We start from the raw sequence: 55,286 nt of genomic DNA, 5'->3' as shown, positions 1-55,286 counted from the left end.
GAGCTCGGCGATCGTCTTCGTCGGGTCGATCGTGCAGCCGACCGCCTCGAGCAGGGTCCTCGCCTTGCGGCGGACCCCGGCCCAGTCGACGAGCCCGAGCGGTCCGCGGCGGTATCCGTCATAGAGCGCGAGGTTCTCGGCGACCGTCATCGTGTCGACGAGGGCGAGATCCTGATGGATGAAGGCGATCGGCAGCGTCCGGTCGCCCGGCCGCACCGTCCGCCCCTCGAAGTCGATCCGGCCCTCGTCCTGCGGCTCGACGCCGGCGAGAATGCGGATCAGGGTCGACTTGCCGGCGCCGTTCTGCCCGGCGAGGGCGTGGATCTCGCCGGCCCGCAACGTCAGGTCGACACCGCCGAGCGCCAGCGTGCCCGGATAGCGCTTGACGATCCCGCGGACGGAGAGGCGCGACGGCGCCTCCCCTCTCGCGGCGACGGCGGCCGTCGTCACGGCGTGGTCTTTCCCGTCTTCCACAGCTGGGCGTATTTCTCGGCGTAGCCGTTCTGCGGGATGTATTCGTTGTTCTCGCCGCCGGCGGTATCGACGGTCGTCTTGTCGATCAGGAGAACCGGCGAGGAATAGTCGGCGGGCGTCTGGCCGGCGAACAGGCGGTTGAGCGTGTCCACCGCCTGATAGGCCTGCATCTCGAAGGGGAACGGGATCGTCACCTTCTGGAAGGAATCGTCCGCCCGGATGCGGTCATAGACCGCCGGGTCGCCGTCCATGCCGGCGAGCACGACCTGACCGTGCTGCACGCCGGCACTGCGCAGCGCCGGGATCTCGAAGGTGATGAAGTAATCCGCCGGGTGAGCGATGTAGAGGGGCTTGTCGAGGCCGTACTGGTTGAGCCAGCTCGGCACCAGCTGCGGCAGCCGGACATTGGCGTCCGCGAACGGCACCTGCGTGTCGAGCACGATCTCGCAGCCGCTGCAGCGCTGGAACTCCGCCCGCATCGCGGCGACCTTCGCCTCGACGACCGAGAAAGCCTTGTCCGAGATCAGGACGACGCGCCCCTCGCCCTTCGAATCGACGATCACCCAGTCGGCGAGCGCCTTGCCGAGATCCTCGATCCGCTGCATCACGTTCCAGTCGATGCCCTGCTCGACGAAGGGGCCGAAGTCCGGCGCGCTCGTCAGGCCGACCACCTTGATGCCGGCGTCCCGCGCCTGCTGGAAATAGGGGATGAAGGTGTCGGGGAAGGAGACGAGCACGATGCCGTCCGGCTTCAGCGACAGCGCCTGATTGATCGCCGCCTGCTGACCGGTCGTCGTGCCCTGTCCGTCGGCGAGCGTGACGGTCCAGCCGAACTTGCCGGCGACCGCCGTGAAGGCGTTGACGAGCCGGCTGTTGCCCGGGTTCTTCATGTCGTAGGGCAGGATGACGATCGACTTGCCGGCCTCGAGCACCGGCCCTTCGGTCGGCCCGTCCCAACCCGAATTGCCGCCGAGATAGGGCTTCAGCGCCGCCTCGAACGGCGCCAGCGCATCCTGTGCCGGCGCAGCGGCCGGCAGGCTCGCGGCGAGCATCGCGCTGCCGAGCGCGGCCGCGGCGTATCTCGAGACATTCCGCCAGATCGTCATGTTGGTTTTTTCCTCCCCAGGGCGGCGCCTAGGCGCCGATGAACTCAGCCAGTTCCGCGTTGAAGCGGTCGGGGCTCTCGATGAACATGAAATGGCTGCCGCCTTCCTCGCGGCCCCAGATGCGCAGCCGCGCGCCCGGGATCTGGGCGGCCACCCAGCGCAACACGGTCGCCTTGTGGGTGCTCCCCTCCGCCCCGATGACGAGGCTCGGCAGACGGACCCGCCTGATCGTGCCGCGCCAGTCGACACCCGAGGTCGCGTAGAGCAGCTCGATCGCCAGCGCCCGCGGCATCTTCAGGTTTTCGGCGACGATCCAGTCCATCAGCGCCGCGTTGTTCGCGACGAAGCCGGGGCCGAACATGCTCTTGATCGCGACGTCGGTGAACGCGGCGCCATCCGGCGCCATCAGCTGCACGGCGAACCGGTCGAGATCGCCGGTGAAATACATCGGCCCGATCTCCGCCCGCGAGGCCTCGCTCCAGGCCGGGTTGTCGACGAGCCGCGGCGAGTCGTCGACGATGACGAGCTTGCGAAGCCGCTCGCCCGCGAACAGCTCCCAATAGGCCCAGAGATATTTGACGCCGCCGGAATGGCCGAGCAGCGCGACGTCGTGCAGGTCGAGATGGAGCAGCAGTTCACGCATGTCGGCGGCGATGCGGTGCGCATTGTAGCCGTGATCGGGCTTGTCGCTGTCGCCATGGCCGCGCGGATCGACGGCGATCACCCGATAGCGGTCCGACAGCCCGTCGATCTGGGCGCGGAACATCGCCGCGCTCTGCGACCAGCCGGGAAACATCATCAGAACCGGGCCGTCGCCGGCCTCGATGTAATGCAGGCGCACCCCGTCCGCCGTCGTGAAATGGCGGCTCGTCCCGCGGCGCGGCGCGAATTCCTCCACCGGATCCTCTCCTCGCAGCCCGTCCTCCAAGCCTCTTCCGCACTCTGTCGGAACCGGCCCGATGCGTCAAGCGCGATGTATCGTGCACGATCTTTTTTCTATTTTTCTTTTATATACAAGTGGTTGAGTTATTCATGGATGATTTTAGATCGCCTTCATATGCGAATGCGGGTTCGAGCGGACAGCGCCGCTGCCGACGGCCGCGCGATGGATCGTGCGCAGCCCCGCCGCGCGTCCCGCCGCGAGCGTCGTGGCGGGGCGGCCGGCTCCGCGGGCCGCGGATCGGCGAAGGGCGTCAGCCCTTCGCGCGCTCGATCTCGCGGTCGATCAGGCGTCGCCGTCCGCCGTCGAGATGGTCGCGCACCGCCTGCGCGGCCGCCTCTCCGTCCCCCGCCTCGAAGGCGTCCAGAATCGCGCGATGCTCGTTCATCACCTCGGCGAGCGCCGTATTGGCCCCCTCGCGGTTGCGATAGAGTCGCGACTGGATGAGGAGAGCGTGCAGCGAGGAATAGGTCACCGACATGACCTCGTTCTCGGCGCTGTCGACCAGAACCTGATGGAACTTGCCGTCCCATTCCACGAAGCGGCGATATTCCTTGTAGCGCGTGCCGAGCAGAGGCACCGCATTCATCTTCTCGAAGGCCTGCCGCATTGCGGCCAGGACGGCTTTCTTCTTCTTCGGGGCGCCGACCCGCGCGCAATGCGATTCGATCACAATGCGATATTCGGCGAGCGCGGCGAGATAGGCGGCCGAGGGCGTCGGCGCCACGGCATAGCCCGTATAGAGCTCCGACACGACCAGCCGCTCGGCCTCGAGCCGGGCGAGCGCCTCGCGGATGGGCGAGGAACTGACCGCCAGCTCGCGCGACAGATTGTCGATGTTGAGCCGCGCGCCCGGCGGCAGCGTCTGGTCGAGGATGCGCTCCTTCAGCGCCTCATAGGCCTGCTCGGCGAGCGTGGTGCGGACGATCGAACGGGCCGGCGCGGCCTTCGGCTCCCGGCGCCGGCGTTCCGTCGTCTCGCCCGTCCCGTCCGTCTTCGCCATGATCCCGACCCCTTCCCGCTCGCCGCACCCTTGCCGATTCCGCCGAAGCGGAGAAGCCCGAAGCGGAGCGGCTCATCGGCGCGTCCGCAGGAGCAGATCCGGATCGACCTCGGCGAACCGCGCCCGCCCGACCATGGCGAGGCTGGTGTCGATCTCCGAGCGCAGCATGGCGATCGCGCGATCCGCCCCCGCCCGGCCGGCCGCCACGACACCATAGAGCGTCGCCCGGCCGACCCAGACGAAATCCGCGCCGAGCGCTTTCGCGACCAGCATCTCCCAGCCGCGGCGGACGCCCGAATCGAGCATCACCACGGCCTCTTTCCCCACCGCCGCCCGGATCGCCGGCAGCGTCTCGACGGGGCTCGGCAGCGGATCGAAGGACTTTCCGCCGTGATTGGAGACGATGATCCCGTCGGCACCCGTCTCGAACGCCAGCCGGGCGTCGTCGGGGTGCTGGATGCCCTTGACGATCAGCCGGCCCGGCCAGACGCGCCGGAGCGCCGCGAGCGTCGCCCAGGTCTGGATCGACGGGCTCTGCGACCGGAAGAAGGCCGCGACCGCACCGGGACCGGCGCCGTCCGGAGCATAGGCGCGCCAGCTCTCCATCATCGGCATGCCGCCGCCCGAAAGATATTCGGCGATCCAGGCCGGATGGGTGAGCGCCTCGAGAAGGATCGGCAGCCGCAGCCGCAGCGGCAGAACGAAGCCGTTCCGCGTATCCCGCTCGCGCTTCGGATAGACCGGGTTGTCGACCGTCAGCACGAGATGGCGCACCCCCGCGGTCGCCAGCCGGTCGACGATCCGCGCCGTGATCGCCGCATCCTTCGCCGGATAGATGTGCGCCCAGGCGTGATCGGGCGCGACCCGCATCACCGCCTCGACCGGCGCGACGCTCGCCCCCGAAAGCACGAAGGGAATGTCCGCCGCCGCTGCGGCCCGCGCGAGATGGAGGTCGGCATCGCGCCGCAGCAGGCCCGCGAAGCCGGTCGGTCCGATGCCGAACGGGCTCGCATAGCGCCGGCCGAACAGGTCGGCCGTCTGGTCCCGCGCGGCGATCCCGGTCAGATAGCGGGGCATCAATCGGTATGCGCGGAAGGCGGCGCGGTTGTCCTCGAGCCCGTATTCGTCCTCGACGCCGCTCTCGATCAGCTCGAACAGGATCTTCGGCAGGCGCCGTCGCGCCATGCGGCGCAGATCCCCGATCGAAAGCGCCCGTTCGAGCTTCACGTCGGGCCCCCGCCGCGCAATCTCGCGACGAACGCCCTGAGCGGCTCGCCCACCACCCCGCCGTGCCGCCGCGCCGTCTCGTTGAGATGGGACAGCACACCCTGCTCATAGGCGGCGCGCGCGTCGCCGATCGGGGCGCTGTCGGCGGAGACCGTGCCGGCGATCATGCCGCGCTCGTCGAGGGTGGGCAGCCGGGCGATCCCCGCGCCATCGAGCCCCACGCCGGCATCGTTGAAGAAGACGGCGAAGAGCTGCGGGCCGATCACATTGTCGGGCCGGCCGCGAAACAACGCGGCGTGCGAGCCCGTGATGGCGATCGCGCCGGCATCCTCGGGCGTCAGCATCGGCGCCGCATCGAGCGCGATCACCCGCGGCTCCGGCGCCCCGGAAAGAAGGAAGCGCTTGCCGCCCGAGATCTCCGGCGGCGGCTCGGCGACGACCGGCCCCTTCGTCATCCGCTCGGCACAGTCGCGGACGCTCTGGCCGACGGCACAGCCGAGACGCCGCGCCGCTTCGTTCACATGGCTGATGATGCCGTGCTCGAGCATGTGCTCGCCATCGGCGATGTGGCAGGTCCGGGCGTCGGCGGTCGCCCCGGCGAGGCCGATCCGGTCGAGATAGGGCAGGCCCTTGATGCCCGCTCCGCCGAAGCCGATGCCGGCATCGTTGAGAACCACACCGCGAATGCCCCATTTGGCCGCGTGGAAGGCGTTGTATTCGCCGCCATAGGAGCCGGAGACGAGGACATTGCCCGGGCTCTCCCCGGTCGCGGTGGCGCTGCTCGAAACGGTCAGAATGCGAACCATCGTCCTCTCCCCGCGCCCGCCGCGCCTCCGCGGCGGGCGGGATCGGTCCGCTCGACGCGCAGGCATCTGCGATGCCTGCTACATCATGCACGATCCACGATGCAATCGAAAAGTCCGGATGGGGCCGGGCAGGAGGGGATGCGGCTTTCAGACCGAAAGCAGGACCGCGGCGGCGAGCGCGATCACGCCGAGCACGATCAGCGTGCCGGCGATCAGCCAGCGGCGGTTCTCCCGCCGCTCGGTCTCGGCGCCATCGATCGCGCGCGCGGTCTCGTTCGATGCCGCCGGCGCGGCAGTTCCGCCCTGCCGCGTCTCCGCCGCGGCGGCATGCGCGATCGCCGCGGCCGAGGGCGGCACGCCGGCCGCCTCGTCATCGGTGCCGAGCGGCGCCGCCGCGGGGTCGGGAAAGGCGATCTTGTCGCCCGTCCGGCCACTGTCGATCTCGTGGCGCAGCGCGTCGCTGGTGCGGACCTCGGTCATCCGACGGCAACCCGCAGCGAGGCGCGCCGTTCCCTCCGCCCCGCAGCGGTGCCGGCATGAGGGGGGCGCGCGCCGCGACGGCCGCCCGATGGCGGAACGGCCTTCGCACACCGCCGGAAACGTCCGCCTGCGCAGCGCGTCCGCCGCAACCGGAACGATCTCTCCGCAGGGTCGACATTGCAACGGCCTTTCTTCTCGACTCGTTGAGTCGTCTTTAGTCTTCTTTCTGCCTGGACGGCCGCGCCCTTCGAGACCGGGGCGTGCCGGCGGCGAGGGAGACGGAACGCGAGACCCCGAGCGCCTCGCGGGCGGCGGGACACCTCGCCCATTCTTTTGCGACGGACCGCGCGTTCACGCCTCGGGGTGTCGGAACACGAAATGCGGATAGATCTGTTCCGACCGCAGCCCGTCGCGCGCGATCACGATATCCTCGACCACCTCGGTCGCCCCGAGGCAGCTCGACATGGTGGCGTCGTCGAAGACGTAATAGCCGCCCGGCACCATGAAGGGCTTCGTGAGCTCATAGCTGCAGCGGACGGCGCTGTAGATGTCGCAATCGATATGGGTGAGCGCGATGCGCCCGGCCTCGGCCAGCGCCGCTCCGGCGGTGTCTTCGAACCGGCCCTTGATGAAGGTCACGTTGTGCAGGCCCGCGGCCCGGGCCGCCTCGCGCACCTCCTCCACATCGGTTTCCGCGAAATCGCCAGCGCCATGGGCATCGACGCGGCGGTCGGTCTCCGGCATGCCGGCAAACGTATCGAGGGCCAGAACCCGCGTTCCGGGAAGGAACCGGGCGGCCAGGCGGGCCATGAACAGAGCCGACCCGCCGCGATAGGTGCCGTATTCGATGATGTGCCCGCCGCCCAGTCGGGGCAGAAAGAGCTTGATCAGCATGAACAGGTTCATCAGCCGCTCCTCCGTCACCACGCTTCGTCCGAGGGCGAGAGCGAGGGCCGAAGCGAAATCCTGATCGGCGCGAATCTTGTCCTTCAGCGCCCCGAACTCGATGCCCCAGCCGCGCTGGTAGCCCTCGTGCACACGGCGTCCGAGGCGCAGGCCCGGGTCGATACCCAGACGAGGAAGTTCGGCGAGCGTGAACGCGCGCGTCATGGCAGGTCTCCCGCAGCGGCCCCTGTTTCGTCCAGGATGAGAGACGTGTCAAAGGGCGATGAGGGGCGCGTCCCGCGAGGGGGCTGGCCGTGGCCGGCGGCGTCCGCGTGCGTCGCCTCGCCACGGACCGCAGCACCCGGCCGGAGATCGAGACCCCGGCGGCGGGCCGGGGCATTCGATTGCCGGACCGGGAGGGCTGGTGCGGCAGCCGCATTCTTCAGGCTCGTCATGCGGATGCCGAGGATTTCGGGGCGGCGGCGGAGAGACCGGAGTTGGTCGGCGCCCTTCTCGGCGGGAGCGATGTTGTGAATGCGGGCGGGTGCGTATAGTGCAGGTTGCCGCAGGGCATTTCACCCGGTGACGGAGAAAGGCCGGCACAGCTTGAGACCTTCATCGATCGCCACCGTGTTCTCCAGCCCTCCACCCTCCCCCCGTAAGATCCGCGCAAGAGCGCCCCTGCGCCTCGGCTTCGGCGGAGGCGGTACCGACCTGTCACCGTTCTGCGACCGGCACGGCGGCCTGGTGATCAACGCCACCCTTGCGCTTTATGCCTATGCCCACCTCGAGCCCCGGTCGGACGGGCGGGTGCTTCTGGAGGCGACGGAACTGGGGCAGCGTTACGAAGGGCCGGCGGAGACGACCCTTCCGCTCGGCCCGGAAGCCTTGCTGCACCGCGGGGTCTATAACCGCATCGTCTCGACCTTCAATCGCGGCAGGCCGCTCCCGGTCACGGTGCGCACCACGGTCGACGTGCCGGCCGGATCGGGACTGGGAGGATCCTCCTCGCTCGTGGTCGCCATTCTCGAGGCCTTCCGCAACTATCTCAACCTGCCCTTCGGGGAATACGATCTCGCGCGGCTCGCTTTCGAGATCGAGCGGGAAGACCTCGAGATCGCGGGTGGCAAGCAGGACCAGTATGCCGCCGCCTTCGGCGGGTTCAACTTTATCGAATTCCACGAGCACGGCCGTGCCGTGGTGAACCCGCTCCGGCTGCGCAGCGCCGCGATCAACGAACTCGAAGCTTCGTTGATCCTCTACGACACGGGCCAGTCGCGCCACTCCAAGACGATCATCGAAGCCCAACAGGCCCGGATCGTCAGTGACGACGACGCGCTGCGGGCGATGTTCGCGCTGAAGCGCGAGGCGCTCGAGATGAAGGAAGCGCTCATCACGGGCCATCTTTCCGACTGCGCCGAGACGATCAATCGGGGCTGGGCGGCCAAGAAGGCCACCGCCGGCGCCGTGTCCAATGCCGAAATCGAGCGTGTGCTGCATCTGGCGATGCAGAGCGGCGCTCTGGCCGGCAAGGTCTCCGGCGCCGGCGGCGGGGGCATTCTGATGATTCTGTGCGATCCCGCGGAACGGCAGAAGACCGTCGAGATCCTGTCTCGGGAACCCGGTCGCTTGCTGCCGTGCAAATTCACTAAGGAGGGTGTCACATCCTGGTCGGTCCCATTGAACAGGCCGTGATCCTCTGCGGAGGTCTGGGGACCCGCCTCGGGTCCTTGACGGCCGGCACGCCGAAGCCGCTCCTGCCCATCGCGGGGCGACCGTTTCTCGACATCCTGATCGAGGAGATCGCGCGTCAGGGCGTGCGGCGCTTCCTGCTGCTGGCGGCGTTCGAGGCGGACCGGATCGCCCGCTTTGCGGCGGCGCTGCCGGACCGGCTGGGGCGGCGGATCACGGTGGAGGTGGCGACCGAGCCCGCGCCGGCGGGCACGGGCGGGGCACTCGCTCATGCCCGTGACCGGCTCGATCCTGTGTTCTTCCTCTTCAACGGCGATTCGTGGTTCGATCAGCCGCTCGCTTCCCTGCGCGCCGCGCTCGCCCGGACGCCACGGGCGCTGGGCGTGCTGGCGCTGCGCCGCCTGAGCGGCGCCGGGCGTTATGGCACGGTCGAGATGGAGGGGGCGTCGGTCACGGCGTTCCGGCCCGCCGGCGGGCCGCAGCCCGGCCCCTGCCTCGTCAATGCCGGCGTCTATCTGTTCCGGCGCGAGATGGTGTCCCGCTGTCCGGCCGCCGGCGCGCTGGAACACGACACGCTGCCCGGCCTTGCCGCGGACGGCCTGCTGGCCGGGGTTTCCAGCGACGCCTACTTCATCGATATCGGCGTGCCGGAGGACTATGCCCGGGCGCAGCACGAGATCGAAGCCCGGCGCCGCAAGCCCGCGCTGTTTCTCGACCGCGACGGGGTCATCAACGAGGATCGCGGCTATGTGGCGACGCGCGACCGCTTCGCCTTTATGCCGGGCGCCCCCGAAGCGATCAGGGACGCGAACGAAGCCGGCTGTTACGTGTTCGTGGTCACCAATCAGGCGGGCATCGGGCACGGCTACTACGGCGCTGCCGATTTCCATCGGCTGATGGACGTCATCCAGGACGAGCTCCTCGCCGTCGGCGGTCATATCGACGACGTGCGCTTTTGCCCCGATCATCCGGAGGCCGCCCTCGAGCCCTATCGCCGCCAGTCGGACTGGCGCAAGCCCGCTCCGGGCATGATCCTCGATCTCCTGCGTCATTGGCCGGTCGACGCGGCGAACAGCCTGATGATCGGCGACCGGCTCTCCGACATCGAGGCCGCCGCCGCGGCCGGAATCAGAGGCGTTCTGTTCCAGACCGGGCGGCTGGACGACGTTCTGCGCCCCTTCCTCGCCGGGCGACCGGCGCGGCTGGCCGGCTCAGCCGGGGGCCAGCCGTGAGCCCGCAGGAGGACTTGCGGGCCTCCTATGAGCGCCTCGTCCGGTGGCTGTGCGGCGAGGCGTTTCCTCTTTGGGCCGATCGCGGCCTCGACCCGGTCTCGCGCGGCTTCGTCGAGCGCCTGTCTCCGGACGGCACGCCGATCCATGACCCCCAGCGCGCCCGGGTGGTCGGACGGCAGATCTATGCCTATGCGCTCGCCCCGGGTTTCGGCTGGCACGGACCGGCCGCCGCTCTGGTGCGGTACGGCCTCGCGCGCCTCGATAACGGGTTCTGGACTGGCGACGGGCTGGTGCGGTCCGTCGTGGCGCGTGACGGGCACGTCCTGCGGCCGGATTTCGACCTCTACGACCATGCCTTCGTCCTGTTCGGACTGGCGGCCGCCGCGGCGGCCGACCCGGCCCTTACCGAACGGCTCTCCTGCCGGGCCATGGCCTCCGTCGCCCGGATACGGGCATCGTTCCGTCATCCGCGGGCAGGGTTCGTCGAACCGGCTCCGCCGGGCGCGCCGCTTCTCGCCAATCCGCACATGCACATGCTCGAGGCCGCGCTCGCCTGGCTAGCGGTCGTGCCCGATCCGCTGTGGCAGAGGCTCGCCGACGAGATCGCGGAGTTGTGCCTGGAGCGGTTCCTCGATCCGGCGACGGGGGCGCTGCGCGAACGGTTCGACCCGGACTGGAGCGTCCTCGAAGGCGAGGCCCAAGGGGACCTCGAACCCGGCCACCAATACGAATGGGCCGCGCTTCTCGTTCGCTGGGGCCGCCTCACCGATCGCCCGGATGCGCTTGCGGCTGCCGGTCGCCTGATCGCTTTCGCCGAGGACCACGGAATCGATCCCCGGCGGAAGCTCGCGGTCAACGGCCTCGATCCCAGGACCTTGCGGCACACCGACCGACGGGCGCGTCTCTGGCCGCAGAGCGAACGGATCAAGGCGCATCTGGCGATCGCATCGCTCGGGGGAAGCGCGGCGTCCGGGGCTCTCTCGCGCGCGGCCGAAGCGACCGAGGGGCTGTTGCTCTATGCCCGGCATCCGGTTCCCGGCGCGTGGTGGGAGCATCTGGATGAAGGGGGCGCCCCGATCCGCGAACCGTCCCGCGCATCGAGCCTCTATCACATCGTCTGCGCGGCGAATGAACTGCGCATAGCGCTGGCACCGGACATGGCGGCGGATCGCGGTGCCCTCGTCTCCGATCTCCTCTGATCGGGAAAGGGCAGGCGGATCCGAACGGAACGGCAGGTCGGCACACGCAGGGGCGACACTCCGGCGCGGCCGCCCCATCCCTCCGCGATGCTGGTGGTTTTGGCGACCCCGGGGTGACTCGAACACCCAACCACCCGCTTAGAAGGCGGGTGCTCTATCCGGTTGAGCTACGGGGCCGTTCGCCGCGGCGCGGTCGGCATGAGAATCCGGCGGTTCCGGAATCCGGAAATCGGCGGCGCGACAGCCTCGCCGCCCGACCATGACGGCAGACCGTCAAGAACTCGGCTCGCCGAGCGTCGGGGGTTCACCCGGGACTCCGTCCTGCACGGCACTGCGATCGGATGTCCGATCGCTCAGTGGGTCCAGGGCGTCAGCCGGCCGAACTTGAAATTGTCGGCATACGAGACGCGCTTGCGGGTTTCTTCCTTGGGCTCGGAAAGCTGATAGGGGATGCCGTGCCGCTCGGCATAGGCGACGGCCTCCTCCTTCGTTTCGAAGAAGAGCTTCACCTGACGCTGCGTGTCGGCGCTCGATGTGTAGCCCATCAGCGGCTCGACGGCGGCCGGCACGGCCGGCTCATAGGCGAGCAGCCAGCGATCGGACTTCGCCTTGCCGGACTGCATGGCGGTGCGGGCGGGCTTGTAGATGCGGGCGAGCATGAAACGAAGACCCTCTCGGCGGTCGGCCTTTTCAGCCTTCTCTTTGCCGCGCCGCACGCGCGCTGTAAAGACGGTGTCGTCCCTGTAAAGGCCGCACCGGCATCGAGCGGCCCTGATCGCGGCCAACGGAGAGGGAGCTTCGGGCGGGCGCCGCAGAAGGCCACCTTCCGGTGCCGAAAAAAGGCCGATGGTCGGGGCGGCAAGATTCGAACTTGCGACCCTCTGGTCCCAAACCAGATGCGCTACCAGGCTGCGCTACGCCCCGAACCGGCGACCTCTCTCGCTTACAGGCTCGCGCCCTCGCGCTCAAGCCTCGCGGCGCGGGCCGGCGACGAACGCGACCCGGGCGGGCTGCGGCGCCCGCCGGGCTCAGCGCTTCGGAGGCGACGGGATCGAGACGTGATCGCCCGACTGGAGGCCGATGCGCGCCGCCGTGCCGGCGACCACCTCGAGCACATAGCGCACCGGGGCGCCGGCCGGCGTCAGCTTCTCGCTCATCGGCTCGACGTCGCGGGCGACGCGATAGACGGTCCCGTCGGCATGGATGAACACCATGTCGAGCGAGAGCGGCGTATTCTTCATCCAGAAGGTCACCGGCTGCTCGCGGCCGAAATCGAACAACATGCCGTGGTCGGAGGCCATCTCCTGCCGGAACATCAGGCCCTTCGCCCGCTCGTCCTGGGTCATCGCCCATTCGATCGAGAAATCGTGGCTGCCCGTCTTCGTGCGGATCGACAACCGGTCGGATCGGGCGAACCCGTCGAGCGCATAGAAGACGGCGACCGCCGCAACGACGAGCCCGAGCAGGCCGATCGCGATCCGGCCGCGCGGCGAGGGTCTCGTCGGCTGCGGGGCCATTATCGCCGGCTCAATGGGAGGACGGCGCCTGGCTCGGCCCGTCGGGCCGGATCTCGGCGGCCATCAGCCCTTTCGAGCCGCCGCCGAAGCGCACCAGAACCGACTGTCCCGGACGCAGCTCCGCCATGCCGTAGCGCCGCAGCGTTTCCATATGGACGAAGATGTCCTCGGTGCCTTCGCCGCGGGTGAGGAAGCCATAGCCCTTCACCCGGTTGAACCATTTGACGATCGCCCGCTCGAGCCCGCTCGTCGGCACCACGCTGTCATGGGTGCGCGGCGGCCCCTGCTGCGCGGGATGGATGGCCGAGCTTTCGTCCATCGAGACGATGCGGAAGGCCTGAATGCCCTTCGGGCCGCGCACCGCCTCGCAGGCGATCCGGGCGCCTTCGTAAGCGGTCTGGTAGCCGTCGCGACGCAGACAGGTGACGTGCAGCAGCACGTCGGCGCTGCCATCGTCGGGCATGATGAAGCCGTAGCCCTTCGAGGCGTCGAACCATTTGATGACGCCGACGACCTCGAAGAGATCGAGGTCGGGGTCGGTGTCCGCTCGTACGGACGACGATTCAGCACCGATCTTGCTGCCCATCAGGGCCCCCATGCCCGGCCACGGCGCCCATGCCCAAGACGCGGCAGTTCCGCAGGCGGCCGTTCACTCGCTCGATTCATGGCAGCCACCATAGCATCCGCTTCCTGCGACACCAGTCCTCAACTGGGATAACGGTCGAGAACGCCGCCATCAAGCCGCCACGAACGGTTCATGGTTGTGTTTCGGCCACACGATCCTATCTTCGCCCGCGCCGGCGCCATCGAACGGCGCCGAAAAGGTCCATCCGGCGAGGAGTTCCCCCTTGAAATATCTCCACACCATGGTCCGCGTGACCGATATCGACCAGTCGCTCGACTTCTACGTCGGCAAACTGGGTCTGAAGGAGCTGCGGCGGACCGAGAACGAGGCCGGCCGCTACACGCTCGTCTTCCTCGCGGCCCCCGGCGACGAGAGCGCGCAGGTCGAGCTGACCTTCAACTGGGATCCGGAAGTGTATGGCGAGGGCCGCAATTTCGGCCATCTCGCCTATGAGGTGGACGACATCTATGCGCTCTGCGACCGGCTGATGAAGGCGGGCGTGACGATCAACCGCCCGCCGCGCGACGGCCGCATGGCCTTCGTGCGCTCGCCCGACAACATTTCGATCGAGATCCTGCAGAAGGGCGCCGCCCTGCCGCCGCAGGAGCCCTGGTCGTCGATGCCGAACACCGGCAAGTGGTGAGCGACCGCTTCGGCTGACACGGCAGGCCGGCGCCGAGCGCCGGCCGCTTCGCGGCGCCCGAGCGGCGGAGCGCGTTCGTGCCGGGGCGAGACATGGGGCGCCGGTCCGCCCGCTGTGGACGAGTTCGGCCCCCTCCTCCTTTCCGGCTTGTCCGGTCGCCGGACCGTCGCTATAAGCACCCCCGCCTGCGCCCTTCGTCTATCGGTCAGGACGCCACCCTTTCACGGTGGAGAGAGGGGTTCGATTCCCCTAGGGCGCGCCATCTTCCCCAGACCACGCCTTCATCGAGGCCTTGGGTGCGCGTCGGCGCTCGCGCCGCGGGCGGACGATCCCAGTCGTCGGACGGCGGAGTGACTTTTCCGGTCCGGCAACCTTCGCGATGCCGCGACATCACAGGCAACACCGCCGCGCCGGGTGACCGAGACGGATTTCGTCGGCGATGCCGTACGCGACACGCAGGCCGACAGCGCGGCCAGAAGACCGCGGCCGAGAGGACGGAGAGACGTTGCCGGCCGACGGAGAGACGGTGTACCGCTTGCTTCACCGCGAACTCTCCCGCTAGACAACAGCCCCTGATACGTCTCGATCTCCTCGCCTCTGCACGCCTCGCGCGCCGAATGTCGCGATCGCGGACATCGGCCGCGGGCGCGCGGCGCTCGTACGGTTCTGGTGCAGGGAATCTGCAGGGAAATGGTCTGGATGCGTGGTGGGATTCAGAGAAGACTGATCGCGATCGATACCGCGACGCTGATGCTGGTCGCGCACCACCTTCCCCTCCCCCTCGGGCGCGGCTGGGCGACCCTTCGTGGCGTCGTTCACGCCGCCCTGGGCTATGATTGGCTGTCGGTCGGATCGGGCCGCTATGTGGTTCGCCCGATGACGTGGCGATCCCTGCGCCGTCTGGCGCCGGAGCAGCCGTCTTGGCGTCGCCTGATCCGGCTCGTGGCGCGTTATGTCCACCTCTCGCGCGCGGAGTGGGAAGGGCTGGCGCTGCCTCGCCTGGTGGACGGCCTGCCGCCATATCCGAGCGCGGACGAGGCGGCGGACCGGCTCGCCGCGAGCGGGCGCGGCACCATCCATTTCATGTTTCACTACGGGTCACTCTATCCCGCGGTGGCGTGGCTATCAAAAAGTGGAAGAAAGACAAATTGGATAACGTCGGACTTATACAATAGAATACCGGGACTATCGCCATGGATCGGTAAAATGCATGCCGAAATCAATCGGAATCTCCACCTCGTCACGAACGGCGGCGAAGTGATATTCAACAGGGAGAGCGTCAGAAAATTCTACAAGAAGTTGAAAGACGGTGAGGACGTTGTGATTGTTGTCGACCGTACGGTGGCCAGCGGACCGGCGATCATGATCGACCTCCCCGGATCATGCCGGGCGCCTCTGGCGCGGGGGGCCTGGGCGGCGCTGCGCGCGACGCGCTCCGGCTGGACCGTGACCGCCTGTGAATATCGGGCCGGACGCTTTCACATCTTCCATGAGCGGTCGAGCGAACGGGAAGACGGCAGCCCCCCCGATCTGCGCATGATCAGCGGTCTGATCGCGCAGACGCCGCAGCGCTGGTGGGCCTGCCATGTGCTCGATTTCGTGCCGTCTCCGGATCCGGAGTGACGTCCGGAGGCCCGCAGGCCCGCTGTTTCGACGGCCGTCACGACCGCCCGCACACCACCTTGGGCACCCTCGCCACGACGACGGCCGCACGCCGGTCCGGGAAGGACCACCTCCGGCGCCGTCGCCGGTTACGAACGAGGGCGAGACCGGGCAAGTTCGGCGGGCAACGGACCACGCCGGGCTCTGCATTTCTCTCCGTCGCTTGTCGCTGCCGGCGCAATTGTCTATGGCAGCCTCGTTCGGCGTGGGATGGTCTGCCCGACGGGAGACGGACACGGATGGACCGTGACGAGGACAACCTGCTCGGCTTCACCCGCGCCTTGAGCGACAGCGAGCGGGCTGCACGGTCCGAATTGACCAGCCTTTTCGATGGCTCGCCGATACCCGCGAATGAGCGCCTGGACAATCTCGGCCTCCATATGGACCACCTGGCGCTGGGGCGCGCGCTGTTCATGGATCATCTCTACCGGTTGATCCTCGGCATGCCGGGCGTCGTCATGGAACTCGGTTGTCGCTGGGGCCAGAACCTTTCCTTTTTTCTCAACCTGCGTACTCTTTACGAACCGACACATTATTCCCGCAAGATTATCGGCTTCGATACCTTCACCGGCTTCGTCGATGTGGCGGCCGAGGATGGCGACAGCGTCTATGCCCGCCCGGGCAATGTGCGGACGACGCGCGGCTACGACGCCTATCTCGAACGCGTGCTCGCCGCGCGCGAAGCCATGGCGCCGCTGTCGCACAAGCGCAAATTCGAGATCGTCACCGGCGACGTTCGGGAGACCCTGCCGCGATATCTGACCGCTCACCCGGAAACGATCGTCGCCCTCGCCTATTTCGACATGGATCTGTTCAGCCCGACGCGCGATGCCTTGGTGGCGCTCCGGCCTCGACTCGCCCGCGGCAGCGTCGTCGTCCTCGACGAGATCAACGACGCCGGCTTCCCCGGGGAGACCACGGCCTTGCGCGAGGTGTTCGGGCTGAACGGGCTGGCTCTGCGCCGCGTTCCCTTCCTGAACGGCCCCGGCTATTTCGTAGTCGAATAGGAACGAGCAGACGAATGTCGCGCGTTCATATCGCGGTGTTCGACCGCACGCCTCAATGGACCATCATGAAGGAGGACATCTATACCAGCCTCCTTCATTGGCTGTCCGAGATCGGCCATGTCGCGACGATCGAACTTCGATCCCTCGAGCGCAATGCCATCAATATCATCGTCGGCCTGCAGTATCTGACCCCCCAGGAGCTCGATGACATCGCGAATTCGACCTACGAGTACGGCGTTTTCGATGTCGAATACATCGCCGCGGGCATGGTGAATTTCAAGCCGGAGACGTCCTGGCTTTTTGCCGATCGGGCGCGGCCATTTCTCAGTCGCTGCCGCTTTTTCTTGTCGTATTTCGAGGAAAGCGCGCGCCTCATGGCGGATCTGGGCATTTTGTCCCGGCGGATCATGCCCGGTTATGTGAAGTTCTTCGAACCGGGCGCGACGATCGGCGAGAGCGACAAGACGATCGATGTCTATTTCTTCGGCAATGTCGATGCGCATCGCGCCGGCCTGCTGCGGCGGGTCGAGCGCGCGGTTCCGGTGCTGACACAGACCCCGTCCCAGGTCACGCCGCTGTTTCTGCGCAATGCGCGTGCCGCGCGGGCGAAGATCGTCCTCAGCCTGGGGCGGGCAGCGCCCTTCACGCATATCGGCCCGATGAGGCTGGTGGAGATGGCGCATCTGCGCACCTTCGTGCTGTCCGAGATGCCCGCGCGGCCGCAACCGGAGCTCGACGGGCTCTGCGCCTGGTGGACGGCCGATGAGGACCCGGGCGAAGTGGTCCGGGCCTGGCTCATGGCCCCCGAGCGCCGCCGTGCACGGGCCGAGGCGGCCTTCGAACGGGTCAAGGCCTTCGATCCCCTGACGCCGCTGGCCGAGGCCTTGGAGGCGGCACGGTGAGCGCGGGACCCGAGCGACTGCGCGTCGCCGCCATCATGATGATCCGCGACGAAGGCGATATCATCGAGGCGAACATCCGGCATCACGCCCGCCTGGGGGTCGATCATTTCGTCGTTCTGGACCACGGTTCGGACGACGCGACCGCCGATATCCTGCGCGCCCTGACCGATGAGGGGTTGCCGCTCACGGTCCTTGCCTATGCCCGTGACGCGGAGATCGAGCTGGCGCAGTGGTATGCCGCCCTGTTCGCCGAGGTGCGCGCGCGGCAAGCCGATATCGTCCTGCAGATCGACGGTGACGAGTTCTGGCATCTGGCGACCGGCAGCTTCGCCACGCTCGACTGGAGCGTGCCGGTCATCACAGCGCCGCGCTTCAACATGTTCGCCCCCCGCGCGGCGGTCGGGTCGCCGGAAAGCGCAGCGCGGACCCATGTCTATCGCGCCCGCCGGCCCTTTCCTCCCGACGACTACCGCAGCCGGGTCGTCCGGGGCGATCGCGAGATCGCGCTCGACTATCCGGTTCATATGGTCCGCCTCGAACCCAAGGTCGCGTTCCGCCTCAGGGACATGGGCGAGATCATGACTGCCGGGCACGGGATCATTTCGCATTCCGGGCAGATGCTGCAGCCGAAGCCCGATGGATCGGCGACGATTTTCCACTACCCGCTGCGCAGCTTCGAGCAGTTTGCAAGGAAGGTCGCCGCCTTCGGTGCCCTCTTCGAGAGCCATCCCGAACTCCATCGCGGACTGTCCTGGCAGACACGCTACCTCTGGGAACTCGGGGGACCGGACGCATTGGAACGCTCGTTCCTCGCCTGCTTTCCGGACGAGGCGGAGCTGCGCCGTCTGCTCGACGACGGCGTGCTGGTCCGCGATACCCGGATGGCCCGCGATCTCGCCGACGGTCCCGGAACCCTCGACGAGGAACTCGACCGGCTGGTCGCAACCGCCGATCGCGTCGTCATGGACCTGATCGAGGAGCTCTCGGCCGAACGGCAGAGCGCGGCCCGGATGAGCGTCGAAAGGCAGCAGGCGACGAGCGAGCGGGATGTCCTCGCGGAGGAACGGCGCGGGCTGACCGACGCATTGAGCGACACGGCCCGGGACCGTGATGCGCTCGCCGCCCGATGCGCCGCCCTGTCCGCCGAGCTGGAGCAGATGCGCCATCGCGCCGCGCGGCGATGGTCGGCGAGATTGAGGGCGTGGATGCACCGCGGGCCGGCCTGAAGCCCCGTCGACCTGCTGCTCAAGGCGGCGCGTTGGCCCGAGCCGACGGCACGGGCGGCTCGCGCTGCGGCCGGTTCTGGTGCCCGGCCCCACCCATGCCGCCCTTCTCCTCCGCGCGCATTCCGCGACCAGCGACAGTGGCGACGGGCGATGGATCTCGCGGTTCGTCTCGAGCGGCGGGCGATCGACTGGGGAGCGTGTCGCCGATCTCGCGGCGCGCCGGGGAACTGGTGCCGGCCTGCGGAGCGGGCCTGCACCATCTCGCACAGGGGCCCGACCCCCTGCCCTTCCGGCCGACCGGCCTCTGGATGCTCTGAGCGGCGTGCACGGCAGGCGGCCGGAGTTACGAAGGGCATTGGGACGCGTGCCGGCAGCGTCTCGATGCGCTAGAGTCTGTGCAGCGTTGCAACCGGGTTCCCGGCTCCCCCGATCGTGCCGCGATCGATGAAACGGACTTTCTGATGCCCATCCGCGTCTTCCGTGCCAATCCGATCGCGCATGGTGTGTTCGGCGAGGGCAAGGTCCATCGGGAATTGACGGAGGCCGGCATAACGGTCGTGCCGGATGTCGAAGACGCCGACATCGTCCTTTCGGACAATCCGAAATGGCTCGACCGGTACAAGACGCTGCCGCGCCGCTTCGCGGTCTATACCTACGAGCCGCGCTTCTGCACCGAACACCGCCCGATCGTCTGGCGGGAGGGCTTCTCCTCACCGATCCACGTCATGGACGTCTACACGCGGGACGTCTTCATCGACCAGTTCCTCTATATGGGAACGGGCGCGGCAGAGCCGGAGATCGCGCTCGACACCCTGATGGCCCGGTTCTCGGCGAAGCCGAAGAACACGGCGGCCATGCTCGCCGGCTATCGCGCCGCCACCGAGATCCTCATTGCCGGGCTGCCGCGCACCAAGGGACCGGTCGACATCGACCTCTGCGCCCTCCGCCAGGACATCGCCCGGGCGATGAAGGCGGGCGCGGGCATCGATATCTTCGGGCGGAAATGGCCGGACGGGCTCGCCTCGGGCGAACACCGCGCCGGCCCCTGGCACGCAGTGAAACTGGATCTGCTCGCGAACTATCAGATCAATGTCTGCCTCGAGAACACGCGCTATCCCTTCTATGTCAGCGAGAAGCTCTGGGATGCGACGCAGGCCGGCTGTCTGCCCGTCTATCACGGCGCCGACAACCACATCTACGAAGTATTCCCGCGCGACAGCTTCTTCGAGGTGGCGGGACAAACGCCGGAACAGGTCGCCGCGGCACTCGCCGCGATGCCGGACGACGAGCGGGCCGACCGCTACGAGCGGTGCGCGCAGACGCTCGTCCGGGTGAACCGGGATCGGCCGGGCCCGGTCTCACGCGCCGCGCTGCGGGTCCGGGTCGCCCGCTTCATCGAGCGGGTGATGGAGACGCCGCTCTTCGGCGGAGCGGAGCCGGCATCGGGACCTGCCGCAGCATCGGCCGGCGCGGCATAGCGCCCGGCGATCCGCGCCGCCGCGGTCAGCCCGCCTCCGCCGCGTCCTCTTCTTCTTCTGCCTCCGTCTCGTCGTCGGTCGGACGTGGCCGGCGGCGGCGCTGCAGGAGGCGGAGGATCAGCCCGTTGATGCCGAGCGCGACGGCGAGCAGCGCGAAATTGACGAGGAAGACGCCGCTGTCGATCCAGTTGGTGAGAATGAAGCTCCAGGGGAAGCCGAGAAACAGCAAGAGCACGCCGGCCGCAGCATTGGTCTCGGCGAGCCCGAGCAGGCCGAGCGGGACGAGCACCAGCGCGAAGGCGGCGACCGCACAGTAGATCCAATAGGCCAGCCGGCGCATGCTCCCTCCGGAACGACGCCCCAACGGGGGCCGGATTGCCGCTCCGGTCAAGAGGGTCGGCGGCCGCAGGTCAGAGGATCGCGCAGACGGTCTTCGACTCGAGATAGTTGTCGAGGCCGTTCGCTCCGTTCTCGATGCCCCAGCCGCTCTCCTTCCACCCGCCCTTCGGCAGCTCCGGCGAGAAATAGGAATGGCCGTTGATCCACACCGTGCCGGCGCGGATCGAGCCCGCCATGCGGTGCGCGGCGGAGAGGTCCCGGGTCCAGACACTCGCGGCGAGCCCGTAGCGGGTGTCGTTGGCGGCGGCGATCGCCGCCTCGTCCTCCTCGAACGGCGTCACAGCGACGACGGGGCCGAAGATCTCCTCCCGCATCAGCCGCATGTCGGGTCGCGCGCCGGTCAGCACCGTCGGCTCGTAGAAGGTCGCCGCGTCCCCCGCCCGCTTGCCGCCGGCGACGATCTCGACGCCCGCGCCAGCCCCTTCCGCGACATAGGCATCGACCCGCTCGGCCTGCCGCGCGCTGACGAGCGGACCGAGATCGACCTCCGGATCGAGGCCATGGCCGAGCCGCAGCCTCGCCGCCTCCCGCGCCAGCCCGTCGACGAGCGCCTCATAGATCGGCCGCGCCGCATAGACGCGCGAGCCGGCGACGCAGACCTGGCCGGCATTGTGGAAGATGCCGCGCGCCACACCCGGCAAGGCGAGCGAGAGATCGGCGTCCGCCCGCACGATCACCGGCGACTTTCCGCCGAGTTCGAGCGTCAGCTTCTTCAGATTGCCGGCCGCGGCAACGACGATCCGCCGGCCGGTCGCGGTCGAGCCGGTGAAGGTCACCTTGTCGACGCCCCCATGTGCGGCGAGCGCCGCGCCGACCGCGCCGTGACCCGTCAGGATGTTGACGACGCCCGCCGGCAGCCCGGCCTCGATCATCAGTTCGCCGAGCCGCAGCGCGGTGAGCGAAGTGTCCTCGGCCGGCTTCAGGACGACCGTGCAGCCGGCGCAGAGCGCCGGGGCGAGCTTCATCGCCGCCATCAGCATGGGCGAGTTCCACGGCACGATCGCGGCGACCACGCCGACCGGCTCGCGGCTCGTATAGGCGAAGACCTTCTTGCCGGGCGGCTGATAACCGATCGAGGTCGGGATGGTGGTGCCGAGGAGCTTGGTGGCGAAGCCGGCGTAATAGCGGAACTGCTCGGCGGCGGCGGGGATCTCGCCGAACCGGGCGGTGCGGAACGACTTGCCCTGATCGAGCGTCTCGATCTCCGCGAGTTCGTCGGCATGCGCCTCGATCGTCTCGGCGATCCGCCACAGCAGCCGGCCGCGCGCCGAGGGCGTCATGCCGCGCCAGAGATCGCCCTCGAAGGCGCGCCGCGCTGCGTCGACGGCCGCATCGACCTCGGCGGCGCCGGCCTCGGCGAGCGTCGCGAGCAGCGCCCCGCTCGCCGGATCGTGGCTCTCGAAGCGATCGCCCGAGCCCTCGACCCAGGCGCCATCGATCAGCAGCCGCTTGTCGGGCGCCGCGAGGAAGGCGCGCGCGCCCTCCGTCTTCGGCGCGGTCGGACGGAGATGGAGCGTCATGGCGAAGGAGCCTCGCGCAGTCTCGCCGCGGCGGCGAGCGCGCCGCGAAGGATCGAATGATAGCCCGTGCAGCGGCAGAGATTGCCCTCGAGCGCCGCGCGGATCGCCGCCTCGTCCGCGTCGCGGTCGGCGGTGAAGAGCGCGGCGAGGGCGACCGTGAAGCCGGGTGCGCAATAGCCGCACTGGAAGGCGTTCTCGTCCACGAGCGCCGCGCGGATCGCGGCGGCGACCGGCAGCCGGTCGAGCCCTTCCGCCGAGACCACCGCCGCGCCGTCGAGCTGGAAGGCCATGACGAGGCAGGCATTCGCCGGCGCGCCGTCGACGAGCACCAGGCAGGCGCCGCAGCGGCCGATGCCGCAGCCGGGTTTCGCCGCCATCAGGCCGTGCTCCTCGCGCAGAAGATCGAGGAGCGTCGTCCCGGCCGGCCCGTCGAAGACGGCATCCGCGCCGTTGAGGGTGAAGCGCACCGTCTCGTTCATCCGGCACCCTCCAACGCGTCGAGGACCGCCTCGGGCGCGATCGGCGTCGTCGCGGGCCAGAGGCCGGTCGCGTCGGCGATGGCCGCGGCGATCGCCGGCGTCACCGCGCCGATGCCGAGTTCGCCGACGCCGCGGGGCCCGAACGGATCGCCCGGATCGAGATCCTCGAGCGCGAAGGTCGTCATCCGCTCCGGCGCATCGGCGATCGAAGGCATCAGATACTGGTCGAGGTTCTTCTCGAGGAAGACGCCGCCGGACGTCCTCATGTCCTCCGTCAGCGTGAAGCCCAGCCCCTGCACCGCGCCGCCCTCGATCTGGCCCAGATAGCCGGCGGGATCGACGATCGGCCCGGCCGCGGCGTGCTGCTCGATGTCGGTCACCCGCACCATGCCGGTGACGCGGTCGATCGCGACGCGGGCGAGCGTCGCGCCGGAGATGAAGAGGAAGCGGGCATTGCCGCGGGTGTAATCGGTCTTCGGAAACTCGAAGGCCGCGCTCGCCTGCGGCAACGGGTCGAGCGAGGCGGCGAGTTCGGCAAAGCCGATCAGCGGCGCCGCGTCGTTCGCCCGCCGGTCGCGGATGCCGCCCGGCGCGACCGCGAGATCGGCGGGGTCGCGGCCGAGCCGCAGCGCGGCGGCCGCGACGAGATCCGCGGCGAGCGCCGGGCCGGCGGTCCGGGCCGTCTTCCAGGCGACGAAGGTCGCGCGCGCCGCGGTGGTCGAGCCGGATTCCGGCGTCAGCGCCGTGTCGCCGACGATCGGCCGCACGTCGTCCCGGTCGCAGCCGAGCGCGCCGGCGACGACCGCCTGGATCATGGCGAGCGCCCCCTGCCCCATCTCGTCGAAGCCGAAGGCCGCCTCGATCTTGCCGTCCGGCGCGAGCGCCAGCCGCCCGCCGCCGGGATCGGGCGGAATCGAGCCGAGGCCGGTGCCCTGATAGTTCATCGCGAAGCCGATGCCCGTGATCATCGCGCCATCCCCGGAGAGGCCGCGCGGTGCGGCCCACAGAGCGCTCGCCTCGGCGGCCGCGAGCATCTCGTCGAGCCGCTCGCTCGGTCCGACGGTCTGGCCGAGATAGCCCGGCGTCCCCGGCCGGCGGAGCGCACGGCGCCGCATCTCGAACGGATCGAGCCCCGCCCTTTCGGCCAGCCGGCCGATCTGGCACTCGATGGCATAGGTCATCTGGTTGGCGCCGAAGCCGCGGAAGGCGCCGCAGAGACCATTGTTCGTGTAGACGAGCCGGCCGCGCGTTTCGACATGCGGGATCCCATAGGGTCCGCAGGCATGTTCGAGCGCGGTTTCGAGCACGCCCGGCCCGAGCGAGGCATAGGCACCGGCGTCCGCGACGACGTCCACCTGCTGCGCGACGAGGCGGCCCGCCGCATCGCAGCCCGTGCGCATGCGGATCGTCATCGGATGGCGCTTCCAGCCGGAAAGGACGGACTCCGCCCGGTCGAGCTGCAGCCGCACCGGGCGGCCGGACTTCAGCGCGAGCAGAGCCAAAGCCGGCTGCACGGTCAGCTCGTCCTTGCCGCCGAAGGCGCCGCCGGTCGGGCTCGTCACGACGCGGATCTTTTCTTCGGGAAGCCCCAGGATACGGGCGAGCTGCATCCGGTCGCGCAGCGCATACTGGCCGCCGGCGAAAACCGAGAGGCCGCCATCCAGCTCCGGCCGGGCGAAGCCGCCCTCGGTCTCCATGAAGCCGTGCATCTGGCGCGGCGTGAGATAGGTCGCCTCGACGATATGGGCGCAGCCTTCCCAGGCGCCGGCGAGATCGCCGCGCACGAAGTGCAGGTCGGTCAGGAGATTGCCGCCTTCGTGCACCCGCGGCGCATCCTCGGCGAGCGCCGCCTCCGGATCGGTGACGACCGGCAGGTCTTCATAATCGACGCGGATGAGGGAGAGCGCCCGCTCCGCCGTCGCGGCGTCGACCGCGGCCAAGGCCGCGACCGGCTCGCCGGCGAAGCGGACCCTGTCGGCGGCGAGCGCCGGCTGGTCCTGCACCACGATGCCGAAGGCGTTCTCCCCCTTCACATCCGCCGCCGTGACGACCGCCCGTACGCCCGGCAGGGCCTCCGCCGCGCCGACGTCGATCGCCCGGATGCGGGCATGCGGCCGGCCGGCGCGCAGGATGCGGCCGATGAGCATATCGGGCGCGCGATGTTCCGTCAGATAGCGGAAGCCGCCCTCGACCTTCGCCTGAACATCAGGCCGGATTCTCCAGCGATCTCCGAGGCTTCGATGCGAGACCTCGACTTCCTCGGGAAGAGCCCTCACCCTGCCCTCTCCCGCGAGCGGGAGAGGGATCGCTCTGTCTTCTGCTCGCACGCCCTTCACGGGAAGCGCGCGGCCCTGCCCCCTCTCCCCGCCTGCGGGGAGAGGGCCGGGGTGAGGGGGGAATGCGCCACCGAGACCGGCGACGATCGCATGTGCCGCCACCCGCCTCCGATAGGAGCGAGAGCGCCAGCCGTCGTCAGCCGCGTCGATCTCCTCGAGCAGCGCCCCGCGGAGCGCGTGCCAATCAGCGGCGCCGACATCGCATCCGACGAGCAGCGCCTCGCTTTCCGCGAGCCGTCGCGGCCGGTTCGGCCCGCCGCCGACCGCGAGGCGGGCCGCGCCGATCCGGCCGTCCGGACCGATGTCGAGCGACGCCGCGACACCGATCACGCTCGGCGTGAAGGCGGCCCGGCGGCCGATCTTGCGGGCCGTCTCCACCCTGCGTGGAGACGGCTTCGGCAGCAGCACGGCGACCACAATCTCGCCCGCTGCCGGGGGCGCCGCGAGCCAGGCCGCGAGCGGCACCGTCCGTTCGCCCGCAGCCGAGGCGAGGACCAGCGCCGCGTCGAGCGCCAGCAGGGCCGGGATCAGGCAGCCGGTCCGCCCGGCGATATTGCCGCCGAGCGTGGCCCGGGTACGGATCGGCGGCGCGGCGACGGAGCGGAGCGCGGCGAGAAGAAGCGGGGCGCCGGCCGCCGCGTGCGGGTCGTGCTCGAGCGCGGCGAGCCGGGCCGCGGCGCCGATCCGCAGCCCGCCATCCGGTTCCACCCCGCTGCCGGAGAGCGCCGCGCAGCGGGTGAGATCGACGAGAAGCCCCGGCCGGGCGGCGCCGGCCGCCCAGTCGAGCTGCAGCGCCGTCGCCCCTCCGATCGGCACGGCCCCCGGCATGGCCGCGGCGGCGACCGCCTCGGCGAGCGTCGCCGGCCGCAGGACCGAGAAGCCGGACGCGGCCGTCACGCCGCCTCCGCGCCTTCCGCTGTGCCGAAGCGCAAACCCTTCTCCTTCAGCCAGCGGCGATAGGCGACGGAGGAGAGGTCGGCGCGGGTCGGCAATTCCGCCCGCGGTTCGAGCGGCAGGAGAAGCGGCCGCTGGTTCTCGACGATGATGCGATCCTGCAGGAAGATCACCTGCTCGAATTTCAGAAGCTCGTTCTGGCTCGACTGCGCGTCGACGAGATACATCACCGGCTGCGCCCGGCAGAGATCGGCCTCGAGCGGCTGGATGAAGAGGGCGATCGCGTCGAGCCGGTTCGGCGAGGAGGGGCAGACGCGGTAGAGCATGACGACGAAGGGCGACGGCACGCGATAGGTCAGCTGGACGAAATCGCCGGCGCTCTCGGTCGCCGCGATGCGCGACTGGAAGAAGGTGCAGTTGGTCGCCCAGACCTCGTCGACGTCGCGGCGGATCTCGCTCTTGTACTGCGGCACCTCGGTGTGCGGTTCGGCGCCCAGAATGTTCGTGTGCACGAAGGGGAAATGCGCCATGTCGAGGAAATTCTCGACGATGCGCAGCCCCGAGGCCCGCATCGTCACCCAGCCGCAGACGACGACGCGGCGGTCCGTCTCCTCCGCCTCCTCGATCGGGAAGAGCTCGCGCTCCGGCCGGCCGAGCGTCGTCCACAGGCATTCGTAGCGCTCGCGCACCGGCAGGGCCGTCCCGAGCCCGCCATCGGCGGCGATCTCCCGGACGATCGGCACGCCGTCCTCGCCGCGGCGATAGACGATCTCCTGGCCGAGCAGGCGGGTCCGCCGCGGTTCGGTGCCGAGTGCCGCGAGCGTCTCGATCGCATACCACTGATCGAGCGCGACCGGATCGGTGGTGCGCGCCATCAGCCGCCCTCCGTCCATTGCTTGGAGCCGGTCTGATGGTCGGCGAGCCACGCGGCGCGGCGGGCGAAGAGGCCCGGCGCGAGACGCCGCGCCTCGGCGATGATCGCGGCGAGATCGCCGGAGAGGAGCCGGCCGTTCTCGACGAGGATGCGGCCGTCGACCATCGTCAGATCGACGTCGGAGCCGCGCACCGCGTGGACGAGATTGTGCTGCAGGTTGAAATACGGCCCCTCGTCGAAAAGCGGCGTCATGCGCGGCGTGTCGGTGCGGACCGCGATGATGTCGGCGCGCTTGCCGGGCTCGAGGGAGCCCGTCTCCGCCTCGAGGCCGATCGCCCGTGCGCCGCCGACCGTGCCCATCTTCAGCACCTCCCAGCTGTCGAGCGCCGCCGCGTCGAGCGCCCGCAGCTTGCCGAGCAGGGAGGCGGCCTTCAGCTCTTCGAAGACATCGAAATTGTTGTTCTCCTTCTCGCCGTCCGTGCCGAGGCCGACCGCGACGCCGTTTGCGAGCATCGTCTCGACGAGCGCGATGCCGCTCGCGAGCTTCATGTTGGAGATCGGATTGTGCGAGACGCTGCCGCCGTGCCTGGCGAGCGTCTCGATCTCGCTCTCGTCGAACCAGACGGCATGGGCGAACATCACCTTCGGCGCCTCGAAGAAGCCGAGCTTCTCGAAGGCGTGCACCGGGCGGACACCGTAGCGCTTCTCGAACTCGGGCGGCTCGATGTTCGACTCGGACAGATGGGTGTGGAAGCCGACGCCGTATTTCTTGGCGAGATCGATGGCGCGTGCCTGCCCCGCCTCGTCGGCATAGAAGAGGTGCTCGAGGCCGACCCAGACATTGATCCGGCCGTCGGCCTTGCGATGCCAGGTCTCGATCACCCGCTCATTGTCGTCGAGCGTGTCGAAATAGTCGTAGTCGGGATGTTCGCCGACATAGGGAACCGCGAGCAGGCGGATGCCGAGCGCGTCGGCCGCGCGGGCGCTCCCCTCCATGAAGCGCCACATGTCGACGAAGGTCGTCGTGCCCGACAGCAGGGATTCGGCGTAGGCGAGCCGCGAGGCGGCTTCCGCCTCCTCGGCGTTGAGCACGCGGTGCATCGGGTTGATGTGGAGCGTCAGCCACTCCCACACCGGGAGATGCTCCGCCGTGCCGCGCAACAGTCCCGAATGGGCGTGCGCGTTGATGAGGCCCGGCATCAGGAGCCGGTCGCGCAGACGCTTCACGGTCGCGTCGGGATGCGCGGCCTCGAGCGCGGCGCGATCGCCGACCGCCGTGATCGCCGGTCCCTCGATCAGCACGGCGCCGTCGAGGAGCACCCGGTTGGCGGCATCCATGGTGACCACCTGATCGGCGGCGAGGAGGAGCTTCGTCATGAGGCCTCACGGAGCGCGACAGATACGGTCGGAACGAGGCGGGCGGCGTCCGCCGGCCGGGGAGGTTCGGAGAGGGGGGCGTTCGGCATGGGGGGGTGCAGGTGCCGCGAGGACGAGCCGAGGCTCACCTCGGAACCGCCCCCCTCTCCTGCCCTCTCCCCGCAAAGGGAGAGGGAAACATTCACCTCCGCCGTCGTCATCAGGCCGGCCCCAGGATCAGGTCGGCGGCCCGTTCGGCAATCGCGACCACGGGGGCATGCGTATTGCAGGAGGGGATGACCGGCATCACCGAGGCGTCGGCGATCCGGAGACCCTCGACACCATAGACGCGGAGCGTCGGATCCACCACTGCGGCGTCGTCGATTCCCATCGCGCAGGTGCCGGAGGCGTGGAAGAACGTGCCGCAGCTCCGCCGCACGAAGGCGATCTTCTCCGCCCGCGTCAATCGCCGGTCGGGCGACGCCGGCCGAAGCGCGAGATCGCGATAGGCCGGGGTGTCGACGAGGTCCATGACGAAGTCGATCGATTCGACGAGAGCCGCGAGATCGGCGGGCTCGGCGAGATAGTTCGGCTGCAGTTCGACATCCGCCCGCGCCGGGCCGTGCACGGTCATCCGGCCGACGCTCGCCGAACGCATCAGGCCGGGCGAGATGGCGAAGCAGTTCTCCGGCACGTCATAGTCCGCGATCACTTCAGGCCCGGCGTGGCGGCCCTGAACGATGAAGGCGTGCAGGTCGGGCTGGGCGAGATCGGGCCGGCTCTTCCAGTTGATCATCGCGCCGCCGCCATTGTCGCGCACCGGGCCGAGCGGCGCCCTGGCGACGAAGTTCATGCCCATCAGGAGCGGATGATCCTGCAGATTGCGGCCGACGCCCGGCAGAGCCGCGACGACGGGCGCACCGAGCCGGGCGAGATCGACCGGATCGCCGATGCCGGAGAGGAGCAGGAGGCGCGGCGTGTCGATCGCGCCGGCGGCGAGAATCACCTCGACACGCGCGATCGTGCGGTGTTCCACGCCGCCGACGCGATGCCGGAGGGCGACGCAGCGATCGCCTTCGAAGTCGAGCCGGGCGACCTCCGATTCGCAGAGCACCGTGAGATTGCGCCGGCCGAGCACCGGCCGCAGATAGCCGTCGGCCGCGCTCCAGCGCCGACCGGCGGTCGCGTTCAGATTGGAGAGCGCGGCGCCCTCGTTGGTCTCGCCGTTCGGATCGTCGATCACCGGCAGGCCGAGCGTCGCCGCCGCGTCGAGCAGCGCGGTCGCGATCGGATGCGGATCGCGCGGCCGCTCGATCCTGAGCGGCCCCCCGGCGCCGCGCCATGCGTTCGCGCCGCCCTCCCAATCCTCGGCCCGCCTGAAATAGGGCAGCAGGCTGGCGAAATCCCAGCCCGTGGCGCCGGCCGCCGCCCAGGCGTCGTAATCGGCCGGATGGCCGCGATACCAGAGCATGGCGTTGATCGAGGACGAGCCGCCGAGCACCTTGCCGCGCGGCAGCGGAATGACGCGTCCGTCGCAATGCGGCGCCGGGGCATAGTCGTAGCCCCAGTCGTAAGGCCCCTTGAAGAGCGAGACCCAGGCGGCCGCATTCTCGATCGCGGCGATGCCGAGATCGCTCGGACCGGCCTCGATCAGGAGCACGGTGGCGTCGGACCGCTCCGCGAGGCGCCGGGCGACGACCGATCCGCCCGATCCGGCACCGACCACAATGTAGTCGTAGGCCGCTTCGAGCGGCCGTCCGCCTTCCCCGCCGATCTCCGCCGGACGCGCCATCTCAGTTGTGCTCGCTCGGCCCCATGATGACGATGCCTTCGGTCTCCTCGACGTGCCGGACGAAGATGTATTTGTCCTCGCGGCCGTCGGAATGCTTGCGCTTGATGCCCGGCTGGACGCCGCCCGACACCTTGGCGACGACGATATAGGGCTCCTCCGCGGCGAGCCCTGCGGCGCAATGCGCATCGAAGTCGTCGAGCGTCGTCGCGGTGAAGGCCTTCTCGACGCCGGCGCCGCGGGCGATCGCCGCGAGATCGACCCGGCCGCTCGCCGTGTGGGTCGGCGGGCCGCCGATCGACTGGTAGCTCTCATTGTCCCAGACGACGACGAAGAGGTTCTTCGGCTGCTCGTTGCCGAGCGTCGCCAGGATGCCGAGATTGAAGAGCAGGCCGCCATCGGTATCGAGCGAGACGATGCGGCGATGCGGCAGGCCGACCGCGAGGCCGAAGGCCTCCGGCGTGACGCAGCCGAGCTGCTGCTGAAACAGGCTCGCGGCGCGCATGTGCGGCGCGGCGTTGTACCACTCGTCGACGCTGCCGCCGAGCGACAGGATGACGAGTTCGTCCGACAGCCGGGCAGCGAGCGCCTTCATGCAGTCGTAGCGCTTCATCGCACGATGCTCCCGCCGAGGGCGACAGCCGAATGGTAATAGGAGGAATAGGACCAGGCATAGGCGTCGACGATCGCCCGCTCGATCTCCTCCTCCTGGCGCACGACGCGGTAGGGCACGCGCAGTGCATCGAGCACCGGCTCCATGGTGATGCCGTGCGGGATCGCCCACCAATTGTTCTCGCCGAGTTCGCCGCGATAGCTCATCAGCATGACGACCGGGATGCCGGCCCCGAGCCCCATGCGGGCGAGAGGCTCGACCGAGGCGCGCAGGCCGGAGTTCTCCATGACGAGTGCGGCCCGCTTGCCGGAGAGGAACACCCCGCCGCAGATCGCGGCACCCTCCCCCTCATTGGTGACGCGGATGGTACGGATGTCGGGATCGGCGTCGAGCGCCGGATAGAGCTCCTTGAACAGGGAATCCGGCAGGTAGCAGACGACCGAAACACCGGCCCGCTTCAACCCTGCAATGACCCTCTCGACAGCACTCGCCTTCACGCCGCACCTTCCGCTCGTTCCGTCCGCAGGCGAGCGTCGCAGGGGGAAGATGTTCTGGATAGAGGCTCATTATCGATACCGATGATGCGTCGAGCGCAACATCTTTCCGGCACCGCCGTAAGCGGATGCCTTGACGGAACACCTCGCCACACCTAATTTTCGGTCGTCGAAAAGATTCAGGCCGGTGCGGTTAGTCCGGCCCCCGCGATCAGCGGGATTTAGTCGCACGTTCTGTGCGAACCCACGGCATCGACCCGATTTTTTTCGGGCGGTGCGTGATGGGTTGATCCTCACGTCCGCCCGCCTGTCAGGAGACGGACATGACCACCAGGAAGACCCTCATCCTCGCCCAGATCTTCATCACGTTCATGATGGCGTTCGCCATGTCGGGCATCATGAGCATGATCGCACTCGGCCCGACGCTGCACTGGCTGTCGGTCTGGCCGAAGCAATTCCTGATCGCGTGGCCGATCGCGTTCTGCCTGACGCTTGTCGTGAGCCGGCTCGGCTTCACACTGGCGGCGCGCCTGACGCGGGTGTGAGGTCTACCGCTCCGCCAATCCGTCCACAGTCCGCGCCAGCATCGCCGCGAGCCCGTCGGCCGCTTCCGAGATCTCGGTCTTCGAGCGGGCGATGAGGACGAGCTTGCGCGGCTTCAGCCGCGGATCGCGCAGCGGCACGAAGACGAGACGGCCGGCGGCGATTTCCTCTTCGACGCCGACCCGCGTCTGCAGAGCGACGGCGAGGCCGCGCGCGGCGAGATCGGCCATCAGGCCGATCGAATTGGTGCGGGCCCGGCGGACGAGATCGACCGCCGCCCCGTTGAGCGCCTCCTCGATCGACGGGCCGAGCGTCAGGCTCTGATCGGAGAAGACGACCTTCTCGCCGGACAGGTCGAAGAGGCGCAGCGCCGGCCGCGCCGCGAGGCGGTGGCCGGGCGGCAGCAGCGCGCCGAGCTCGAGCGGCGCGCCGGCGAGGCGCTGCGCGTTCTTCGGCGTCCGCACGTCGAAGGCGACGGCGATGTCGCATTCGCCGTCCGCGACCGCCCCGAAGGCCTGCTGCGACCCCATCACCTTGACATCGACCGTGATCGCCGGATGACGCTCCCAGAGCGCGGCGAGCACGCCCGGCAGCAGGCCGCGCGCGACGCTCTCGACCGTGCCGAGCGCCACCGTGCCGCGCCGCAGCCCGGACAGGTCGTTGATCTCGGTCACGGCGCGGTTGAGTTCCGAGACGCTCGTCCGGGCGTGGTAGAGCAGCAGTTCGCCCGCGCTCGTCAGCTTCAGCCGCTGCCGGATGCGCTCGAAGAGCGGCGTGCCGATCTCCTCCTCGAGCTGGACGAGAACCCGGCTGATCGAGGACGGCGCGACATTGAGCAGCCGCGCCGCCTGGCGGATCGAGCCGACGCGGGCGACGAGCTGGAAATAGTGCAGCCGGGTCGAGACGAGGCCGAGGCGGTGCGGATCCATGGCGGGGCGCGGGTCTCAGCTGGCCTTGCGGGAAGCGTCCGCATCCGAGGATACTGGTCCGGACAGGGGACGAGGGAACGGGCGGACATGGCGGCGCGAGCGGACGACGAGATGCACCTGCGGCGGAGCTTCGCGGTCGCCCGCGCCGCGGCGGCGAAAGGCAACCATCCCTTCGGCGCCATCCTGGTCGGGCCGGACGGCACCGTGCTGATGGAGCAGGAGAACGCCTACAGCCCCCATCAGGACATGACGGGGCATGCCGAGCGTGTGCTGATGACCCGCGCCTCGATGGCCTATCGGCCCGACTTTCTCGCCGACTGCACGCTCTACAGCTCGGCCGAGCCCTGCGCGATGTGCGCCGGCGCCGCCTACTGGGCCGGCGTCGGGCGCGTCGTCTATGGCTGCTCGGAGGAGCAGTTGAAGGCGATCACCGGCGATCATCCGGAGAACCCGACCCTCGACCTGCCGTGCCGTGCCGTCTTCGCGGCCGGCCAGCGCATCGTCGAGGTCGTCGGGCCGCTCCTCGCCGAGGAGGCGGTCGCCCTTCATGCCGGCGTGTGGGACCGGGACGGCGGTCATGCCGGCGAGAAGAGCGGCTGAAGCGCCATCTCCGGAACGAGCACCAGGCCCTTGTCGGTGATCCGGATTTCCGGGATCACCGAGAGCGGGATCAGGTTGAAGCCCATATAGGCGATCGTGCAGCCGGCGGCCTCCCATTCGCGCTTCAGCGCCTGAACCTCCTCGGCGACCGCGGTGACGCGCTTGTCGGAGAGGAGGCCGGCGATCGGCAGGGCGACGAGCGCCTTGACGACGCCGTCGGCGACGACGCAGACGCCGCCCTGATGCGCCTCGATGGCGTCGAGCGCCACCTGCATGTCCGCCTCGCTCGTGCCGGCGACGATGATGTTGTGGCTGTCGTGCCCGACCGAGGAGGCGACGGCGCCGCGCTTCAGGCCGAAATTGGAGAGCAGCCCGTGCGCGACATTGCCGGGCGACTTGCCGTGCCGCTCGACCACGGTGACGAAGCAGAGACCGTGCCGGTCGAAATGGGTCTGCCAGTCGTTCGCCGGATCGAGCACGATCTTCTCGTGGGCGAGCGTGATGCCGGGCAGCTCGGTGCGGATCGCCGAGACCGTGACACGCTCGGTCGGCAATTCGGGCGCGAGCTTCAGCGCCTTCGGCAGCTTCACCGTCGCATAGGCCGCCTTCGGATAGGTGTAGCGGGTCGAGAGCGCCTCATCGAGCAGCGGCGTGATGCGGCCGTTCTCGACGACCAGTTCGCCGCCATACCAGGTGTGGGTCGGATCGAGATCGTCGTTCATCAGCACGAGGTCGGCGCGCCGGCCGCCGCCGAGACCGCCGATCTCGCCTTCCATGCCGTAGCGGGTGGCGCCGTGCAGCGAGCCCATCGACCAGGCCTGTTCCGGGCTCATGCCGGCCTTCACGGCCTCGCGCGTCACCCAGTCGAGGCCGAACATCAGCAGGTCGTCGGCGTCGCGATCATCGGTGCAGACCGCGACGCGCTTGTGGCTGGCGCCGAGTTCGGTGACCGCGCGTATCGCCTGCGGCAGCGAGTGCCACGGCGTCGTCGGCGGGCCGCCGCGCAGGAAGATCCAGACGCCGGCCTCGAGCAGGTCGTCGGCGATGTCGCGGTCGATCGCCTCGTGCGTGTCGGTGACGCCCGAGGCGGCGTAAGCGGCCACGAACTCCCGGCCATAGACGTGGCCGCAGACCGGCCGGCCGCGGGACAGCGCCGCGGCGATGATCGCGTGGCTCCGCTCGTCGCCGAGCGCGACGGGGACGAAGTCCATCTTCTCGCCGAGCGCAACGGCCTCCGGCCATTTGTCGAAGATCGCCGCGATCTTGTCGGCGGTCAGGTCGCCGCCCGCCGTCTCGAGCTCCGCCGAGGTGGCGGGCACGGTCGACGGCACGGTGAGGAAGATCGACAGCGGCGCCTGGCGCGCATCCTCGAGCATCGCCTCGACGCCCGCCACGTCCATCACATTGCCGATCTCGTGGCTGTCGCAGAAGATCGTCGTGGTGCCGTTCAAGAGCGCCGCCTCGGCATAGGCGCAGGCCGTCACCATCGAGGATTCGATGTGGATGTGCGGATCGACGAGGCCGGGGGCGAGGATGGCGCCCTGCGCGTCGTAGCGCCTCGCGCCGCCCTTGTGGGCGCCCGCCGGCTTCAGGGCGGCGATGCGGCCGCCGGCGATCCAGATCTCGCGCTCGGGAAGGAACCGCTCGGTATAGGTCGACAGCGCCCGTGCACCGGTGATCACGAGATCGGGGTCGGCGCGGCCGGAGGCGACGTCGGCGAGCCGGCGGGTCATCCCGGCGAGCGGGGCGACGGAGAATCGGGTGAGCGCGGCCATTTCGGAAGGTCCTCCTCGTCGGGTCGGCCTCAATGATAGTCGGGAATGCCCGGCATTGTCAGGAAGCCCGAGACGGCGCGCACGCGGCGGATCCAGCGCCGGAGCGCCGGGAACTCGTCGTGATCGATGCCGTAGTCGCGCGACAGGGCGAAGGCCGGGAAGAGCGCGAGGTCGGCGATCGTCGGTGTCTCGCCGACGAAGAAGCGTCCGCCGGAGAACTCCCGCTTCGTCATGTGGTCGTCCATCAGCCGGAGCGCGGCGCGCGCCGCGGCGACGACCGCGGCCTCGTCGGCCGGGGCATCGGTCATCGCATGCGCCCGGGCGCGCGCCGCGGCGGAGAGCTCGTCGACCGCGAAATGCAGCCAGCTCAGCACCGCGCCGAAGGCGGCCGGGTCGGCGGGGAGCCACGTGCCGCTCTCGTCGAAACGCTCGGCGAGATATGCGAGGATCGCCTCGGCCCCGGTCAGCAGCAGGCCGTCGGCGAAGAGCGCCGGCAGCGTGCCGCGCGGATTGAGGGCGAGGAACGCGGGGCCGCGGTGCTCGCTGCCCGGAAACATGTCGATCGCCACCGTCTCGTGCGGCACGCCGAGGATCGAGAGCAGAAGCCGGACCTTGTAGCAGTTCTCGTCGAGCGCGTAGTCATAGAGGACGAGACTCATGCGGCGGCCTCCGCAAGCGCCGACGCGCCTTCGAGCGCCCGGCGCAGCACCTCGGCAGCGCCGGCGAGCGCGACCCGGTCTTCCGCAGCGGGAGCCCCGACGGCGAGGATGTGCAGCGCCGTCCGTCCGGCGGCGAAAGGCTGCAGCGCGGCGAACAGGACCGGCTCGGGCGCGCCGAAGGCGAGCAGGCCGCCGGCATCGCCCGCAAAGGGGAGCGGCGCGCCGTCGGCGCCGGGAAAGCCGGCTCCGGCGAGCGCGGCGCGCACGGCCGCGACGGGCCGGTCGACATAGAGGCTGCGGATCGGCGTCAGGGCGTCGCGCGCGGCGGGCTCGGGCGCTTCGGTATGGGCGTCGGCCGCCCAGATCACCCCGGCCCGCTCGGCGACCCGGTAGGTTGCGACCTTGATCGTCTCCGGCACGTCGAGATGGGGATGGGCCGGAATGGCGCGACATTGGCCGGCGCCGTCGAATTGCCAGCCGTGATAGAGGCAGGCGATGCGGTCGCCGCGGACGAAGCCGAAGGAGAGCCGCATGCCGCGATGCGGGCAGCGGTCCTCCCAGACATGGGCGGCGCCGCCAGCGTCGCGCCACACCACGAGTTCCTTGCCGAACAGTTGCGTCCCGGCCGATGTGCCGGGCTCGATGCCGTCGGCGAGCGCGAGCGGATACCACCCCGCGGACATGGACATCCCCTTCCCCCTTCTCCTCTCAGTTCGGTCGGCGCAGCACGTCGAGCACCACGCAATCGATCGGCCCGAGGCTGCAGGCCATCTCGAACATCTCGATCAGTTCCTCCGCGCCGGCGACCGCGACTTCGATCCGCTCGGCGCCGAGCGCTCCGATCTCGGCGGCGATCGCCAGCCGGGCGGCGCGGTGACGCACGAATTCGGCGAAGCTCGCCGGCTCGAAGCGGCCGAGAAAGACATAGGAAGCCCGCGGCATGCCCTCTCTTCCACCCCGAGCGCGCCGTTCCGCGCGTCATTCGCTCAACTGTTGAGCATGTCTAGCCGCTAGGCAAGCAGCCTGCAATCCGCCTCGGCACGCAGCGCGACGAAGCGGCACACCGTTGTGTCCAGAACAACATCCCGATCCAGAAATTGCGCCTATGCGGAACACCGGCGAATTGCCAGCGTGATGAGCGGCGCAGCCGTCCGACAGCTCGAAAGCGGCGGAGGGCGCGCCCGGGCAAGGGGTGATGGAGCCGGGGCAGCGGCTCGGGCGGAGGCGGCGACGCCTCATGGCCCGAAGGTTGCTTCGTATCGGCCGATGCCGCGGGTCGAGCAGGGTCGATCGCGGCGGTCATCGCCCGGCGTCCGCCGGAGAACCAGAACAGAGAGGGTTCAGGATGATCGATCCGAGCGAGCTGTCTCGCCGCCGCTTCATGCAACTCGGGCTCAATGTCGGCGCGGCGGCCGGCGCGTCCATGCTGCTGCCGGGGCTCGTGCGGCCGGCGCGCGCCGCCCTCCCCGGCATTTCCGAGGAAGAGGCCGTGATCGCCTTCGGCCATGTCGGCCCGATCACCGATGAGGGCTGGACCTGGAGCCACCATCAGGGGCTCGAAGCGGTCAAGGCCGCCTATCCGAAGGCGAAATATCTCGAGGTCGAGTCGATCCCCTATTCGGCCGACGCGACGCGCACCTTCCGCCAGTTCGTCTCGGAGGGCGCCAACATCCTGTTCTCGACGTCCAATTACGGCGATTTCTTCTACGACGTCGCCAACCGTGCGCCGGACACCGCCTTCCTCGAATGCGACGGCCGCACGCTCGGCGACAATCTCGGCTGGTATTACGTCGCGCACTGGTGGCCGACCTTCGTCGTCGGCGTCGCCGCGGGCGCGCTGTCGAAGACCGGCAAGCTCGGCTATGTCGCGTCCTTCCCCGTCCCCTCGGTCTATTCCTCGACCAATGCCTTCCTGATGGGCGCGCGCACGGTGAACCCCAACGCGACGCTGCAGGCGATCACCATCAATTCCTGGTTCGATCCGCAGGCGGCGACCCAGGCCGGCACGGCGCTGATCGACAATGGCTGCGACTTCCTGTTCGGCATCATGGACGAGGCCGGCTATCTGCAGGTCGCCGAGCAGCGCGGCGTCTGGGCGGCGATGTGGAACACCGACATCCGCCGCTACGGGCCGAATGCCTATGTCTCGTCGATCATCGTCGACTTCAAGCAATACTATGTCGAGCAGGTGAAGGCGCGGCTCGAAGGCAAGTGGGCGCCGGCGGGCACCATCCTCAAGATGGGCGCGGGCGTCGACCGCGACGCCTGGGGCGCCAAGGTTCCGGCCGATGTCGCGGCGAAGGCCGATGCGGTCCGCAAGGACATTCTCGACGGCAAGTTCAACCCCTTCACCGGACCGATCAAGGATTCGACCGGCGCCGTGCGGGTGAAGGACGGCGAGGCGGTCGACGACGCCTGGCTCTACAATTGGGACTGGTCGATCGAGGGTGTCACCGGCGTTGGCTCGTAAGACGAAGTCATGACGCAGACGGGCGAAACGGCGATCGGCGGCGCGGGAACGCCGCCGATCGTCCTGATGCGGGGCATCGCGAAGTATTTTCCCGGCGTCGTCGCCAATGAGGGGGTCGACCTCGAGGTCAAGCGCGGCGAAATCCACGCGCTGCTCGGCGAGAACGGCGCCGGCAAGTCGACGCTGATGAACATCCTGACCGGCATCTACCAGCCGGATGCCGGCGAGATCGTCATCGATGGCTATGACGCGCATTTCGCCTCCCCGGTCGCGGCGATCGCCGCCGGCATCGGCATGGTGCACCAGCACTTCAAGCTCGTTCAGGCCTTCACCGTCGCGGAGAACATCCATCTCGGCTGGTCGCAGACGCCGCGTTTCGCCTCGGCGCGGGCGCTCGAGGCGCGCACCAAGGCGCTCGCCGAGCGTTTCAATCTCGATGTCGATCCGGCGAAGCGCATCTTCGAACTCTCGGCCGGCGAACAGCAGCGCGTCGAGATTCTCCGCGTGCTCGCCCGCGAGGCGCGGCTCCTGATCCTCGACGAGCCGACCGCCGTGCTCACGCCCGCCGAAGCGCGCGAACTCTTCAAGGCCCTTCGCCGTTTCAGGGAAGCGGGCAATGCGGTCATCTTCATCTCGCACAAGCTCGACGAGGTGCTCGAGATCTCCGACCGCATCACCGTGCTGCGCGCTGGCCGCAAGGTCGCGACGCACGAGGCGGCCGCCTGCGATCCGGCGATGCTCGCCCGGCTGATGGTGGGCCGCGACATCGTCCTCGGCGATTATCGCAAGCGTGACGTCACCGCTGCGCCGTCCGCCGTGCCGCCCGTGCTCGAACTCGACCGCGTCGCCGCGAAGGATGACCGCGGTCTGCCGGCACTCGCCGAGGTCAGCCTGACGCTGCGGCCGGGCGAGATCCTCGGCATTGCCGGGGTCGCCGGCAACGGCCAGCGCGAGCTGAGCCAGGTTCTGACCGGTCTGCGGCCGATCACGGCGGGCGCGATCCGGATCGACGGCAAGACGGTCGATAAGCCGGACGCCTCGGAATGTGCGGCGCGCGGCATCGGCCACATCCCCGACGACCGGCTGCGCAGCGGCCTCGCGCCCTCGCTCTCGGTCACCGACAATGCGGTGATCCGCGAATACAAGGCCGCCCCCCTCGCCGCCGGCCCGCTCTACCGGCCGGGCGCCGCGGGCGGGCTCGCCCGCGAGATCGCCGCGGCGGCCGAGGTCGCGGTGCCCGACTTCGCCATGCCGGTGCGCAATCTCTCCGGCGGCAACCAGCAGCGCCTCGTCGCCCGGCGCGAGATGCGCATCGCGCAGAAGGTGCTCGTCGCCGCCTATCCGAGCCGCGGCCTCGACGTCGGCGCGATCAACACGATGCTGCGCTACTTCGTCGAACTGCGCGACGCGGGCGTCGCGGTCGTCCTGATCTCCGAGGAACTCGAGGAATTGCTCAACCTCTCCGACCGTATCGCCGTGCTCTATGAGGGCCGGATCATGGGCGTGTTCGATGCCGCGGCCGCCGATTTCGAGACGATCGGCCTCCTGATGGGCGGCCGCACCGCGGCCCGTGAGGCGGCGGCATGAGAAGAGCCCTCACCCCGCCCCTCTCCCGCGAGCGGGAGAGGGAGTGCCCCGCGTCCGAATTGACGTCGAGGCGACGGACAAGCGCGACGTCCCCCCTCTCCCGCTCCGCGGGAGAGGGGGCTGGCCTTTCGGTTTCTACGCGGCGCCCCTCCTCCCGGCTCGACCTGCCCCCTCTCCCGCTTGCGGGAGAGGGCGGGGGTGAGGGCCTTCCGCTCGGCAGGCCGGCATGAGCTATCGCCTCCAGCGCCTTCCCTCCGCCCATCCCGGCATTGCCGTTCTCGCGCGGCTGGTGGCGATCGTGCTCGCGCTCGTCATCGCCGGCATCGCGCTCGCCTTCACCGGCGCGCGGCCGCTCGCGCTCGGGGTCCAGGTGATCTCCTCCACCTTCGGCTCGTCCTTCGGGCTCGAGGATCTCGGCCTCCTCGTCACGCCGCTGATCTTCACCGGGCTCGCCGTCGCGCTCACGCAGCGCATCGGCATCTGGAACATCGGCGCGGAGGGCCAATTCTATCTCGGCGCCTTCTTCGCCACCTGGCTCGGCACCTCGATTGCCGGCGCGCCGCTGCCGCTCATGCTCGTCGCGCTGTTCCTCGCCGGGGCGCTCGGCGGGGCCCTGTGGATCCTGATCCCGACGCTCGCCCGCGCCTATGCCGACGTCAACGAGCTGATCACCACCCTCCTCCTCAACTTCGTCGCCACCCTCCTCGTCTATTACGTCTCGACCGGCCCCTGGCGGGACGCGAAGAGCAACATGCTCGCCTCGACCGCCCGCATACGCTACGAGGTGCCCGAGTTCTGGGGCATCGTGCATTGGGGCTTCCCGGTCGCGGTCCTCATGGCGCTCGGGGTGGCGGCGCTGCTCGCCTATACGCGCTGGGGCTATGAGGTGCGCATCGCCGGCGCCAATCCGCAGGCGGCGCGCTATGCCGGCATGCCGGTCCGCCGGCGCATCATCGTCGTCATGCTCCTCTCGGGCGCCATTGCCGGCGTCGCGGGCATGTTCGAGGTCGCCGGCACGGTGCATCGTCTGCAGGGCGGCATCTCCAACAATTTCGGCTATCTCGGCATCATGGTCGCGGTGCTCGCCCGGGGCTCGGCGCTCGCCGTCATCCCGGCCGCCGCGATGATGGCGGTGATCCTCAACGCCGGAATCATTCTGCAGACGCAGGGCATCACCACGAGCACCGTGCTCGCCATCACCGGGCTCGTCCTCTTCTTCACCGCGATCGGCGACGAGGCGGCGCATTACCGCCTCGTCCGCACCGGCGCGCAGCCGGCCTGAGGCACGCCATGGATCTCATCACCGGCATCCTTTCGACCGCCTTCCTCGCCGGCGGCGTGCTCGCGCTCGCCGCGCTCGGCGAGGTGCTCGCCGAGCGGGTCGGCGTGGTCAATCTGGGCGTCGAGGGGCTGATGGCGCTCGGCGCGATCACCGGTATCGCCACCGTCGTCGCCTATCCGAGCCCGACGCTCGGCTTCCTCGCCGCACTCGGCGTCGGCTTCCTGTTCGGCTGCCTCTTCGCGCTCGCCACCGTCACCTGGCGCGCCAACCAGATCCTCTGCGGCCTCGCCCTCACCCTCATCGGCACCGGCCTCGCCGCGACCGTCGGCAAGGCCTATTCGGGCACGCCGTCGCCCGCCGTTTTCGGCCGCGTCGAGATCCCCCTTCTCGTCGACATCCCCGTCATCGGCCGCGCCTTCTTCGCGCAGAACGTGCTCGTCTATCTGATTTTCATCATCCTGCCGGTGGGGTTGCATCTCCTGATGTTTCGTACCCGGCACGGCCTCAACCTGCGCGCCGTCGGCGAGAATCCGGCCGCGGCGGACGCCGCCGGCATCGCCGTGCAGCGCATCCGCTTCTGGTATGTCGCGGCCGGCGCCGCGCTCGCCGCCGGCGCCGGCGCCTATCTCACCCTCGCCTTCGTGCCGTCCTGGTCGGAGGGCGTTGTCGCCGGCCGCGGCTGGATCGCCGTCGCGCTCGTCATCTTCGCGGGCTACCGGCCGCTCAACGCCGTGCTCGCCGCGCTCCTCTTCGGCGTCATCACCGCGCTCGGCTTCGTCGGGCAGGCGCGCAACTGGCCGATCGCGCCGGCGTTTCTCTCGATGCTGCCCTATCTCGGCACGATCGGCTTCATCATCGTGCCCGTCATCGCCTGGCATCGCATGCGGCAATGGATGGCCGCCCCCGCCGCGCTCGGCGAGCCCTATTTCCGCGACGTGCGGTAGCGGCGATGACGACCCTCCTCGTCAAGCACGCGCAAATTCTCGCTACCTTCGACGATGCGGGCCGCGAGATCGCCGATGGCGCGATGCTGGTGCGCGACAATGTCGTCGAGCAGGTCGGCACGACGGCCGAACTCGCCGGCACGCCGGCCGACCGCGTGCTCGATCTGTCCGGCCATGTCGTGATGCCGGGCATGGTCAACACCCATCACCACATGTACCAGAACCTCACCCGCGTGATGGTTCAGGATGACGAACTGTTCGTCTGGCTGAAGACGCTCTATCCGATCTGGGCCGAGCTCGACGACGACGCCATCCACGTCTCCTCGAAGGTCGGCATGGCCGAACTGATCCAGTCCGGCTGCACGACGAGTTCGGACCATCTCTACATCCTGCCGAACGACTGCACGCTCGACGCCTCGATGCGCGCGGCGGCCGATCTCGGCATGCGCTTCCACGGCGCCCGCGGAGCGATGTCGCGCGGCGAGAGCGCCGGGGGCCTGCCGCCCGACCGCTGCGTCGAGAAGGAAGACGACATCCTGAAGGATGCCGAGCGGCTGATCGGCGCCTGGCACGACAATTCCCGGCATGCGATGAGCCGGATCGTGCTCGCCCCCTGTTCGCCCTTCTCGGTGACGCCCGGCCTGATGAAGGAGGCGGCGCAGCTCGCCCGCGCCCATCCGGGCGTCCATCTCCACTCCCATCTCGCCGAAGAACTCGACGAGGAGACCTACTGCCGGGCGATCTACGGCATGCGGCCGGCGGAGTTCGCCGAATCCGTCGGGTGGGTGGGCCCGGACGTATGGTTCGCCCATGCGATCTTCCTCACTTCGGAGGAGATCCGCCGCTTCGCGCAGACCGGAACCGGCATGGTCCATTGCCCCTCCGCCAACATGCGCTGCGGCCAGGGCATCGCCAAGATCCGCGAGATGCTCGATGCCGGCATGCGCTGCGGCCTCGGCGTCGACGGCTCGGCCTCGAACGACACCTCCAACATGTTCCTCGAGGCGCGGCTGGCGCAGCTCCTCCAGCGCGTCGCCCCGAACCGCTATCTGTCCGAGCCGCCCGGCGGACGCGGCGGCTTCGGCGGCACGCCGAAGGCGCTTTCCGCGCGCGAGGCACTGACGATGGCGACCCGCGGCGGCGCCAGCCTGCTCGGCCGCGACGATATCGGCCAGCTCGCGCCCGGCATGAGCGCCGACTTCATCGCCGTGAAGCTCGATCAGCTCGGCCTTTCCGGCACCGAGCGCGACCCGCTCGCCGCGCTCATCATGTGCGGGCCGTTCAAGGTCGACTATTCCTATATCAATGGCCGCGAGATCATCGCGAAGGGCGAATTTGCCGCGCTCGACGTGCCGGCGCTCATCGCCGAGCATCGCGCGGTGATGCAGCGGGTCTATAGCGGATGAGGAGAATGGCGAGATGACCGCGGAACGCGCTTCCCTCGACCAGTGGTATGTGATCGACGCGCTCGCCGACATTCCGGCGGGGCGGAAGGCCAACCGCCTGCTCGGCGTCGACCTCGAAACGCGGCGCGACGCCGACGGGACGATCCGCGTGACGGCCGCCGATCGCGAGGGTCCTCTGCCGACGCGGGCGCGCTACGGCTATCTCTGGACGACGCTCGGCGAGCCGGCGCGCGACGTGGTGCCGATCCCGGAGGCTGACGAGGACGACCGGCGCGAAGTGGTCTGCGGCGCGATCGCGGTCAAGGCGTCGGGCCTTCGGATCGTCGAGAACTTCCTCGATATGGCGCATTTCCCCTTCGTCCACACCGATATTCTCGGCTCCGAGCCGCACACGGAGGTTCGCCACTATACGACCGAGATCCGCCGCGACGTCGACGAGGTGTGGGCGACGAATTGCGAGTTCTTCCAGCCTCAGGCGGCGCTTTCGGCCACCGAGGGGATCATGACGCAATACATGTATCGCGTCGCCTCGCCCTTCGTGACGCTGCTCTACAAGACCTGCCCGAATGCCGCGAACCGCTGGGACGTGATCTGCCTCTTCGTCCAGCCGCTCGACCCGGACCGCTGCCGGGCGCATCCGGTGATGTTCCTGATCGACGACGTCTCGACGAGGCAGAGCCTCGTCCAGTTCCAGCAGGTGATCTTCCTGCAGGACCGCATCATCCTCGAGAACCAGCGCCCCCGCCTTCTGCCGCTCGAACCGCGCGCCGAAATCCCGACCCGCGCCGACGCCTCCTCGGTCGCCTACCGCCGCTGGCTGAAGGAAAAGGGCGTGAAATACGGCACGAGCGAACGGGCGGCCTGAAGGCGCGATATCAAGGCAAGGCGGCTCCACCCACGGCAAGATGATGCGCCACGACGGCGACAGACAGCGGGTTGCGCTGCCGCCCTTCCCCGGATCGGCGCGATTATGGACCCCGGCACGGAGGCCGGGGTGACGGGTCCGCGGGAGGAACCGGTCCCCCAAATCCGAACCGGTCGAGTGCGCGCGGCCCAATCCACCCGTCATGCCGGCCTCCGTGCCGGCATCCATAATCGTGACGGTCCGGCCTCGGCGCACCGCCCGCCAGAGCCCACAGGCCGCCGCGCTCACACGGCTTCGGCGCTGAAGCCCCCGTCCGTGCAGCACGAGCAGGTGGCGAAGCGCTCGACGGGATAAGGCCGCGCGGCGAGGCCGAGGCAGAAGCGGCTGGCGAAGGGTTCGAGCTTCGCCGCGGCCGCGAGCGCCGGGCCCTGCAACGCGGCGAGCTCCGCTTTCGCCGCCTCGGCCCTCCGCGCGAGCGCGCCCATGTCCGAGCCGAGATGGCGGCCGTCCCGCACCACCAGACGGCCGTCGACCATCACGTGGCGCACCGCCGTGCCGTCCTCGACGAGGACGATCTGCACGGTCGGGTCGTTCACCGGCATCCAGTTCGGATGGTCGAGCGCGAGGAACACGATGTCGGCCCGCTTGCCCGGCTCGATCGCGCCGATCCCGGTGAAGCCGGTCTCCCGCGCGCCGCCCTCGGTCGCCGCGCGCAGGATCTCCGGCCCGGTCAGCCAGCGCTCCATGTCGGGGTGGCGCACCGCCGCGACCTGGAAGCCGGCGCGCATCGCCTCGTACATGTTCTGATTGTCCGACGATGCCGAGCCATCCGTGCCGATGGCGAGATTGACGCCCGCGGCGAGCAGGCCGCGCACGTCGGCGATGCCGGAGCCGAGCCGCATATTGGAGCCCGGATTGTGCGACACCGAGGCGCCGGCATCGGCGAGCCGCCGCATGTCGTCGGCATCGAGCCAGACGCCGTGCGCGACCGAGAAGTCCGGGCCCAGCACCCCGAGCCGGTCGAGATGAGCGACCATCGACATGCCGTAGCGCTCGATCGCCGCCACCGCCTGGAACTTCGCCTCGCCGACATGACTCTGGACGACCGTGCCGAACGCGCGGGCGAGCCGGACGGCGCCTGAGAACAGCGCCTCGGAACAGTGCAGCGGGATGGTCGGCGCGACGCCGAGCCGGACGAAATCCCGATCGTGCGGCCAGGCTTCGAGCGCCGCGCGCATCGCGCCGAGCACGGCGTCCGTCTCCGCCGCCGCGCCGACGAGCGGCTTCAGGTCGTCGGGAAGGCTGTCATAGAGGCCGGGTATGGCGTGGTAGAAGGGCGTATCGGCGATCATCGGCGCCATCACCGCCCGCATGCCGGCATCGCGATAGGCCTGCCCCATCGCAATGAGGTCCTCGGTCGAGGCGAAGGGCACGCCGAAGGTCAGGTCGAAGGCGGTCGTGCAACCCTTCATCAGCATCTCGAGCGCGCCGAGATAGGTGTTCAGATATTTGATCTCGGCCGATTGCCGGCTCGTCTGCGCCGGCGCGTTGGCGAGCAGCAGCGCCAGATCGAAGCGGTCGCGACTGCCCCGGGTGAGCGTGCCGACGCCGTGCGTATGGCCGTTGACGAGGCCGGCATGCATCAGCAGGCCGGCCGCGTCGAAGAGTTCGGCCCCCTCCGGCGCGGCGAGTCCCGGCGGACCGACCTCGAGGATCGCGCCGTCGCCGACGAGGATGTCGCGGAACGGCGCCGACCGGCTCGCGAGATCGACGAGACGGCCGTTGCGGATGATCAGATGGCGCATCAGGACTCCTCCCCGGCTGTCGGCGCGCCATAGCCATGCAAGCGGCCGGCCGGGTCGGTGACGGTCGCGGCGGCGAGGTCGGCATAGGCCGGGCCGACCGGCACCTTGCCGTAGCCGCCGGGAATGTCGAGCACATAGGTCGGCTGCGCGAGACCCGAGAGCCGGCCGCGGAGCGCCGCCATCAGCGCCTGCCCTTCGGCGATCGTGGTGCGGAAATGCGCGGTGCCGGGCGCGAGGTCGGCATGATGGAGATAATAGGGCTTTACCCGCGCCTCGACGAAGGCCCGCATCAGCGCCGCCATGGTCTCGACGTCGTCATTGACGCCCTTGAGGAGCACGGTCTGGCTGACGAGACCGATGCCGCCCTCCGCGAGGCGGGCGATCGCGGCGCGCGCCCCCGGTGTCAGCTCGCGCGGATGGTTGGCGTGGATCGCGAGATAGCTCGTCTTGCCGGGGCTCGCGAGCGCCGCGACGAGCTCCGGCGTCACGCGCTCCGGCGCGACGACGGGCACACGGCTGTGGAAGCGGACGATCTTCACGTGGTCGATCGCCGCCAGCCGGCGCATCACGCCGGCGAGCCGGCGCGGCGCGACGACGAGCGGATCGCCGCCGGTCAGGATCACCTCCCAGACCTCCTTGTGGTCCGCGACATAGGCGAGCGCGGCATCGAGCGCTGCACCTTCGAGGAGGGTCGGGCCGCCGGGGCCGACCGTCTCGCGCCGGAAGCAGAACCGGCAATAGACGGCACAGGCGTGCACGAGCTTGAGGAGCAGCCGGTCCGGATAGCGGTGGACGACGCCGGCGACCGGGCTGTGCGCGTCGTCGCCGATCGGATCGGCCCGCTCCTCCGGCAGGGTGACGAGCTCCGCAGCGGCAGGGACGAACTGCCGGGCGATCGGATCGGCCGGATCGGCGGGGTCGATCAGATCGGCGACCGCCGGCGTCACCGCGACGGCATAGCGCGCCGCGACGGCCTCGATCTCGGCGCGCCGCTCGGGCCGCAGGAGGCCGGCCTCGACGAGGGCGGACGCATCGCGCAGCGTCTGCGGCGGGAGGGCGAGGCGGGCGAGCGGTTCGGCGGACATGCCGCCGTCATCGGTCATTCCGATGCCGGTGTCCAGACGACCTCGGCGAGCCGGGCGACACCGGTCGCGAGCATGACGAGCCGGTCGAAGCCGAGCGCGATGCCGGAGGCCTCCGGCATGATGGCGAGCGCGGCGAGAAAAGCCTCGTCGAGCGGATAGCGCTCGCCATAGCGCGCCTCCTTCTCGTCCATCTCCGCAAGGAAGCGGCGGCGCTGCTCGGCCGGGTCGGTCAGTTCGCCGAAGCCGTTCGCCAGCTCGACGCCGCAGGCATAGAGCTCGAAACGTTCGGCAACCCGGGGGTCCCCGGGCTTGGGGCGGGCGAGCGCCGCCTCGACGACCGGGTATTCGCAGAGCACGGTGGCCCGGCCGATGCCGAGGTGAGGCTCGACCTTCTCGACGATGACGCGGCTGAAGACGTCGCTCCAGGTGTCGTCGAACGCCACCCGCAATCCCGCCCCCTCGGCCGCCGCGACGAGCGCGTCGCGATCCGGCGCACCGGCGCGGTCGAGCGTGGCGAGGAGGTCGATGCCGGCGTGGCGCGAAAAGGCCTCGGCGACGGTGAGCCGCTCCGGCTCGGCGAAGGGGTCCGCCTCGCGGCCCCTGTGGCGCAGCCGCGTGCTGCCGGCGGCCTCGGCCGCGGTGGCGAGCAGGCGGGCGCAATCCTCCATCAGCGCCTCATAAGGGGCACGCGCACGATACCATTCGAGCATCGTGAACTCGCTCGCGTGGCGCGGGCCGGCCTCGCGGTTGCGGAACACGGGCGCGAAGGTGAAGAGCCGATCCTCGCCGGCGGCGAGCAGTTTCTTCGCCGCGAATTCCGGCGAGGTGTGCAGATAGAGCGGCTCGCGGCGACCATCGGGATGGATGCGTTCGGTGGCAAAGGCGTGCAGATGCGCCTCGTTGCCGGGCGAGACCTGGAGCACGGCGCAATCGACCTCGAGGAAGCCGTCCGCCTCGAACAGCCGCCGGACCGCCGCCTTGACACGATTGCGGGCGAGAAGCACCGGCCGCCGGTCGGCATGACGGACGGGATCCCACCAGGGTGTCGGGGTCATCTCTGGTGTCCAGCGAAACGCCCCGGCGCGTGTCGCGTCGGGTCCATGCGCTCATGCAGAATGCGGCTGATGCCGATCAGACCGGGGGTGAGCGAACGGTAGAAAATGATGTGACGGGGCTCGCGAATCCTTCCACCCGGAACACGCAACCGGCTGTAGCGAATATGGTAGGCACGCGTCCCCGGCCCGCCCTTTGTAACCTCATGAGAACCCGGACGCATCGGGTCGGCCGCGATATCCCGCAGCGCCGTCAACAACAGCGTCTCGTAGCGGTAGCCTGCATCCTCACCAAACAATTCGCGCGAGTAGAGCACGACATCGTCAATGTCGTCTTGCGCCTCGGCCGACAGGACGAAGCGTGCCATTTCAACGTTTGGCTCGCACGTGCCCGGGCTCCTCTGCTCTCATGCGTTCTGCGGCGCGGCGCCCGGCATCCCGGACAAATTCTTCGAGCCCGGCATCGTCGAGATCGATGGATCGACCCGCCTCGATATCGTCGAAACCGCGCTGGACGGCGGAGTGAAGCGCCTCCAGACTTTCGGCATAGTCGCTCTCGTGCTCCCTCATGAGACGCAGGCCCTCATCGAGCACGTCGCCTGCGCTTCCGTAGCGTCCGGTTGCGACCAGTTCTGCGATGATCTCTTCCTGACGGTCCGTCAGTGTCAGGATGCGGTTCGACTTCGACATGGCTTCGATCCTGTTCGAAGACACCATTATAAGGGAACGTCCCGGCAAAGGCACGGGGACTGGCGCAATCGCCCGAAATCGGTATGGTGCGCGCCGATATCGGGCCGGCATGCGCCCGGCTCCCCCAAGACTCCGAGGACGTGTTCCGTGAAGGTTATCGCCAGCCAGATTCGCAAGGGCAACATCGTCGAGGTCGACGGCCGCCTCTACGCCGTGCTCTCCGCCGAGAGCTTCCACCCCGGCAAGGGCACGCCGACGACGCAGATCGACATGCGCCGCCTTTCCGACGGCGTGAAGGTCTCGAACCGCTACAAGACCACCGAGCAGGTCGAGCGCGCCTTCGTCGAGGACCGCGACTTCTCCTTCCTCTACGAGGACGGCGAGGGCCACACCTTCATGAACACCGAGACCTATGATCAGGTCATCGTGCCGAAGGACGTGATCGGCGATCTCGCCCCCTATCTGCAGGAAGGCATGGTCGTCCGCCTCGCCATCTATGAGGGGCAGGCGGTGTCGATCGAACTGCCGCAGCGCGTCACGCTCGAGGTCGTCGAGACCGAGCCGGTGACCAAGGGCCAGACCGCCTCCTCCTCCTACAAGCCGGCGATCCTGTCGAACGGCGTGCGCACCAACGTGCCGCCGCATATCGGCGTCGGCACGCGCATCGTCGTCCTCACCGAGGACGGCTCCTATGTGGAGCGCGCCAAGGACTGACCGGTCCGCTCGTAACGAACGAAAAAGGCCCGGCGCCTCCAAAGGCCCGGCGCCTCCTCGGCGCCGGGCCCTTTCTATGGGGGCTCGTCGTCCGGCTCAGCCGGTGATCGGGGTCGGCGGCGCCATGCGGCGGCGGAAGCCGACGGCGGTGACGAGAAGGCCGGCTGCGACGAACTGATGCGCGAGCGCGAGGCCGATCGGCACGACGTGGACGAGCGTCAGGATGCCGAGCACCGCCTGGATCAGCACGACGCCCAGAAGATGGAGCGCGCCGCGCCGCGCCGGGCTGCGCCAGGCGGCGAAGGCGAAGAGCGCCGTCGCGACGAGGATCAGATAGGCGACCATGCGGTGGTTGAACTGCACGGTCATGACATCCTCGAAGGCGGAGCGCCACCACGGATCGCCGTCATAGATGCGGCTCGGCACGAGGCTGCCGTCGAGCAGCGGCCAGGTGTTCCAGGCATGGCCCGCATCGAGGCCGGCGACCAGGCCGCCGAGGAAGATCTGCAGGAAAACGAGCCCGACGATCGCCGTCGCGGCGCGCCGCAGGCCGGGCGAGACCGTGATGAAGGTCGCCGCCCGCGGCGACAGGCCGCGCCAGATCCAGGCGGTCGCCGCGAGGATGATGCAGGCGACCGTCAGATGGGTGGCGAGCCGGTACTGGCTGACGTCGACCCGGTCGACGAGGCCGCTCGCCACCATCCACCAGCCGATCGCGCCCTGCAGCCCGCCGAGCAGGAAGAGACCGACGAGCGGCAGGATGAGACGCCGCTCGATCGCGCCGATCAGCCACAGCCCCACCAGCGGCACGAAGAAGACCAGACCGATCAGCCGGCCGAGCAGGCGATGCGCCCATTCCCACCAGAAGATCGTCTTGAAGCCGTCGAGCGACATGCCGCGGTTCAGTTGCTGATACTGGGGGATCTGCTGGTATTTGGCGAACTCCTCCTGCCACTCGGCCTCCGAGAGCGGCGGGATCACGCCGTGGATCGGCTTCCACTCGGTGATCGACAGGCCGGATTCGGTCAGCCGCGTCGCGCCCCCGACGACGATCATCGCGACGATCATCAGCATGACGGTAGCGAGCCAGGCGCGCACCAGGCGCCGGTCGCGCAGGCGGTCGCGGCCGGCCGGGACTTCCGAGACGAACGTTGCGGTCATGGCGTGTCCTTTCGGCCCAGAGGGATAGAAGCGCGCCACGGCCGGGACAAGCGCACGCTTTGACGCGGCGGCGGCACGCCGCTTGGCAGGACGCCGCGCGACGGCTATTCGGGCGGCAGCAAGAAGGACGCCCCATGCCGCCTCGCCTGCGCAGTCTGATCGGTGCGATCGCGCTCGTCGCGCTGGTCGTCGTCTACGCCTTCCTCGCCATGGTCGTCGCGCTGTTGACGCTGCCCGGCGCGCCGGGCTGGGTACAAGGCGCCTATTACGTGATCGCCGGCCTGCTCTGGGTTCTGCCGGCCGGCCTGATCATCCGCTGGATCCTGAAACCCCGCGCCTGAACCTCTTCAGGCCGCCACCGAGGCCGGATCCGTCGTGCCGCCCGGTTCGACCGCGAGCACGAGGACGAGCGGAATGCCCGCCGCGGTCGCCGCCTCGACCGCCCGGGCGGCGCGCGGGTCCGCACCGCCGCCGCTCACCACCAGAACCGCGCCGGCCTTCTCGGCCGCGCCGGTCATGCGGCGCGGGTCGAGATCGATCACCACGCGATCATAGGTGAGGTCGAGCGCCTCGATCAGCGTCGCGAAGCGCTCGCTGCCGATCGCGTCCTCGGCGAGTGGACGGCGGCCGAGCGGGATGATATGGGCGCGCGACAGGCGATCTCGGAAGATCACCTGCGCGAAGGAGGCCTCGTTGAGATAGAGCTCGGCGAAGCCCGGCAACAGTTCGCTGCTCATCATCGCCCGCCCGTCCGCGCCATCCTCGTGCAGCTCGACGAGCACGGTGCGCTCGCCGCGCGCCGCGAGGCAGCGGGCGAGCGCGACGCCGCCAAGCGGCCGCGTCCCCTCGCCGTCCACCGTCTCGACGAGGATGCGCCGGGCGTCCTTCTCGCGGATGCGGGCGGCGATGCCGGCGAGCGATTCCTCGGCGCGCGGCGGGAGGAGCGCCGCATAGCTCGGATCGGCAGGCATCATCCGGCGCACCCGGTCATCCTCCGGCCAACGGACACGGGCATCGACCGGGACGGCGTCGGGGACCGGCGGCACGTCCTCGAGCACCGGCGTACGCCGGAGCGGCCGGCCGCTGCCGAGCTCGCGCAGCAGCACGACGGCGAGCGCCAGCATGAGGAAGGCGACCGTCACCGCGGCCGTGATCGGGGTGCGGCGGGGAAATGCCGCCTGCAGCGGCGGCGCGGCGCGCGAGATGATGCGCGCATCCGCGGGCAGGTCCTCGCCTTCCTTGCGCGAAACCGCCTCGCGATAACGCCGCAGATAGGTCTCGAGCAGGTCGCGCTGGGCGGCCGCCTCGCGCTCGATCGCGCGCAGCTCGACGCCCGAATCCCCGGCCTGGGCAGCGGCGGCCTTGGCGCGACCGAGGTCGCGGCCGACCTCCTCCTCCCGGGCCCGGGCGAGTGTCGCCGCGCCTTCGAGCCCGCGCAGGACGCGTTCGGCCTCCTGTCGGGTCTGTCCCGAGAGGCTCTCGATCTGCGCCTCGACCGCCCGCATGCGCGGATGGCCCGGCAGCAGCGTCGCCGACAGCTGGGCGGCCTCCGCCCGCAGCGCCGCCTGCTGCTCGCGCAGGCGCTGGATCAGCGGCGCGTTCGAGACGTCGAGCGAATCGAGCGCAGCGCCGGAGGCGAGGCCCTCGCGGATCGTCGACGCCTGCGCTTCCGCCGCAGCGCGGGCGGCCGAGACGCGTGCGAGTTCTGCGGTGAGCGCGGCGAGCTGCTGCTGCGCCACCGTGCCGGCATTCTCCCCGCCCGTCTCGAGCAGTCCGCGGCGGGAGCGGTAGGCCTCGGCCTTCGCCTCCGCCTCCTTCACCTTGCCGCGCAGCCGGTCGATCTGGCCTTCGAGCCAGCGCGCGGCATCGGCATTGTCGGCCCGCTTCGTGGCCCGGTCGAACTGCAGATACTCGTCGGCGACGAGGTTGGCGACGCGCGCCGCGAGGTCCGGATCGGCCGAGGAGAAGTCGATGACGATCACCCGCGTCTGGTCGACCGGATAGACATCGAGCCGCTCGGCGAAGCGCTCGAGCACGCGCTCCTCGATCGGCTCGGCGGCGGGCGCGGCCTTCAGGCCGAGATCGACGAGGAGCCTTTCCACGGGCGAGGCGGTGCGGACAGGGTCGAACTCGGCGATCCGTTCGAGCCCGGCACGGCGGGCGACGCTGCGGGCGAGATCGCGCGAGCCGATCAGCTGCACCTGGCTCGCCACGCCCTCGCGGTCGAGCAGCGCCCGTTCGTCCTCGCCCGCCGGCTGACTGCGCAGGACCGCCGGTTCGCGATTCTCGATCAGGAGCTTGGCGGTCGCCTTGTAGCGCGGCTCGATCAGGCCGAGGCCGAAATAGGTCGCCGCCGCGACGAGAAGGGCGAGCACGAGGAGGACCGGCAGCGCGCGCCACAGGGCGCGGAGCAGCGCGCCCATGTCGAGCTCGACGTCGTCGCCTCTGGAAAAACGTCCATCCGCCACCGCGCGGGGTGCTCCAACCTGCCCGGCCGGATCATGAAGGGACATGGTAACCGGTCCCTTAACGCCGTGCCGCCGCCGCTTTACGCGACATTAACCATGAGCGCCGACAGTCGCGGCGACACCGTTCCGGAGAACCAGGTGACGCTCCGTCCCGCCACCGCCGCGACCCTTGCCGCCCTGCTGCCGCTCGCCGCCTGCCAGACGCAGCCGCCGCAACCGGCCGTGGCGGAGGCGTCCTTGACGGCGCCCTACCGGATCGACAGCGGTGACCGGCTGCGCGTCGTCGTCTATGGCGAGCCGGACCTCTCCAACAGCTATACGGTCGATTCCTCCGGTGCGATCGCGCTGCCCCTCGTCGGCGCCATCGCCGCCCGCGGTCGGACCACGGCGCTGATCGAGGCCGAGATCGCGAAGAAGCTCGGCGGCCGATTCGTGCGCAACCCGGACGTCACGGTGGAGATCGATCGCTACCGGCCGCTCTTCGTCATGGGCGAAGTGACCAATGCCGGGCAATATCCCTATGTCGACGGCATGACCGTGCAGAGCGCGATCGCCACCGCCGGCGGCTTCTCGCCCCGCGCGGCGAAGCGCGGCTTCGACGTCACGCGCGTCGTCGACGGCACCAGCGTGACGTTCCGCCTCGGGCCGAACGATCCTGTGCTGCCGGGCGATACGATCGATGTCGGCGAGCGGTTCCTGTGAGCCGGCGGTGGGCAAGGATGAGCGGCTGCGCATCGTCCACTGCTTCCGCAATCCGGTCGGCGGCCTGTTCCGGCACGTCCGCGACCTCGCGGTGGCGCAGGCCGAGGCGGGCCACGCCGTCGGCCTCGTCTACGATTCCTCGACCGGCGGCGCCTATGAGGACCGCCTCGTCGCCGCGATCCGCAATCATCTGGCGCTCGGCATCGCCCGGGTGCCGATGCGGCGACAGATCGCACCCTCCGATATCGCCACCGCGATCCGCCTCTTCCGGCGCATCCGGGCTCTCGGACCCGACGTCATCCACGCCCACGGCGCCAAAGGCGGCGCCTATGGCCGGGTGATCGGCACCCTCTTGCGGGTTTCTGGTTCTCGCGTCGCCCGCATCTACACCCCCCATGGCGGCAGCCTGCACTATGATGCGGGCACCGCCTCGGGCTGGGCCTATCACCGGCTCGAACGCCTCCTCGAGGCGATGACGGACGGCCTGATCTTCGTCAGCCGCTACGAGGCGGACGCCTACCGCGACAAGGTCGGCGCCCCCCGGCCGCCGGTGACGATCGTGCCGAACGGCCTCGCGGCGGCGGAGTTCGAACCGGTCGCCACCGCGCCGGACGCCGCCGACTTTCTCTTCATCGGGATGATGCGGGACCTCAAGGGCCCCGATCTCTTCATCGAGGCGATGCGGCTTCTCCATGCGAACGGTCTTGCGCCGACCGCCCACATGGTGGGCGACGGCGACGGCCTGCCGCGCTATCGCGCCATCGTCGAAGCCGCCGGGCTCGGCGAGGCGATCCGCTTCCATCCGGCGATGCCGGCGCGCGCCGCGTTCGCGATGGCGCGGGCGGTCGTCGTGCCGTCGCGCGCCGAAGCGATGCCCTATATCGTGCTCGAAGCGCTCGCGGCAGGCCGCCCGACGGTCGCCACCGCGGTTGGTGGCATTCCCGAGATCTTCGCCGGCCGGGCCGACGCCCTCGTGCCGCCCGGCGATGCCATGGCACTCGCCGCGGCCATGGCGGAGCTGCTCGATGCGCCGGCCGCATCCCGGGATACCGCGGAGGCGCTCCGGGAATCGGTTCGCACACGCTTTTCCATTGCGGCGATGACGGCGGCCGTTGCCGGGGCCTATCGCGGCGCCCGCTGATCGGGCAAACCATCGATGAGCCCCCGCCTTCGCCGGAGGGTGGCGGAGCGAGCGGAGACGGACGAGGACCGATGAGCGAGGGCGTTCCAGCGGGCGACGGAACCGCGGCCGACGCGCTCAATGCGCATGCGCGGGCGGTCGCCGCGGCCCTGTCCCGCAAGCCCATGGCGCCGGGCAGCGTCGCCTTCGGCGTCGGCCTCGCCGAGGCGCTCGCCCTCTCTCTCTGCGGCGCCCTGCTGTCGCTCGCTCGCATCGAATCGACCGCCGATGCGGGCTTCACCTACGGCCTGCCGATCCTCGGCGGAACGCTCTTCGCCATCGCCGCGATCCGTGCGGCGGATGGCTACGCCATGCCGGCGCTCCGGCATCCGGTACGCGGCCTCGCGCCGGCGTTCGGAGCCTGGACGCTGGTCTTTGCCGTATTCGCCGTGCTCGCCTTCTTCCTGCAGATCGGCGACGTCTACTCCCGGATCTGGTTCGCCGCCTGGTACGGGTGCGGTCTTGCCGCGCTCGTCCTCGTCCGCCTCGCCGCCGCCCGGCTGATCCGGGT

54 protein-coding genes and 3 tRNA genes (2 of these 57 cut by a window edge) are annotated in these 55,286 nt (G+C 69.6%); 23 read left to right on the top strand and 34 right to left on the bottom strand.

From position 1 onward, the window contains the following. From GGQ63_RS19395 to GGQ63_RS19360, 8 genes are all read right to left on the bottom strand, one after another. A protein-coding gene (locus GGQ63_RS19395; RefSeq protein WP_343061225.1) for a sugar ABC transporter ATP-binding protein crosses the window boundary here: on the bottom strand, nt 1-450 show its beginning. Its footprint begins 1,068 nt before the window's first position; the window shows 450 of its 1,518 coding nt (coding positions 1-450); it begins with the start codon at nt 448-450; its stop codon lies off the left edge, out of view. Further along, nucleotides 447-1,580, bottom strand: coding sequence for a substrate-binding domain-containing protein (locus tag GGQ63_RS19390; RefSeq protein WP_183858261.1), 1,134 nt, complete (start codon nt 1,578-1,580; stop codon nt 447-449). The genes GGQ63_RS19395 and GGQ63_RS19390 overlap by 4 nt, the downstream gene beginning before the upstream one ends. Nucleotides 1,581-1,608: 28 nt before the next feature. Beyond that, complete coding sequence (locus GGQ63_RS19385; protein WP_183858260.1) at nt 1,609-2,478, bottom strand: alpha/beta fold hydrolase; 870 nt, start codon at nt 2,476-2,478, stop codon at nt 1,609-1,611. Between the two features lie 295 nt (nt 2,479-2,773). Next, entirely contained in the window at nt 2,774-3,523 is a 750-nt protein-coding gene (locus GGQ63_RS19380) for a GntR family transcriptional regulator (protein WP_183858259.1), read from the bottom strand. 72 nt (nt 3,524-3,595) lie between these two features. Next, a complete protein-coding gene (locus GGQ63_RS19375; protein WP_210308591.1) occupies nt 3,596-4,750 on the bottom strand; it encodes an alpha-hydroxy-acid oxidizing protein in 1,155 nt (384 codons plus the stop codon). Then, a complete protein-coding gene (locus GGQ63_RS19370; RefSeq protein ID WP_183858258.1) occupies nt 4,747-5,556 on the bottom strand; it encodes a hypothetical protein in 810 nt (269 codons plus the stop codon). Before GGQ63_RS19370 ends, GGQ63_RS19375 begins: the two co-directional genes overlap by 4 nt. 147 nt (nt 5,557-5,703) lie before the next feature. Next, the gene (locus tag GGQ63_RS19365; protein WP_183858257.1) at nt 5,704-6,036 is read right to left on the bottom strand and encodes a hypothetical protein; all 333 of its coding nucleotides are present in this window, start codon (nt 6,034-6,036) and stop codon (nt 5,704-5,706) included. Between the two features lie 351 nt (nt 6,037-6,387). Next, nucleotides 6,388-7,146: a TylF/MycF/NovP-related O-methyltransferase gene (locus tag GGQ63_RS19360; RefSeq protein WP_183858256.1), complete on the bottom strand. Its 759-nt coding sequence runs from the start codon at nt 7,144-7,146 to the stop codon at nt 6,388-6,390. Nucleotides 7,147-7,668: 522 nt separating this feature from the next. On the opposite strand from GGQ63_RS19360, the gene GGQ63_RS19355 reads away from it, so the two are divergent. From GGQ63_RS19355 to GGQ63_RS19345, 3 genes are read left to right on the top strand one after another with little or no spacing between them, the layout of a single operon-like run. After that, the gene (locus GGQ63_RS19355; RefSeq protein WP_210308590.1) at nt 7,669-8,616 is read left to right on the top strand and encodes a GHMP family kinase ATP-binding protein; all 948 of its coding nucleotides are present in this window, start codon (nt 7,669-7,671) and stop codon (nt 8,614-8,616) included. Between the two features lie 35 nt (nt 8,617-8,651). Continuing rightward, nucleotides 8,652-9,845: an HAD-IIIA family hydrolase gene (locus tag GGQ63_RS22140; RefSeq protein WP_246429883.1), complete on the top strand. Its 1,194-nt coding sequence runs from the start codon at nt 8,652-8,654 to the stop codon at nt 9,843-9,845. Then, nucleotides 9,842-11,044, top strand: a complete 1,203-nt coding sequence (locus GGQ63_RS19345; protein ID WP_183858254.1) for an AGE family epimerase/isomerase — start codon at nt 9,842-9,844, stop codon at nt 11,042-11,044. Before GGQ63_RS22140 ends, GGQ63_RS19345 begins: the two co-directional genes overlap by 4 nt. Nucleotides 11,045-11,144: 100 nt before the next feature. Here GGQ63_RS19345 and GGQ63_RS19340 read toward each other — a convergent pair. The 5 genes from GGQ63_RS19340 to GGQ63_RS19320 form a co-directional block, all read right to left on the bottom strand. After that, nucleotides 11,145-11,221: transfer RNA gene (locus GGQ63_RS19340), tRNA-Arg, on the bottom strand. A gap of 176 nt (nt 11,222-11,397) precedes the next feature. Next, on the bottom strand, nt 11,398-11,703 hold the full coding sequence (locus tag GGQ63_RS19335) for an ETC complex I subunit (protein ID WP_183858253.1): 306 nt from the start codon (nt 11,701-11,703) through the stop codon (nt 11,398-11,400). A 188-nt stretch (nt 11,704-11,891) separates the two neighbouring features. Further along, nucleotides 11,892-11,968, bottom strand: a tRNA-Pro gene (locus GGQ63_RS19330). Between the two features lie 104 nt (nt 11,969-12,072). Further along, nucleotides 12,073-12,561, bottom strand: a complete 489-nt coding sequence (locus tag GGQ63_RS19325) for a DUF192 domain-containing protein (RefSeq protein WP_183858252.1) — start codon at nt 12,559-12,561, stop codon at nt 12,073-12,075. A 10-nt stretch (nt 12,562-12,571) separates the two neighbouring features. After that, the gene (locus GGQ63_RS19320; protein ID WP_183858251.1) at nt 12,572-13,147 is read right to left on the bottom strand and encodes a cold-shock protein; all 576 of its coding nucleotides are present in this window, start codon (nt 13,145-13,147) and stop codon (nt 12,572-12,574) included. Nucleotides 13,148-13,409: 262 nt separating this feature from the next. Between GGQ63_RS19320 and GGQ63_RS19315 the strand changes: the two genes are divergently transcribed. From GGQ63_RS19315 to GGQ63_RS19285, 7 genes are all read left to right on the top strand, one after another. Continuing rightward, a complete protein-coding gene (locus GGQ63_RS19315) occupies nt 13,410-13,829 on the top strand; it encodes a VOC family protein (RefSeq protein ID WP_183858250.1) in 420 nt (139 codons plus the stop codon). 187 nt (nt 13,830-14,016) lie between these two features. Further along, nucleotides 14,017-14,091 (top strand) — tRNA-Glu (locus GGQ63_RS19310). Nucleotides 14,092-14,519: 428 nt separating this feature from the next. Beyond that, the gene (locus GGQ63_RS19305; protein ID WP_183858249.1) at nt 14,520-15,452 is read left to right on the top strand and encodes a hypothetical protein; all 933 of its coding nucleotides are present in this window, start codon (nt 14,520-14,522) and stop codon (nt 15,450-15,452) included. Between the two features lie 278 nt (nt 15,453-15,730). Beyond that, entirely contained in the window at nt 15,731-16,498 is a 768-nt protein-coding gene (locus tag GGQ63_RS19300) for a TylF/MycF/NovP-related O-methyltransferase (protein ID WP_183858248.1), read from the top strand. Nucleotides 16,499-16,512: 14 nt separating this feature from the next. Further along, nucleotides 16,513-17,400, top strand: coding sequence for a hypothetical protein (locus tag GGQ63_RS19295; protein ID WP_183858247.1), 888 nt, complete (start codon nt 16,513-16,515; stop codon nt 17,398-17,400). Between the two features lie 35 nt (nt 17,401-17,435). Then, nucleotides 17,436-18,626, top strand: coding sequence for a glycosyltransferase family 2 protein (locus GGQ63_RS19290; RefSeq protein ID WP_183858246.1), 1,191 nt, complete (start codon nt 17,436-17,438; stop codon nt 18,624-18,626). A gap of 461 nt (nt 18,627-19,087) precedes the next feature. Next, the gene (locus GGQ63_RS19285; protein WP_183858245.1) at nt 19,088-20,104 is read left to right on the top strand and encodes a glycosyltransferase family 10 domain-containing protein; all 1,017 of its coding nucleotides are present in this window, start codon (nt 19,088-19,090) and stop codon (nt 20,102-20,104) included. A 25-nt stretch (nt 20,105-20,129) separates the two neighbouring features. Here GGQ63_RS19285 and GGQ63_RS19280 read toward each other — a convergent pair whose 3' ends face one another. The 9 genes from GGQ63_RS19280 to GGQ63_RS19240 form a co-directional block, all read right to left on the bottom strand. Next, nucleotides 20,130-20,444, bottom strand: a complete 315-nt coding sequence (locus tag GGQ63_RS19280) for a hypothetical protein (protein ID WP_183858244.1) — start codon at nt 20,442-20,444, stop codon at nt 20,130-20,132. Nucleotides 20,445-20,514: 70 nt separating this feature from the next. Beyond that, on the bottom strand, nt 20,515-22,023 hold the full coding sequence (locus GGQ63_RS19275; RefSeq protein WP_183858243.1) for an aldehyde dehydrogenase family protein: 1,509 nt from the start codon (nt 22,021-22,023) through the stop codon (nt 20,515-20,517). Further along, nucleotides 22,020-22,502 (bottom strand): (2Fe-2S)-binding protein, encoded by a 483-nt coding sequence (locus tag GGQ63_RS19270; protein WP_183858242.1) that lies wholly within the window; start codon nt 22,500-22,502, stop codon nt 22,020-22,022. Before GGQ63_RS19270 ends, GGQ63_RS19275 begins: the two co-directional genes overlap by 4 nt. Beyond that, nucleotides 22,499-25,735 (bottom strand): molybdopterin cofactor-binding domain-containing protein, encoded by a 3,237-nt coding sequence (locus GGQ63_RS19265; RefSeq protein WP_343061221.1) that lies wholly within the window; start codon nt 25,733-25,735, stop codon nt 22,499-22,501. The genes GGQ63_RS19270 and GGQ63_RS19265 overlap by 4 nt, the downstream gene beginning before the upstream one ends. Beyond that, nucleotides 25,732-26,607, bottom strand: coding sequence for an aromatic ring-hydroxylating oxygenase subunit alpha (locus GGQ63_RS19260; protein WP_246429882.1), 876 nt, complete (start codon nt 26,605-26,607; stop codon nt 25,732-25,734). Before GGQ63_RS19260 ends, GGQ63_RS19265 begins: the two co-directional genes overlap by 4 nt. Beyond that, nucleotides 26,607-27,983 carry an amidohydrolase family protein gene (locus tag GGQ63_RS19255; RefSeq protein ID WP_183858240.1) on the bottom strand — a complete coding sequence of 459 codons (1,377 nt, stop codon included), beginning with the start codon at nt 27,981-27,983 and terminating at the stop codon, nt 26,607-26,609. The genes GGQ63_RS19260 and GGQ63_RS19255 overlap by 1 nt, the downstream gene beginning before the upstream one ends. Before the next feature lie 199 nt (nt 27,984-28,182). Beyond that, nucleotides 28,183-29,754 carry a GMC family oxidoreductase gene (locus tag GGQ63_RS19250; RefSeq protein ID WP_183858239.1) on the bottom strand — a complete coding sequence of 524 codons (1,572 nt, stop codon included), beginning with the start codon at nt 29,752-29,754 and terminating at the stop codon, nt 28,183-28,185. A 1-nt stretch (nt 29,755) separates the two neighbouring features. Further along, entirely contained in the window at nt 29,756-30,364 is a 609-nt protein-coding gene (locus GGQ63_RS19245; RefSeq protein WP_183858238.1) for a thiamine pyrophosphate-dependent enzyme, read from the bottom strand. After that, nucleotides 30,361-30,861, bottom strand: coding sequence for a thiamine pyrophosphate-binding protein (locus GGQ63_RS19240; RefSeq protein ID WP_183858237.1), 501 nt, complete (start codon nt 30,859-30,861; stop codon nt 30,361-30,363). The genes GGQ63_RS19245 and GGQ63_RS19240 overlap by 4 nt, the downstream gene beginning before the upstream one ends. Nucleotides 30,862-31,181: 320 nt before the next feature. Here GGQ63_RS19240 and GGQ63_RS19235 point away from each other — a divergent pair, with 320 nt between their 5' ends. Further along, nucleotides 31,182-31,403 carry a DUF2798 domain-containing protein gene (locus tag GGQ63_RS19235; protein ID WP_183858236.1) on the top strand — a complete coding sequence of 74 codons (222 nt, stop codon included), beginning with the start codon at nt 31,182-31,184 and terminating at the stop codon, nt 31,401-31,403. A 3-nt stretch (nt 31,404-31,406) separates the two neighbouring features. On the opposite strand, the gene GGQ63_RS19230 is transcribed toward GGQ63_RS19235, so the two are convergent. After that, on the bottom strand, nt 31,407-32,330 hold the full coding sequence (locus GGQ63_RS19230) for a LysR family transcriptional regulator (RefSeq protein WP_183858235.1): 924 nt from the start codon (nt 32,328-32,330) through the stop codon (nt 31,407-31,409). A gap of 87 nt (nt 32,331-32,417) precedes the next feature. Here GGQ63_RS19230 and GGQ63_RS19225 point away from each other — a divergent pair, with 87 nt between their 5' ends. After that, nucleotides 32,418-32,930 carry a nucleoside deaminase gene (locus tag GGQ63_RS19225; RefSeq protein WP_183858234.1) on the top strand — a complete coding sequence of 171 codons (513 nt, stop codon included), beginning with the start codon at nt 32,418-32,420 and terminating at the stop codon, nt 32,928-32,930. On the opposite strand, the gene GGQ63_RS19220 is transcribed toward GGQ63_RS19225, so the two are convergent. Genes GGQ63_RS19220 through GGQ63_RS19205 form a run of 4 tightly spaced genes read right to left on the bottom strand, consistent with a single transcriptional unit; the run spans nt 32,906 to nt 36,306 of the window. Next, the gene (locus GGQ63_RS19220; RefSeq protein ID WP_183858233.1) at nt 32,906-34,705 is read right to left on the bottom strand and encodes an adenine deaminase; all 1,800 of its coding nucleotides are present in this window, start codon (nt 34,703-34,705) and stop codon (nt 32,906-32,908) included. The genes GGQ63_RS19225 and GGQ63_RS19220 overlap by 25 nt on opposite strands. Before the next feature lie 29 nt (nt 34,706-34,734). Next, on the bottom strand, nt 34,735-35,364 hold the full coding sequence (locus tag GGQ63_RS19215) for a glutathione S-transferase family protein (protein WP_183858232.1): 630 nt from the start codon (nt 35,362-35,364) through the stop codon (nt 34,735-34,737). Then, a complete protein-coding gene (locus GGQ63_RS19210; protein ID WP_343061219.1) occupies nt 35,361-36,047 on the bottom strand; it encodes a Rieske 2Fe-2S domain-containing protein in 687 nt (228 codons plus the stop codon). The genes GGQ63_RS19215 and GGQ63_RS19210 overlap by 4 nt, the downstream gene beginning before the upstream one ends. Nucleotides 36,048-36,072: 25 nt before the next feature. Next, nucleotides 36,073-36,306 (bottom strand): hypothetical protein, encoded by a 234-nt coding sequence (locus GGQ63_RS19205; RefSeq protein WP_183858230.1) that lies wholly within the window; start codon nt 36,304-36,306, stop codon nt 36,073-36,075. A gap of 403 nt (nt 36,307-36,709) precedes the next feature. Here GGQ63_RS19205 and GGQ63_RS19200 point away from each other — a divergent pair, with 403 nt between their 5' ends. The 6 genes from GGQ63_RS19200 to GGQ63_RS19175 all read left to right on the top strand — a co-directional run bounded on the left by GGQ63_RS19200 (nt 36,710) and on the right by GGQ63_RS19175 (nt 43,918). Continuing rightward, the gene (locus tag GGQ63_RS19200) at nt 36,710-37,834 is read left to right on the top strand and encodes a BMP family ABC transporter substrate-binding protein (RefSeq protein ID WP_183858229.1); all 1,125 of its coding nucleotides are present in this window, start codon (nt 36,710-36,712) and stop codon (nt 37,832-37,834) included. 9 nt (nt 37,835-37,843) lie between these two features. Continuing rightward, nucleotides 37,844-39,421 (top strand): ABC transporter ATP-binding protein, encoded by a 1,578-nt coding sequence (locus GGQ63_RS19195; RefSeq protein ID WP_183858228.1) that lies wholly within the window; start codon nt 37,844-37,846, stop codon nt 39,419-39,421. Nucleotides 39,422-39,647: 226 nt separating this feature from the next. After that, a complete protein-coding gene (locus GGQ63_RS19190) occupies nt 39,648-40,703 on the top strand; it encodes an ABC transporter permease (protein ID WP_183858227.1) in 1,056 nt (351 codons plus the stop codon). 8 nt (nt 40,704-40,711) lie between these two features. Next, entirely contained in the window at nt 40,712-41,647 is a 936-nt protein-coding gene (locus GGQ63_RS19185; protein WP_183858226.1) for an ABC transporter permease, read from the top strand. Nucleotides 41,648-41,652: 5 nt separating this feature from the next. Continuing rightward, the gene (locus GGQ63_RS19180; protein WP_183858225.1) at nt 41,653-43,053 is read left to right on the top strand and encodes an 8-oxoguanine deaminase; all 1,401 of its coding nucleotides are present in this window, start codon (nt 41,653-41,655) and stop codon (nt 43,051-43,053) included. A gap of 13 nt (nt 43,054-43,066) precedes the next feature. Then, nucleotides 43,067-43,918: an aromatic ring-hydroxylating oxygenase subunit alpha gene (locus tag GGQ63_RS19175; protein WP_183858224.1), complete on the top strand. Its 852-nt coding sequence runs from the start codon at nt 43,067-43,069 to the stop codon at nt 43,916-43,918. A 284-nt stretch (nt 43,919-44,202) separates the two neighbouring features. Here GGQ63_RS19175 and GGQ63_RS19170 read toward each other — a convergent pair whose 3' ends face one another. Genes GGQ63_RS19170 through GGQ63_RS19150 form a run of 5 tightly spaced genes read right to left on the bottom strand, consistent with a single transcriptional unit; the run spans nt 44,203 to nt 48,550 of the window. After that, a complete protein-coding gene (locus GGQ63_RS19170) occupies nt 44,203-45,723 on the bottom strand; it encodes an amidohydrolase family protein (RefSeq protein ID WP_183858223.1) in 1,521 nt (506 codons plus the stop codon). Beyond that, nucleotides 45,723-46,808: a lysine-2,3-aminomutase-like protein gene (locus GGQ63_RS19165; RefSeq protein WP_183858222.1), complete on the bottom strand. Its 1,086-nt coding sequence runs from the start codon at nt 46,806-46,808 to the stop codon at nt 45,723-45,725. The genes GGQ63_RS19170 and GGQ63_RS19165 overlap by 1 nt, the downstream gene beginning before the upstream one ends. Before the next feature lie 14 nt (nt 46,809-46,822). Beyond that, a complete protein-coding gene (gene epmA, locus GGQ63_RS19160) occupies nt 46,823-47,863 on the bottom strand; it encodes an EF-P lysine aminoacylase EpmA (protein ID WP_183858221.1) in 1,041 nt (346 codons plus the stop codon). Beyond that, the gene (locus tag GGQ63_RS19155) at nt 47,860-48,228 is read right to left on the bottom strand and encodes a type II toxin-antitoxin system RelE/ParE family toxin (protein ID WP_183858220.1); all 369 of its coding nucleotides are present in this window, start codon (nt 48,226-48,228) and stop codon (nt 47,860-47,862) included. The genes epmA and GGQ63_RS19155 overlap by 4 nt, the downstream gene beginning before the upstream one ends. 1 nt (nt 48,229) lies before the next feature. Next, the gene (locus GGQ63_RS19150) at nt 48,230-48,550 is read right to left on the bottom strand and encodes a type II toxin-antitoxin system ParD family antitoxin (protein ID WP_183858219.1); all 321 of its coding nucleotides are present in this window, start codon (nt 48,548-48,550) and stop codon (nt 48,230-48,232) included. Nucleotides 48,551-48,697: 147 nt separating this feature from the next. Here GGQ63_RS19150 and efp point away from each other — a divergent pair, with 147 nt between their 5' ends. Continuing rightward, nucleotides 48,698-49,264: an elongation factor P gene (efp, locus tag GGQ63_RS19145; RefSeq protein WP_183858218.1), complete on the top strand. Its 567-nt coding sequence runs from the start codon at nt 48,698-48,700 to the stop codon at nt 49,262-49,264. A 96-nt stretch (nt 49,265-49,360) separates the two neighbouring features. Here the strand turns inward: efp and GGQ63_RS19140 are convergent, their stop codons facing one another. Next, nucleotides 49,361-50,425, bottom strand: coding sequence for a COX15/CtaA family protein (locus GGQ63_RS19140; protein WP_183858217.1), 1,065 nt, complete (start codon nt 50,423-50,425; stop codon nt 49,361-49,363). A gap of 134 nt (nt 50,426-50,559) precedes the next feature. Here GGQ63_RS19140 and GGQ63_RS19135 point away from each other — a divergent pair, with 134 nt between their 5' ends. Beyond that, nucleotides 50,560-50,766 (top strand): DUF2842 domain-containing protein, encoded by a 207-nt coding sequence (locus GGQ63_RS19135; protein WP_183858216.1) that lies wholly within the window; start codon nt 50,560-50,562, stop codon nt 50,764-50,766. Nucleotides 50,767-50,772: 6 nt separating this feature from the next. On the opposite strand, the gene GGQ63_RS19130 is transcribed toward GGQ63_RS19135, so the two are convergent. Continuing rightward, nucleotides 50,773-52,848, bottom strand: coding sequence for a GumC family protein (locus GGQ63_RS19130; protein WP_183858215.1), 2,076 nt, complete (start codon nt 52,846-52,848; stop codon nt 50,773-50,775). A 141-nt stretch (nt 52,849-52,989) separates the two neighbouring features. Between GGQ63_RS19130 and GGQ63_RS19125 the strand changes: the two genes are divergently transcribed. The 3 genes from GGQ63_RS19125 to GGQ63_RS19115 form a co-directional block, all read left to right on the top strand. Next, a complete protein-coding gene (locus GGQ63_RS19125) occupies nt 52,990-53,595 on the top strand; it encodes a polysaccharide biosynthesis/export family protein (RefSeq protein WP_183858214.1) in 606 nt (201 codons plus the stop codon). Between the two features lie 7 nt (nt 53,596-53,602). After that, nucleotides 53,603-54,736 (top strand): glycosyltransferase, encoded by a 1,134-nt coding sequence (locus tag GGQ63_RS19120; RefSeq protein ID WP_343061217.1) that lies wholly within the window; start codon nt 53,603-53,605, stop codon nt 54,734-54,736. Between the two features lie 71 nt (nt 54,737-54,807). After that, nucleotides 54,808-55,286 carry the start of an undecaprenyl-phosphate glucose phosphotransferase gene (locus tag GGQ63_RS19115; RefSeq protein WP_183858212.1) on the top strand. 1,015 nt of this gene lie beyond the right edge of the window, so the window shows 479 of its 1,494 coding nt (coding positions 1-479); the start codon lies at nt 54,808-54,810; its stop codon lies beyond the right edge, outside the window.

It is taken from the genome of Prosthecomicrobium pneumaticum (assembly GCF_014199915.1).
GTDB classification, from domain to species: domain Bacteria; phylum Pseudomonadota; class Alphaproteobacteria; order Rhizobiales; family Kaistiaceae; genus Prosthecomicrobium; species Prosthecomicrobium pneumaticum.
Note: the sequence above shows the minus strand (reverse complement) of the source record. Positions and strands in the feature narration are given on the sequence as shown.

Excerpts from the sequence above, each read along its gene's own strand:
- GGQ63_RS19390 (WP_183858261.1), bottom strand. The coding sequence starts at position 1,580 with ATGACGATCTGGCGGAATGTCTCGAGATACGCCGCGGCCGCGCTCGGC.
- GGQ63_RS19380 (WP_183858259.1), bottom strand. The coding sequence starts at position 3,523 with ATGGCGAAGACGGACGGGACGGGCGAGACGACGGAACGCCGGCGCCGG.
- GGQ63_RS19370 (WP_183858258.1), bottom strand. The coding sequence starts at position 5,556 with ATGGTTCGCATTCTGACCGTTTCGAGCAGCGCCACCGCGACCGGGGAG.
- GGQ63_RS19365 (WP_183858257.1), bottom strand. The coding sequence starts at position 6,036 with ATGACCGAGGTCCGCACCAGCGACGCGCTGCGCCACGAGATCGACAGT.
- GGQ63_RS19360 (WP_183858256.1), bottom strand. The coding sequence starts at position 7,146 with ATGACGCGCGCGTTCACGCTCGCCGAACTTCCTCGTCTGGGTATCGAC.
- GGQ63_RS19335 (WP_183858253.1), bottom strand. The coding sequence starts at position 11,703 with ATGCTCGCCCGCATCTACAAGCCCGCCCGCACCGCCATGCAGTCCGGC.
- GGQ63_RS19325 (WP_183858252.1), bottom strand. The coding sequence starts at position 12,561 with ATGGCCCCGCAGCCGACGAGACCCTCGCCGCGCGGCCGGATCGCGATC.
- GGQ63_RS19320 (WP_183858251.1), bottom strand. The coding sequence starts at position 13,147 with ATGGGCAGCAAGATCGGTGCTGAATCGTCGTCCGTACGAGCGGACACC.
- GGQ63_RS19305 (WP_183858249.1), top strand. The coding sequence starts at position 14,520 with ATGGTCTGGATGCGTGGTGGGATTCAGAGAAGACTGATCGCGATCGAT.
- GGQ63_RS19300 (WP_183858248.1), top strand. The coding sequence starts at position 15,731 with ATGGACCGTGACGAGGACAACCTGCTCGGCTTCACCCGCGCCTTGAGC.
- GGQ63_RS19295 (WP_183858247.1), top strand. The coding sequence starts at position 16,513 with ATGTCGCGCGTTCATATCGCGGTGTTCGACCGCACGCCTCAATGGACC.
- GGQ63_RS19290 (WP_183858246.1), top strand. The coding sequence starts at position 17,436 with ATGATGATCCGCGACGAAGGCGATATCATCGAGGCGAACATCCGGCAT.
- GGQ63_RS19285 (WP_183858245.1), top strand. The coding sequence starts at position 19,088 with ATGCCCATCCGCGTCTTCCGTGCCAATCCGATCGCGCATGGTGTGTTC.
- GGQ63_RS19280 (WP_183858244.1), bottom strand. The coding sequence starts at position 20,444 with ATGCGCCGGCTGGCCTATTGGATCTACTGTGCGGTCGCCGCCTTCGCG.
- GGQ63_RS19275 (WP_183858243.1), bottom strand. The coding sequence starts at position 22,023 with ATGACGCTCCATCTCCGTCCGACCGCGCCGAAGACGGAGGGCGCGCGC.
- GGQ63_RS19270 (WP_183858242.1), bottom strand. The coding sequence starts at position 22,502 with ATGAACGAGACGGTGCGCTTCACCCTCAACGGCGCGGATGCCGTCTTC.
- GGQ63_RS19260 (WP_246429882.1), bottom strand. The coding sequence starts at position 26,607 with ATGGCGCGCACCACCGATCCGGTCGCGCTCGATCAGTGGTATGCGATC.
- GGQ63_RS19255 (WP_183858240.1), bottom strand. The coding sequence starts at position 27,983 with ATGACGAAGCTCCTCCTCGCCGCCGATCAGGTGGTCACCATGGATGCC.
- GGQ63_RS19250 (WP_183858239.1), bottom strand. The coding sequence starts at position 29,754 with ATGGCGCGTCCGGCGGAGATCGGCGGGGAAGGCGGACGGCCGCTCGAA.
- GGQ63_RS19245 (WP_183858238.1), bottom strand. The coding sequence starts at position 30,364 with ATGAAGCGCTACGACTGCATGAAGGCGCTCGCTGCCCGGCTGTCGGAC.
- GGQ63_RS19235 (WP_183858236.1), top strand. The coding sequence starts at position 31,182 with ATGACCACCAGGAAGACCCTCATCCTCGCCCAGATCTTCATCACGTTC.
- GGQ63_RS19230 (WP_183858235.1), bottom strand. The coding sequence starts at position 32,330 with ATGGATCCGCACCGCCTCGGCCTCGTCTCGACCCGGCTGCACTATTTC.
- GGQ63_RS19225 (WP_183858234.1), top strand. The coding sequence starts at position 32,418 with ATGGCGGCGCGAGCGGACGACGAGATGCACCTGCGGCGGAGCTTCGCG.
- GGQ63_RS19220 (WP_183858233.1), bottom strand. The coding sequence starts at position 34,705 with ATGGCCGCGCTCACCCGATTCTCCGTCGCCCCGCTCGCCGGGATGACC.
- GGQ63_RS19215 (WP_183858232.1), bottom strand. The coding sequence starts at position 35,364 with ATGAGTCTCGTCCTCTATGACTACGCGCTCGACGAGAACTGCTACAAG.
- GGQ63_RS19210 (WP_343061219.1), bottom strand. The coding sequence starts at position 36,047 with ATGTCCGCGGGGTGGTATCCGCTCGCGCTCGCCGACGGCATCGAGCCC.
- GGQ63_RS19205 (WP_183858230.1), bottom strand. The coding sequence starts at position 36,306 with ATGCCGCGGGCTTCCTATGTCTTTCTCGGCCGCTTCGAGCCGGCGAGC.
- GGQ63_RS19200 (WP_183858229.1), top strand. The coding sequence starts at position 36,710 with ATGATCGATCCGAGCGAGCTGTCTCGCCGCCGCTTCATGCAACTCGGG.
- GGQ63_RS19195 (WP_183858228.1), top strand. The coding sequence starts at position 37,844 with ATGACGCAGACGGGCGAAACGGCGATCGGCGGCGCGGGAACGCCGCCG.
- GGQ63_RS19190 (WP_183858227.1), top strand. The coding sequence starts at position 39,648 with ATGAGCTATCGCCTCCAGCGCCTTCCCTCCGCCCATCCCGGCATTGCC.
- GGQ63_RS19185 (WP_183858226.1), top strand. The coding sequence starts at position 40,712 with ATGGATCTCATCACCGGCATCCTTTCGACCGCCTTCCTCGCCGGCGGC.
- GGQ63_RS19180 (WP_183858225.1), top strand. The coding sequence starts at position 41,653 with ATGACGACCCTCCTCGTCAAGCACGCGCAAATTCTCGCTACCTTCGAC.
- GGQ63_RS19175 (WP_183858224.1), top strand. The coding sequence starts at position 43,067 with ATGACCGCGGAACGCGCTTCCCTCGACCAGTGGTATGTGATCGACGCG.
- GGQ63_RS19170 (WP_183858223.1), bottom strand. The coding sequence starts at position 45,723 with ATGCGCCATCTGATCATCCGCAACGGCCGTCTCGTCGATCTCGCGAGC.
- GGQ63_RS19165 (WP_183858222.1), bottom strand. The coding sequence starts at position 46,808 with ATGTCCGCCGAACCGCTCGCCCGCCTCGCCCTCCCGCCGCAGACGCTG.
- epmA (WP_183858221.1), bottom strand. The coding sequence starts at position 47,863 with ATGACCCCGACACCCTGGTGGGATCCCGTCCGTCATGCCGACCGGCGG.
- GGQ63_RS19155 (WP_183858220.1), bottom strand. The coding sequence starts at position 48,228 with ATGGCACGCTTCGTCCTGTCGGCCGAGGCGCAAGACGACATTGACGAT.
- GGQ63_RS19150 (WP_183858219.1), bottom strand. The coding sequence starts at position 48,550 with ATGTCGAAGTCGAACCGCATCCTGACACTGACGGACCGTCAGGAAGAG.
- GGQ63_RS19140 (WP_183858217.1), bottom strand. The coding sequence starts at position 50,425 with ATGACCGCAACGTTCGTCTCGGAAGTCCCGGCCGGCCGCGACCGCCTG.
- GGQ63_RS19135 (WP_183858216.1), top strand. The coding sequence starts at position 50,560 with ATGCCGCCTCGCCTGCGCAGTCTGATCGGTGCGATCGCGCTCGTCGCG.
- GGQ63_RS19130 (WP_183858215.1), bottom strand. The coding sequence starts at position 52,848 with ATGGGCGCGCTGCTCCGCGCCCTGTGGCGCGCGCTGCCGGTCCTCCTC.
- GGQ63_RS19125 (WP_183858214.1), top strand. The coding sequence starts at position 52,990 with ATGAGCGCCGACAGTCGCGGCGACACCGTTCCGGAGAACCAGGTGACG.